Annotated in this window: 55 protein-coding genes and 1 tRNA gene (1 of these 56 running past the window's edge); 31 read left to right on the top strand and 25 right to left on the bottom strand. The window is 44.0% G+C overall.

The window, feature by feature from the left end; genetic code table 11:
* The 4 genes from Q4549_RS20140 to Q4549_RS20125 form a co-directional block, all read right to left on the bottom strand.
* Window positions 1–121, bottom strand: partial view of an RICIN domain-containing protein gene (locus Q4549_RS20140; RefSeq protein ID WP_303551167.1) — the 5' end (the start) only. 2987 nt of this gene lie to the left of the window's left edge; 121 of the gene's 3108 nt are visible here — the first part of the coding sequence; it begins with the start codon at window positions 119–121; its stop codon lies beyond the left edge, outside the window.
* A gap of 156 nt (window positions 122–277) precedes the next feature.
* A complete protein-coding gene (locus Q4549_RS20135) occupies window positions 278–4288 on the bottom strand; it encodes a carbohydrate-binding protein (protein ID WP_303551170.1) in 4011 nt (1336 codons plus the stop codon).
* A gap of 1008 nt (window positions 4289–5296) precedes the next feature.
* The gene (locus Q4549_RS20130) at window positions 5297–5725 is read right to left on the bottom strand and encodes a hypothetical protein (protein ID WP_303551172.1); all 429 of its coding nucleotides are present in this window, start codon (window positions 5723–5725) and stop codon (window positions 5297–5299) included.
* A 1-nt stretch (window position 5726) separates the two neighbouring features.
* Window positions 5727–5894: a hypothetical protein gene (locus Q4549_RS20125; protein WP_154675884.1), complete on the bottom strand. Its 168-nt coding sequence runs from the start codon at window positions 5892–5894 to the stop codon at window positions 5727–5729.
* A gap of 183 nt (window positions 5895–6077) precedes the next feature.
* On the opposite strand from Q4549_RS20125, the gene Q4549_RS20120 reads away from it, so the two are divergent.
* On the top strand, window positions 6078–6539 hold the full coding sequence (locus tag Q4549_RS20120; protein ID WP_303551175.1) for a carboxymuconolactone decarboxylase family protein: 462 nt from the start codon (window positions 6078–6080) through the stop codon (window positions 6537–6539).
* Window positions 6540–6546: 7 nt separating this feature from the next.
* The gene (locus tag Q4549_RS20115; protein ID WP_303551178.1) at window positions 6547–7332 is read left to right on the top strand and encodes a helix-turn-helix domain-containing protein; all 786 of its coding nucleotides are present in this window, start codon (window positions 6547–6549) and stop codon (window positions 7330–7332) included.
* 42 nt (window positions 7333–7374) lie between these two features.
* On the opposite strand, the gene Q4549_RS20110 is transcribed toward Q4549_RS20115, so the two are convergent.
* Window positions 7375–7767, bottom strand: coding sequence for a carboxymuconolactone decarboxylase family protein (locus Q4549_RS20110; protein ID WP_137675287.1), 393 nt, complete (start codon window positions 7765–7767; stop codon window positions 7375–7377).
* 86 nt (window positions 7768–7853) lie between these two features.
* Entirely contained in the window at window positions 7854–8744 is an 891-nt protein-coding gene (locus tag Q4549_RS20105; RefSeq protein WP_303551182.1) for a LysR family transcriptional regulator, read from the bottom strand.
* A gap of 191 nt (window positions 8745–8935) precedes the next feature.
* Between Q4549_RS20105 and Q4549_RS20100 the strand changes: the two genes are divergently transcribed.
* From Q4549_RS20100 to Q4549_RS20085, 4 genes are all read left to right on the top strand, one after another.
* Window positions 8936–10132, top strand: a complete 1197-nt coding sequence (locus Q4549_RS20100; protein WP_303551185.1) for an MFS transporter — start codon at window positions 8936–8938, stop codon at window positions 10130–10132.
* Window positions 10133–10329: 197 nt separating this feature from the next.
* On the top strand, window positions 10330–11412 hold the full coding sequence (locus Q4549_RS20095; protein ID WP_303551188.1) for an efflux RND transporter periplasmic adaptor subunit: 1083 nt from the start codon (window positions 10330–10332) through the stop codon (window positions 11410–11412).
* Between the two features lies 1 nt (window position 11413).
* Window positions 11414–14569: an efflux RND transporter permease subunit gene (locus tag Q4549_RS20090; protein ID WP_303551191.1), complete on the top strand. Its 3156-nt coding sequence runs from the start codon at window positions 11414–11416 to the stop codon at window positions 14567–14569.
* 165 nt (window positions 14570–14734) lie between these two features.
* Window positions 14735–15202, top strand: coding sequence for a hypothetical protein (locus Q4549_RS20085; RefSeq protein WP_137675292.1), 468 nt, complete (start codon window positions 14735–14737; stop codon window positions 15200–15202).
* A gap of 60 nt (window positions 15203–15262) precedes the next feature.
* Here the strand turns inward: Q4549_RS20085 and Q4549_RS20080 are convergent, their stop codons facing one another.
* The gene (locus Q4549_RS20080) at window positions 15263–15892 is read right to left on the bottom strand and encodes an MBL fold metallo-hydrolase (protein ID WP_303515481.1); all 630 of its coding nucleotides are present in this window, start codon (window positions 15890–15892) and stop codon (window positions 15263–15265) included.
* Window positions 15893–16045: 153 nt separating this feature from the next.
* Between Q4549_RS20080 and Q4549_RS20075 the strand changes: the two genes are divergently transcribed.
* Together Q4549_RS20075 and Q4549_RS20070 are read left to right on the top strand one after the other, a co-directional pair.
* Complete coding sequence (locus Q4549_RS20075; protein WP_303551303.1) at window positions 16046–16444, top strand: CBS domain-containing protein; 399 nt, start codon at window positions 16046–16048, stop codon at window positions 16442–16444.
* Window positions 16444–17871 carry a cobyric acid synthase gene (locus Q4549_RS20070; protein WP_303551195.1) on the top strand — a complete coding sequence of 476 codons (1428 nt, stop codon included), beginning with the start codon at window positions 16444–16446 and terminating at the stop codon, window positions 17869–17871. The genes Q4549_RS20075 and Q4549_RS20070 overlap by 1 nt, the downstream gene beginning before the upstream one ends.
* Before the next feature lie 13 nt (window positions 17872–17884).
* On the opposite strand, the gene Q4549_RS20065 is transcribed toward Q4549_RS20070, so the two are convergent.
* Window positions 17885–18847 carry a TAXI family TRAP transporter solute-binding subunit gene (locus Q4549_RS20065; protein WP_303551198.1) on the bottom strand — a complete coding sequence of 321 codons (963 nt, stop codon included), beginning with the start codon at window positions 18845–18847 and terminating at the stop codon, window positions 17885–17887.
* Between the two features lie 295 nt (window positions 18848–19142).
* Between Q4549_RS20065 and Q4549_RS20060 the strand changes: the two genes are divergently transcribed.
* Window positions 19143–19910: a copper homeostasis protein CutC gene (locus tag Q4549_RS20060; protein ID WP_303551201.1), complete on the top strand. Its 768-nt coding sequence runs from the start codon at window positions 19143–19145 to the stop codon at window positions 19908–19910.
* Between the two features lie 77 nt (window positions 19911–19987).
* Window positions 19988–21754, top strand: a complete 1767-nt coding sequence (locus tag Q4549_RS20055; protein WP_303551204.1) for a glycerophosphodiester phosphodiesterase family protein — start codon at window positions 19988–19990, stop codon at window positions 21752–21754.
* A 28-nt stretch (window positions 21755–21782) separates the two neighbouring features.
* On the opposite strand, the gene Q4549_RS20050 is transcribed toward Q4549_RS20055, so the two are convergent.
* The 6 genes from Q4549_RS20050 to Q4549_RS20025 are packed head-to-tail and all read right to left on the bottom strand — an operon-like array spanning window position 21783 to window position 26130.
* Window positions 21783–22067 (bottom strand): TfoX/Sxy family DNA transformation protein, encoded by a 285-nt coding sequence (locus tag Q4549_RS20050; RefSeq protein ID WP_137675297.1) that lies wholly within the window; start codon window positions 22065–22067, stop codon window positions 21783–21785.
* Window positions 22060–23037, bottom strand: coding sequence for a biotin-dependent carboxyltransferase family protein (locus Q4549_RS20045; RefSeq protein ID WP_303551208.1), 978 nt, complete (start codon window positions 23035–23037; stop codon window positions 22060–22062). The genes Q4549_RS20050 and Q4549_RS20045 overlap by 8 nt, the downstream gene beginning before the upstream one ends.
* Complete coding sequence (gene pxpB / locus Q4549_RS20040; protein WP_303551211.1) at window positions 23034–23693, bottom strand: 5-oxoprolinase subunit PxpB; 660 nt, start codon at window positions 23691–23693, stop codon at window positions 23034–23036. Before pxpB ends, Q4549_RS20045 begins: the two co-directional genes overlap by 4 nt.
* Window positions 23694–23699: 6 nt before the next feature.
* A complete protein-coding gene (locus Q4549_RS20035) occupies window positions 23700–24446 on the bottom strand; it encodes a 5-oxoprolinase subunit PxpA (protein WP_303551213.1) in 747 nt (248 codons plus the stop codon).
* 8 nt (window positions 24447–24454) lie between these two features.
* The gene (locus tag Q4549_RS20030) at window positions 24455–25357 is read right to left on the bottom strand and encodes a LysR family transcriptional regulator (protein ID WP_303515460.1); all 903 of its coding nucleotides are present in this window, start codon (window positions 25355–25357) and stop codon (window positions 24455–24457) included.
* 11 nt (window positions 25358–25368) lie between these two features.
* Window positions 25369–26130: a YciK family oxidoreductase gene (locus Q4549_RS20025; RefSeq protein WP_303551216.1), complete on the bottom strand. Its 762-nt coding sequence runs from the start codon at window positions 26128–26130 to the stop codon at window positions 25369–25371.
* A 147-nt stretch (window positions 26131–26277) separates the two neighbouring features.
* On the opposite strand from Q4549_RS20025, the gene Q4549_RS20020 reads away from it, so the two are divergent.
* Window positions 26278–28734: a VolA/Pla-1 family phospholipase gene (locus Q4549_RS20020; RefSeq protein ID WP_303551219.1), complete on the top strand. Its 2457-nt coding sequence runs from the start codon at window positions 26278–26280 to the stop codon at window positions 28732–28734.
* Between the two features lie 108 nt (window positions 28735–28842).
* The gene (gene sohB, locus Q4549_RS20015) at window positions 28843–29868 is read left to right on the top strand and encodes a protease SohB (protein ID WP_303551223.1); all 1026 of its coding nucleotides are present in this window, start codon (window positions 28843–28845) and stop codon (window positions 29866–29868) included.
* Between the two features lie 56 nt (window positions 29869–29924).
* Here the strand turns inward: sohB and astB are convergent, their stop codons facing one another.
* Entirely contained in the window at window positions 29925–31265 is a 1341-nt protein-coding gene (gene astB / locus Q4549_RS20010; protein WP_303551226.1) for an N-succinylarginine dihydrolase, read from the bottom strand.
* A gap of 301 nt (window positions 31266–31566) precedes the next feature.
* Between astB and topA the strand changes: the two genes are divergently transcribed.
* Window positions 31567–34197 carry a type I DNA topoisomerase gene (gene topA, locus Q4549_RS20005; protein ID WP_303551227.1) on the top strand — a complete coding sequence of 877 codons (2631 nt, stop codon included), beginning with the start codon at window positions 31567–31569 and terminating at the stop codon, window positions 34195–34197.
* A 64-nt stretch (window positions 34198–34261) separates the two neighbouring features.
* Here the strand turns inward: topA and Q4549_RS20000 are convergent, their stop codons facing one another.
* From Q4549_RS20000 to Q4549_RS19990, 3 genes are all read right to left on the bottom strand, one after another.
* Window positions 34262–35221: a methylenetetrahydrofolate reductase gene (locus tag Q4549_RS20000; protein WP_137674504.1), complete on the bottom strand. Its 960-nt coding sequence runs from the start codon at window positions 35219–35221 to the stop codon at window positions 34262–34264.
* Between the two features lie 130 nt (window positions 35222–35351).
* Window positions 35352–36116 carry a DNA repair protein gene (locus Q4549_RS19995; RefSeq protein ID WP_137674505.1) on the bottom strand — a complete coding sequence of 255 codons (765 nt, stop codon included), beginning with the start codon at window positions 36114–36116 and terminating at the stop codon, window positions 35352–35354.
* 31 nt (window positions 36117–36147) lie between these two features.
* Window positions 36148–36840, bottom strand: coding sequence for a sensor histidine kinase KdpD (locus tag Q4549_RS19990; RefSeq protein ID WP_137674506.1), 693 nt, complete (start codon window positions 36838–36840; stop codon window positions 36148–36150).
* Between the two features lie 164 nt (window positions 36841–37004).
* On the opposite strand from Q4549_RS19990, the gene Q4549_RS19985 reads away from it, so the two are divergent.
* The 4 genes from Q4549_RS19985 to Q4549_RS19970 all read left to right on the top strand — a co-directional run bounded on the left by Q4549_RS19985 (window position 37005) and on the right by Q4549_RS19970 (window position 40324).
* Complete coding sequence (locus Q4549_RS19985; protein WP_303551230.1) at window positions 37005–38024, top strand: DUF2817 domain-containing protein; 1020 nt, start codon at window positions 37005–37007, stop codon at window positions 38022–38024.
* Window positions 38014–38793, top strand: a complete 780-nt coding sequence (locus Q4549_RS19980; RefSeq protein WP_303551237.1) for an alpha/beta fold hydrolase — start codon at window positions 38014–38016, stop codon at window positions 38791–38793. The genes Q4549_RS19985 and Q4549_RS19980 overlap by 11 nt, the downstream gene beginning before the upstream one ends.
* 44 nt (window positions 38794–38837) lie before the next feature.
* Window positions 38838–39413, top strand: coding sequence for a hypothetical protein (locus tag Q4549_RS19975; protein WP_303551240.1), 576 nt, complete (start codon window positions 38838–38840; stop codon window positions 39411–39413).
* Window positions 39414–39502: 89 nt separating this feature from the next.
* Window positions 39503–40324, top strand: coding sequence for an Mbeg1-like protein (locus Q4549_RS19970; protein WP_303515435.1), 822 nt, complete (start codon window positions 39503–39505; stop codon window positions 40322–40324).
* Here Q4549_RS19970 and Q4549_RS19965 read toward each other — a convergent pair.
* On the bottom strand, window positions 40321–40785 hold the full coding sequence (locus Q4549_RS19965; RefSeq protein WP_303515432.1) for a hypothetical protein: 465 nt from the start codon (window positions 40783–40785) through the stop codon (window positions 40321–40323). The genes Q4549_RS19970 and Q4549_RS19965 overlap by 4 nt on opposite strands.
* Before the next feature lie 176 nt (window positions 40786–40961).
* On the opposite strand from Q4549_RS19965, the gene Q4549_RS19960 reads away from it, so the two are divergent.
* A complete protein-coding gene (locus Q4549_RS19960) occupies window positions 40962–41123 on the top strand; it encodes a hypothetical protein (protein ID WP_303551243.1) in 162 nt (53 codons plus the stop codon).
* Window positions 41124–41168: 45 nt separating this feature from the next.
* On the opposite strand, the gene Q4549_RS19955 is transcribed toward Q4549_RS19960, so the two are convergent.
* The 5 genes from Q4549_RS19955 to Q4549_RS19935 all read right to left on the bottom strand — a co-directional run bounded on the left by Q4549_RS19955 (window position 41169) and on the right by Q4549_RS19935 (window position 44307).
* Complete coding sequence (locus tag Q4549_RS19955) at window positions 41169–42110, bottom strand: YeiH family protein (protein ID WP_303551246.1); 942 nt, start codon at window positions 42108–42110, stop codon at window positions 41169–41171.
* A gap of 180 nt (window positions 42111–42290) precedes the next feature.
* Window positions 42291–43223 (bottom strand): patatin-like phospholipase RssA, encoded by a 933-nt coding sequence (gene rssA / locus Q4549_RS19950; protein WP_303551249.1) that lies wholly within the window; start codon window positions 43221–43223, stop codon window positions 42291–42293.
* Between the two features lie 128 nt (window positions 43224–43351).
* Window positions 43352–43510, bottom strand: a complete 159-nt coding sequence (locus tag Q4549_RS19945; RefSeq protein ID WP_303551251.1) for a hypothetical protein — start codon at window positions 43508–43510, stop codon at window positions 43352–43354.
* Window positions 43510–43890 carry a hypothetical protein gene (locus tag Q4549_RS19940; protein ID WP_303551254.1) on the bottom strand — a complete coding sequence of 127 codons (381 nt, stop codon included), beginning with the start codon at window positions 43888–43890 and terminating at the stop codon, window positions 43510–43512. Before Q4549_RS19940 ends, Q4549_RS19945 begins: the two co-directional genes overlap by 1 nt.
* 9 nt (window positions 43891–43899) lie before the next feature.
* Complete coding sequence (locus Q4549_RS19935; protein ID WP_303551257.1) at window positions 43900–44307, bottom strand: hypothetical protein; 408 nt, start codon at window positions 44305–44307, stop codon at window positions 43900–43902.
* Window positions 44308–44662: 355 nt separating this feature from the next.
* On the opposite strand from Q4549_RS19935, the gene Q4549_RS19930 reads away from it, so the two are divergent.
* The 3 genes from Q4549_RS19930 to Q4549_RS19920 are packed head-to-tail and all read left to right on the top strand — an operon-like array spanning window position 44663 to window position 49705.
* Entirely contained in the window at window positions 44663–45310 is a 648-nt protein-coding gene (locus Q4549_RS19930; protein WP_303515417.1) for a TetR/AcrR family transcriptional regulator, read from the top strand.
* Window positions 45307–46608: an efflux RND transporter periplasmic adaptor subunit gene (locus Q4549_RS19925; RefSeq protein ID WP_303551260.1), complete on the top strand. Its 1302-nt coding sequence runs from the start codon at window positions 45307–45309 to the stop codon at window positions 46606–46608. Before Q4549_RS19930 ends, Q4549_RS19925 begins: the two co-directional genes overlap by 4 nt.
* Complete coding sequence (locus Q4549_RS19920; RefSeq protein WP_303551263.1) at window positions 46601–49705, top strand: efflux RND transporter permease subunit; 3105 nt, start codon at window positions 46601–46603, stop codon at window positions 49703–49705. The genes Q4549_RS19925 and Q4549_RS19920 overlap by 8 nt, the downstream gene beginning before the upstream one ends.
* Before the next feature lie 55 nt (window positions 49706–49760).
* On the opposite strand, the gene Q4549_RS19915 is transcribed toward Q4549_RS19920, so the two are convergent.
* Entirely contained in the window at window positions 49761–50105 is a 345-nt protein-coding gene (locus tag Q4549_RS19915) for a hypothetical protein (RefSeq protein ID WP_303551266.1), read from the bottom strand.
* A gap of 224 nt (window positions 50106–50329) precedes the next feature.
* On the opposite strand from Q4549_RS19915, the gene ruvA reads away from it, so the two are divergent.
* From ruvA to Q4549_RS19865, 10 genes are all read left to right on the top strand, one after another.
* Complete coding sequence (gene ruvA, locus Q4549_RS19910; RefSeq protein WP_303515412.1) at window positions 50330–50950, top strand: Holliday junction branch migration protein RuvA; 621 nt, start codon at window positions 50330–50332, stop codon at window positions 50948–50950.
* A 15-nt stretch (window positions 50951–50965) separates the two neighbouring features.
* Window positions 50966–51973: a Holliday junction branch migration DNA helicase RuvB gene (gene ruvB, locus Q4549_RS19905; protein ID WP_303551269.1), complete on the top strand. Its 1008-nt coding sequence runs from the start codon at window positions 50966–50968 to the stop codon at window positions 51971–51973.
* Window positions 51974–52146: 173 nt separating this feature from the next.
* Window positions 52147–52545, top strand: a complete 399-nt coding sequence (gene ybgC, locus Q4549_RS19900; protein WP_137674522.1) for a tol-pal system-associated acyl-CoA thioesterase — start codon at window positions 52147–52149, stop codon at window positions 52543–52545.
* Window positions 52535–53218, top strand: coding sequence for a protein TolQ (tolQ, locus tag Q4549_RS19895; RefSeq protein WP_137674523.1), 684 nt, complete (start codon window positions 52535–52537; stop codon window positions 53216–53218). Before ybgC ends, tolQ begins: the two co-directional genes overlap by 11 nt.
* 12 nt (window positions 53219–53230) lie before the next feature.
* A complete protein-coding gene (gene tolR / locus Q4549_RS19890; protein WP_137674524.1) occupies window positions 53231–53668 on the top strand; it encodes a protein TolR in 438 nt (145 codons plus the stop codon).
* Between the two features lie 13 nt (window positions 53669–53681).
* Complete coding sequence (gene tolA / locus Q4549_RS19885) at window positions 53682–54656, top strand: cell envelope integrity protein TolA (protein ID WP_303551272.1); 975 nt, start codon at window positions 53682–53684, stop codon at window positions 54654–54656.
* 8 nt (window positions 54657–54664) lie between these two features.
* Window positions 54665–56011, top strand: coding sequence for a Tol-Pal system beta propeller repeat protein TolB (gene tolB, locus Q4549_RS19880; protein WP_174235970.1), 1347 nt, complete (start codon window positions 54665–54667; stop codon window positions 56009–56011).
* Between the two features lie 30 nt (window positions 56012–56041).
* Window positions 56042–56605 (top strand): peptidoglycan-associated lipoprotein Pal, encoded by a 564-nt coding sequence (pal, locus tag Q4549_RS19875; protein WP_137674526.1) that lies wholly within the window; start codon window positions 56042–56044, stop codon window positions 56603–56605.
* Window positions 56606–56630: 25 nt separating this feature from the next.
* A complete protein-coding gene (ybgF, locus tag Q4549_RS19870; RefSeq protein WP_303551276.1) occupies window positions 56631–57398 on the top strand; it encodes a tol-pal system protein YbgF in 768 nt (255 codons plus the stop codon).
* Window positions 57399–57595: 197 nt separating this feature from the next.
* A tRNA-Lys gene (locus tag Q4549_RS19865) sits at window positions 57596–57671 on the top strand.

Raw genomic sequence — 57671 nt, 5'->3', positions numbered from 1 at the left:
TGGTCGCATCGCCCCATTGCCAGGCATTGGCGGCAGGCACACTAAGGCTTAGCGCTAACAAACTGCTAGTACTTAGTTTTACTAAGCGTGAGTGACATGTGGTAAAGCTAAACGTTTTCATTGGTTTAGTTATCCTTTTTAATCGCTCCTTAGCGCTAACTCGAAAACAACATAGTAGAACTAAGGCTATTGTATTTGGGTGCTTAAAAAAACGCCGCACAGGGATGCGGCGTTTTGCTTACGGTCTTGGTGCTAGGGCCAAGAAATAGCTAAGGTATTAGCGTTGTGGAGGGGCGGAGAAGTCCCAAACCACCATGCTGGCTACCGTTAGCTCACCGTTATGTTTGAAATCAACATTTACGGTGTTGTTGGTAGAGAGGTACTCTACCGGTACAGGAATTTCTAAGGTGGCAAAGTAACGGTCTGCTGAGTATTTAGCCGGTCCGCGCCAATCGATAGGCGTACTCACTTCGTTACCATTCACTACAAGTGAGTTAATGGTAAGTAGACCACCTTCAAGATCATCTTGGTCTGGGAACAAGGCGACAGTTAAACGTAACATTGCTTCAGCTGCGCCGCTTGGAACAGCAAGGCCGTTCACTTTTACGGTTTTAGCTCCACCTTCAACGCTAATGCGATGTGGTACTGAACCACCGCTAACACTTTCTCCAAAGTATTTGTGTTCAACCACTTTTTGGTTAACGTTAACGTTGGCGCTTAGGCTGTAACGCAATACAACTGTTCCATCACCTGCCAGCGTTAAACTAGAAGGAAGCTGCTGTTTATGGCGGCGCTCTAGTTTAGTGTGCTCTACACCGTCGAAGTACATTTGACGTAATTCAACATTGCTTACGTTTAGGCCAGTTAAGCCCGCTACGTTTAGGTTTACGCTAGTGTCGTAATCTTCAAGATTGTTGATGATGACAAACAGCTCTTTGCCGTCTACGTAGGCATTGACTTGAACATCTGGATCGCTAGAGCGCGCATCAACACGTGTACCATCTACATCAGCCCATAGCTCAAAGAACTTGATGTAAGAAGACCACTGCCAATCACCGTTATTCAGCTCTGACTCCATCATCATTGAGTAATGGTAAGGTGCGGTACAGTTAACGCTTGCGTCGTAACCACAGCCACCAGGCTTGTATCCCCATAAAGGTTTAGCTGGGGTAAACGGCATAGACTTAATTACGTAGTCTGGGCGTTGTAAGAACTGCATTAACATGCCGTTAAACGCTTTAAGGTTGGCTATGTCGTAACGTTCTTCATGTGGCAATTGGTCCCAAGCGCCATTTACTGCGCCGTATTCAGACATTACGATCGGTTTACGGTTTTCTAGTCCACCTAGGTTCACGTCGTACCATTCCATCATGTCTAGCATGGCTTGTACGTGTCCACCACGGCGAACGGTAGGTGCGCGACCGCCGGCTGTTTCACTTGGCCAGTCGTAAATATGCACTGCGTAGAAGTCCATATCGGCACCTGCTTCTTCCATAAAGCCACGCCACATAACATCCCACTGGTACCAGTCTTGTTCACGGGTATCATCAACGGTAGTTTGCATCTTGCTGGTGAATAACTCACAGGCTTCTTCGTCTACCCATGCACATAGGTAGTCGTCGGCGTAGCGAGAGATACCATCACGACGGTAGAAGTCATGCTGACCCCAAGTCATGCCGCCAATCATTGGTGCTCCGTCACCCAGTGCTTGCTTAATCTCTTGAGCAACCAGTTTGTGATAACGCCATAGATCTTCTTGGTTAGTGACCATGAACTGACCGGTTTTCATTAACATGTCAGGTTCGTTGATCACTTCCCAAAACTTAGGCATTGGTTCGCCTACGTTTCCATTTTGCGAGTTAGCATAGTAATTCGCTAAGTAATGACCCATCCATTTGGCTGAGGTTTCAATGGTTTTCGGCTGCCAACCAGTGGTAGTAATGCCATTGTCGTACCAGCTAAGGGTAGGGTAAGTAGGGTGCGGGTTAGTACCAGCAATTAATTCGGTGCTAGTTGGTGAGAAGCGTTTATAAAACTCATTATTTGCGTAGTCGTTACGCAGTACTTCACCACGATTAACCATCCAATCTAAATCTGGCGTATTGGCCTCGTTTGGATTTTGGGCGGTTTCGTTAAAGCGCCATGTAGCAGTACCGTTGTCTCGACCTAAGGTTACACCAAGAGTATTTACGATGTAATTTAGGCGGTCACTGTGGCCGTTCCAATCATTCTCGTAAATAGCACTGTGCATGGTGATATGGCGATTACGGCCAAAGTCAGATACCCCGTTTACTTCGTGCATGATGTTGGCGTTTACACTAACCGATACAGTGTGGCTATTGTTTAACTGAGAAGTCGAACAACCTTCGGCATTGGCGAACTCATCGGCTGGTGTATTTGGACAAATATCTACACTATTGGCAACACCATCTTCATCGGCATCGCTTCCTGAAACAGGGCAACCTTGTGGATTAACGTTTTGGCCAAATGGGGTGTTAGGACACTGATCAATGGTATTCGGAATTCCATCAAAGTCGTCATCGTCACCGCCGGTGCTAATACAACCTATGTCGTCAACAAAAGAACCCGGAGGCGTGTTTGGACATTGATCGATGCGATCATTAATGCCATCTTCGTCGCTGTCTTTTTGCGATGGCGTACAGCCAGTTGCGTCTGCCGTTTCATCACTTGGACTGCTAGGGCATAAGTCATCTACATCTGGCACACCATCGTTATCACCATCTGCTGCGAGGTCAATATTACCCACGCGACTAAAGCTGATGCTGTCGATGTTAAACTGGAAATCTGCTGATCCTGCACCATAAACTCGAATAGTATTTACGCCACTAAAGACGTTAAATTTACCATTACCAGGTTGGGTGTAAAATGCATCCCAGTCTCCGCCAACGCTATTAACTGTTGTTACGTTTTTAACCGCCAACTGGCCATTGTGGTCGGTGACCATTAAACCTACGGCTGTATCACTGAGCGTACCGGTAGCGACTCGGTAGCTGGCGTCGTATAAGCCGCCGGTTTCTAGCTCAATGTAAAACTCTAAGTAGTCGCCAGAGTTAAAGTAATTGACTGCTTTACCGTTATCCAAGTCGTAGATTTGAACTTCGCCGCCCACTGCTTGGTAGTTTTCGGCTTCTAAGGTAAAGCTACCACTTACTGGTACTGGGTCACTGCCGTTACCCGGTGGAATAACCACGGGAGGATCAACAGGGTCGGTTGGATCAGTAGGGTCGGTTGGATCAGTAGGGTCTGTTGGATCAGTAGGGTCGGTTGGATCGGTAGGGTCCGTTGGATCGGTAATATCAGCTTCTCGTAATAGAGCAAAGCTGCTTAGGTTCCACTGCCAATCATTACTGCCTGAGGCATTTAAACGTAATTGTACTGAACCACTAGGAATAGATAACAGGTAGCTAGGTTTTAGAGATTGGTAGTTATCCCAGCCACCAGCTGCTACCGAAGATTTACCTACTGATGCCCACCCATTGCCGGTGTTTAGCAGTACTTCAATTTCTACGCCGCTATCAATTGCGGTAGCAATCAAGTACTCAATACTGTAATCACCTGACTCTGCAATGTTTAGGTTGTAATCAACGTAGTCGCCTTTGTTGATGTAGTTAATCGCGCTTACACCATTGCTGGTGTAGGTGCTAACAGGCGAGGGTTGACCATCGGCAAAGGTGCCACCACTAGACGCAAAGCTACTCGCTTGGGTAATAATCGCCTCTGGGGGTAATACCACCGGAGGTTCTGGATCAACCGGTTGGTCAGCAACTTTTTGCAGGGTAAAGTAGTCTAAATTCCACTGCCAATCGTTAGTGCCAGAGGCTGATATTCTGATATCGACCTGGCCACTGGGCAGCTCTAGCGTGTGGTTAGAGTCTAGCGCTTGATAATTGTCCCAACCTGACGCAGGTACTGTGGTTCTTCCTTGAGAAACCCAAGCACCGCCGTCTTTTACTAGCACTTCAATTTCCGCACCGTCTGCTATACCAGTGCCAATAAAGTATTCAATGCTGTAAGACCCTGCTTCGGCAATGTCTACTTGATAATCTAAGTAGTCACCTTTGTTTACAAAGTTGATTGCGGTTGCGCCATTTACCGTATAAGTACTTACCGCAGCAATTTGGCCATCATCGAAGGTTCCGCCAATCATAACGAAATCTTCGGCCTCTACTCGTATTGCTTCGCCAGTCGCCGCTGAACATACACCTATGCTCAGAATTGAACTGACGGCAAAGTAGAGTGGAGCCATTTTCTTTGCCTTAATAGTCATAAAACTTCCTATGTTTATATCCTAGTTATCTATTCGCGTTTGCTACTTCTCTATTTTTTAAACGCATATGCTTTTTTGGTACACCAATATTGGTTACCAAAATTGATTGTTTACTTGCTTAAGCACTAGGGGAGTTACTTACCAATTACGTTAGTCACCAGCAGCAACACTTAAGCCAAGGGCTTAAGTAATATGATTATTTCAAATAAATTATTTAACACTGGTAACCACTCCCTTGGTTAAGCGATTCTAGAATTACCAACCTCCTTATTGGCTTATTAGTGTCCCTAAATAACTACACAGGTTGACCAATAATTGTATCAATAAGAAATTAGTAACATTATTGGTAACCCAATATTTAGATCTTCATCACAATTGGTTGATCAATATTTATTTCGGGTGGGTGAATAATTAGCTGTTTTACAAAAATGTGCAGAAGCTCAAAGCGGAGTGCATGGTGGTGAAACGAGAGATTACTAAGTAAATCTAATGTACCTTCTGGTCGGAGTTGTATGAGCTTTAACTTGTTGTTTTGTAATACCTTAATGGTTTGGTAACTATAGTTTCAGCCTTGTCACTGAATACTGTGTGGTGGAATAACGAGCAGCTATTGGTTGATTATTCGACTGCTCTAAAGCAGGGACTACTTTATTAAGTTAATGAATAATATGCGTATTTTTGCATACTAAAAGTTAAGGAATAGACAATAATTAGCAACAGAGTAGACACTGGCTAAGTTCCGAGTAACTGTGTTGTTGTTAATGTTTGACGATGAGCTATTCAAAACTGTCTACTTAGGGGGGAAGGGGGGCGGTTATTAAGGGTTATTGGTATTTCCAAATCTTCATATTAAAAATGAAGAACCTATTGGCTAATTGAGTTTATGATTTAGCAACGTCCTTGTTCAACTTCTACGTAGATACAAATATTGAATGTGGTTAACCGGAGGAGGTGAAAACCGATGTTAACATCATGTATTTTGTTGAAACGGCTTTATCCTTTACAGGCTTAGCTGTTAGTGCGAGTAAAACGGATTTTTTCAGCCCTTACCAAGGCGTCGTGGAAGCCCTTAGTGGTAAATGTAGCGTTGTTAAAACTCACCGTACTTAAGCGATTAAACGACCCATTCACTACTGCTTTGTCTTTATTGTTTGTTGGAATCAAGGAACAATGTTCGTTGTTTTGTTTTAGGGTAAATTCAACGGTTTTACCTTGTACTTGATGGCGCTGCTGTGTACCGGCACATTTACCACGCAAGGTACTAGAGAAAATAACCCCGCCATCGTAAAAACTAAATTCGGCTACGTAACCTAAATCTTTACTTACGATCATGGCATTATTGTTGTCGCCAACCTGCCATTGTATAGCATTGTTAAGCGTGTCGGCATTGGCGGTGAATCCAATTAAAGCGGCAAGTATAGCTAAGTAGGTTTTCATATTAATCACGCTCACAGTTAAAAATTTTGCCAGTTTGAGTATCTTGTAAACACTCGTATTCAATACCATCTTGGTAGATTTCAATCTCTACAATGTTAGCTGTGGCTGCGCTATTGTAAAACACTGCACCAAGTACAGAGGCAATAAGAATTTTGCTAAGGTTGTTCATGGTCTGTTTTCACTGTTGTTGTTTGTATGTGTCTATTATCTGCGCCTTATTAATATTAGTTAAATAAGCACCTTTCAGGCTAACTTACAGCTGCAATTTGTTTGCTGATGAAGGATGTCGAAAATCTTCAATAAACCTTTAGGGCTTCCCGTTAGTCTTTCTGTAACTAAAAAGGAGAAGACTATGACAACTCGACTGAACTATTTTGATAATGCGCCGAAGGGTATGGAGATCCTCATGCAACAAGAGGACTATTTACGAGGCCGATTTCTTGAATCTGACAGCGTAAACTTAGCCATGTGGGAGTTGGTTAAATTGCGTATATCCCAAATTAATCAATGTGCGTTTTGTATTGATATGCATAGTAAAGATGCATTAAAAGCTGGTGAGACAGCGCAGCGGATTATAGGTTTGAGCGCCTGGAAAGATATGCCTTGGTACACGCAGAATGAACGGATGGCCTTGAGCTGGGCTGAACAGCTTAGCGCAGGGCAGCCGATAAGTGATGCGCTTTATCGTAAAGCGCATGAAGCGTTTGGTGAGCCATCTCTGGTTGATTTGACCATTGCCATTAATGCGATCAATAGTTGGAATAGAATCGCGAAAGCATTTACATCAAAGGTAGGCAGTTATACACCCAGCTAAGCAAATATTGAACGAGGTTGACCAGCGTTTTCGGTTTTCTTTGTTTCGACCCAAGGGGCGTTTGGCCGATACCATTCAAGCCTTGTGGTCGGCTTCGCTTGATGGCCAAAGTGCTGGCTCAATGACACGCTGGTTGCAGGCCGACGGCTGCAGCGGTGTGCTGTTTAATTTAGGGCCGCCGCTGCGTTTAGATGGCAAACAGTATGAAGCTGGAATGATTATTTTGCCGGTTAGCAAAGTGGCGCGTTCAATCACCTTACCTGCCAAGGCACAGCTTGCAGGATTTAGGTTTTTACCCGGAGTGAGTACAGGGTTCTTTGGTACTCTGCCAAGAAACACCAATGATAGTATCGATCCGCAACGCAATCACCAACTCCAGTTACTCTGCCAACAATTACAAGAACTTAGGGGGCAGCAGTCTCGAATTATTGCGATGTACAAGTGGCTACAGCGCAGTTTGAGTGCAGTTGATTCTCCACCGCAAAGTTTTACTCAAGCCATTAACTTTATGCAATATGCAAAAGACATTGGCTTGCTGAGCAACAAAGTGGCGTTAAGCCAGCGTCAACTTGAGCGGCATTTTCAACAGTTGATGGGCATGACCCCAAAGCAGTGGCAACGTACCTTAAGAGTGAAAATGACTCTTAAGGCCCTAAAGAACCAGCCTACTGTAGATTTAGCAGAGTTGGCACTAAGTCAGGGCTTTTCTGATCAAGCCCACATGACACGAGAGTGTAAAAGCATCGCCAAAATCACCCCTAAGCAATATTTAATACTGGTGTTAAGTGCCTAGTCGCAACTGGCGATGACCCATGCCAGGTTAACTAACTACTTGTTATTGTGAAGGCTCTAAAATGCCACGTTCTTCAAAAACCTGTTTCGCGACTAACATGCCGTTAATTGCTGCCGGAAATCCTGCATATACCGCCATTTGTAAAATCACTTCGGTAATTTCTTTTGGGCTACAGCCTACATTAAGCGCGCCATGAATATGCACTGCAAGTTGTGGAGCGCAGTTTCCCATTGCCGTGAGGGCAGATACGGTAGCGATTTCTCGGGATTTTAAATCTAAGTCTGGGCGACTGTAGATGTCGCCAAAGGGAAATTCAATGGTGAATTTAGCGAGCTCAGGACAAATAGTAGCAAGACTATTTATAACTTTATGGCCTGCTTCACCGTCTATTTCATTAAGCTTGTCTAATCCGCGTTGGTATCGGTTACTTTCCATGATCTTTTCCTCTGATGTAATGACCCAAAGTTTGCGACTCAAGGTGTAGCCTAAACCTTGGAGCTAACTCCAAGTCAAGCTGCAACTTACAAGCTTAAGCGAGGTTTAATAAAATCAATGAACGCAGTGATGCGTCGCGCTACTTTAGATGAACGGTAATACACCGCGTTAATTTGTCGCTGGTTAGTTTCTTCTACCTGCAGGGCTGGGAATAAACTCACTAAGGTTCCTTGCTCGATGTCGTGTTTCACCATAAATCCCGACAAACAGGCAATGCCATTGCCGCTTAAGGCTAATTGGCGAATGGTTTCTCCGCTGCTGGCGGTAATGGCAGGATTCATTGATTTAAATCCTTTTAATGGCCAATGGTTTAGCACCTTTGCCCCGCTAAAGCCGATCAGCTCATGTTCGTTTAGTTGTGTAACCTGCAGCGGCACTCCGCGCTGTTCCAGGTAAGCGGGCGCGGCGACAATATACAAGTTACTCACGCCGATGGGGCGAGCATGCAGGGTGGAGTCTGCTAATGTACCAATGCGAATCGCCAAATCGGTTTTCTTTTCCAGCAGATCCACAAAACCGTCGTTAGTATTTAGCTCTAGTTCTATATTGGGGTAGGCGCGTTTAAACTCACCAATTAGTGGCACTAATTGGTGAATCACAAATGGGCTGGCGGCATCAACACGCAGCCTGCCTTGAGGCAACTCACCCTTACTAATAATGTCTTCTTCAGCTTGTTGAATTTGGCTCAAGCCTATACGTACCGCTTCTATAAATTGACGGCCTTCGTCGGTTTGTACCACCCGCCTAGTGGTTCGATTAAGAATAGTAATGCCTAGCTGCTTCTCTATTTTGCTAACCGCTCGAGATACCTTAGCCACTTGAATGTCTAAGGCGTCTGCAGCAGCCGAGAAGCCACCGCTGTCAACAACCGCTAGCAGTATTTCGAGTTCATCAGATCGGTTTTTAAGGGTAAACATAGTCACACTCTAACAATAAGGTTGCTTAATATTAGCGGCTTCTTGATCAGTTTACCTAGTGGATTAACATTAATTTCTACAAAAGTATTTTGTTCTAGGTGCCATTTTTGACAATAGTACTTTGGATAATAATGCTCGCCATCACTTGTTGCGCAGTGCAACAACCTAATCGATGACGAGAGATTACTGTTATGCCATTAGCTCTATTCGCGCTTACCTTAAGCGCATTTGCCATAGGAACCACCGAGTTTGTAATTGTTGGGCTAATCCCCACCATGGCGCAAGACTTAGCGGTTTCGCTTCCTTCTGCCGGCTTACTGGTAAGCCTATATGCCTTGGGTGTGGCTATAGGCGCTCCGGTACTTACCGCTTTAACCGGTAAGTGGAATAGAAAACACGTATTACTGGCGGTAATGAGTTTGTTTGTAGCAGGCAACTTACTCGCGTGGCAAGCGCCTAGTTATGAAACCTTAGTGGGGGCGCGTATTCTCACTGGTTTGGCGCATGGTGTATTCTTTTCTATTGGGTCCACCATTGCTACGGGTTTGGTAGCTAAAGATAAAGCCGCCAGTGCTATTGCGATTATGTTCACTGGCTTAACGGTGGCTTTGGTTACTGGTGTGCCTTTGGGCACTTATATAGGCCAACATTTTGGTTGGGAAACAACCTTTTTAGTGGTGGCCATCTTGGGCCTTATCGCTTTAATCGGCAGTGCGTTATTAGTGCCTAATAACCTTAAACAGCCGCCAGCGACCAAATTAAAAGACCAATTAAGTGTACTTACCCAGCCGCGTTTACTGTTGGTTTATGCGATTACCGCTATTGGCTACGGTGGTTCGTTTACCGCTTTTACTTTTTTAGCGTCTATTTTGCAGGACATCAGTGGTTTTAACGCCAGTGCAATTAGTTTAATTATGTTGGTTTATGGCGTATCGGTAGCGTTTGGCAATATTTGGGGCGGAAAGATGGCCGACAAAATGGGGCCCATTAAAGCTTTAAGCTGGATATTTCTAGGTTTAGCTACAGTGCTTATGGTGTTTAATTTTACTGCGGTTAATCCTATAGCGGCGGTAGCGACCATTTTAGTCTGGGGTGCATTTGCCTTTGGCAACGTACCGGGTTTGCAAGTGTATGTGGTTAAGCTTGCCGAGCAACATACACCAAACGCAGTAGATGTAGCCTCTGGCTTAAACATTGCGGCTTTTAACGTTGGTATCGCCTTAGGTGCATGGGGTGGTGGGATGATTGTGGCTAAGGTTGGTGTTATGCATACACCTTGGGCTGGCTCGCTAATTGTACTGGGCGCATTGCTTCTCACAAGAATCAGTGGCGCTTTAGATAAACGGCAGCAACAAGTTGGCAATCCAGAGCTTTGTGAAGCCGCATAATTGTTAAACTTAGCCAGTAAGAATAGGGAGCCATTGGGTTCCCTTTTTACCCTCTGACGTTCTTAATAGGCCATAGCTATAAGCTGCCCTTATAGCTGCTCGTTTAAGCTATTTCAGCCTCGGGTTTACTATGCGCCTGCAGGGAAGTAACCAATTGCATAACGCTAAGGACAATAAATCCAAAACAAGGGCAGAAAATGAAAATAAGACTATTAGGTGTGTTGTTGGCTAGCATGTTTGTCACAGCCTGTGAAACGTCTAGCAGTAAAGAGCCACTGCAAAGTGCGGTAAGTGACACTATTCCCGTGGACTTAGCTAATGCCAGCCAAGAGAGCTTGGTATTTGAAGAAATCTACACCACCACTGTTCTTCCAGATGAAGAAGTAAAAGTGGTATCGCGGGTAACCTCCACCATGCTAGATAAACATTTTCAAGCTGGTGATTACGTACAAACTGGGCAACTCCTGTTTAGTTTAGACCCTTTAGAATTTGAAATTAACTTAGCCAGCTTACAAGCCAACTTGGTTAACTTACGTGCAAAATACAATTCCGCTTTAAACAGTTTGCAGCGCGCCCAAAAACTGGGTGACGCTATCTCTAAGCAAGAATTGGAAGACATTGAAACGCAATTCTTAGTCAATCAAGCCAGCCTTAAGGCTATTGAAAAGCAAGTAGACGACGCCCATTTACTGCTTAGTAGAACCGAAATAAAAGCCACTCGTGCTGGCCGAATTAGTCAAGCTGAACTCAGCCCTGGCGACACCGTGAGTGTGGGTTACCAACTCGCATCAATTGTTGATGACCGTGATTTTAAAGTGACCGTTAGTATTGATGAAAAAACCGTGCTTAAAGCGGTTCAACAATACCGCAATGGGACTTCGCAGTTTGAAGTGCTAGCGAGATTCTTAGACGGTAGTGAGTACCCAATAAGGGGAGATCTTGATTACATCGACAACAAAATAAACCCGGCTACTGGTGCATTAGCTGTTGGTTTCAAATTTCATAACGACGACAGTGTATTTGTGGGTCAATTTGTAGAAGTTGTTTTACGGGAACACAAAAACACCGTGGTGATTCCTAGTCGAGCTTTGGTGCAAACCCAAAGCGGCCCCGCAGTATTTAAAGTGGTTCGCGGTAAAGCTCAGTTGCAAGCCATTGAGCTGGGTGACCAGCTAGGAAATCAAACCGAGGTATTACAAGGCTTAGATGATGGCACAGTGGTGGTCTCTAGAGGCCAGCAGAAACTGACAGATGGTAGTCTTGTAAGACAGCGAGGTTAATATGATTAAATTCTTCATTTCTCGCCCTAAAACCGCCATTGTTTTATCGGTAATCATGAGTGTGTTAGGTGCGTTAGCCGCCTACACCATGCCGGTAGGGCAATACCCTGATGTTGCACCGCCAATGATCAATGTATTTACTCAATACAACGGTGCTAACGCCAAAGTCGTAAACGACACTGTAGCCTCGGTGATTGAAAAAGAAGTGAACGGCGTTGAAGGTATGATTTACATGAAGTCTACCTCGAACAACGATGGTTCTTATAACCTTAACGTGACTTTTGAAACAGGTTTTGATGCCGACCGTGCAGCCACGTTAGTACAAAACCGGGTTAACGCAGCCCAGCCATTATTGCCAGAAGAAGTACGTCGCTCGGGTATCTACGTAGAAAAAATGAGCCCGTCTATGTTAATGATTGCCAGCCTAAACTCGCAATCTGGTGCTCATGATACCTTGGAGTTGAGTTACTACCTTACTGGCATTGTTCGAGAAACCCTTTCACGAATAAAAGGGGTGAGTAAAGTAACGCCCTTGGGCGAAAAAGAATATGCGATGCGCGTATGGCTAGAGCCTGAACGCTTGCAAGCCCTAGACCTAACGGTGAATGATATTGCTGCCGCTATTGCGGATCAAAATGCAGTACGCGGAGCGGGTAGTGTTGGTGCAGAGCCTGTTGCTGGGAATAATGATTGGCAATATACGGTGCAAGTTAGAGGACGATTAGCCAACGAACAAGCTTTTGGTAACATTCGGATTAAAGCTTATGCCGACGGCAGTTTAGTGCGCCTAAAAGATGTTGCTCGTATTGAACTGGGTGCGCAGAAGTACCTAGTGGATACCTACCTAAACAATAAAGAGTCGGTAGCAATGATGGTCTATCAAGACCCTACTGCTAACGCTATGCAAGTCGCGGCGGATGTAAAAGAAGCTATGGCTAAACTTGAGCAAAGCTTACCTGAAGGCATGGTGTTTACCTTGCCCTACGATGCCACTGAGTTCATTGATGTATCCATTTACAATGTGAAAGAAACGCTCATTATCGCCCTGGTGTTAGTCACCTTGGTGACTTACCTGTTTTTGCAAACGTGGCAAGCTACGTTGATTCCCGCAATTGCTATTCCGGTTTCACTGATTGCTACCTTTGCGGTGATGAAAGCGTTTGGCTCTACTATTAATACGATCAGTTTGTTTGGTTTGGTGTTAGCCATTGGTGTGGTGGTAGATGCGGCCATTGTGGTGATTGAAAACGTGGAACGCCTGTTACACGAAACCACTAAACCAGTAAAAGAATGCGTAGAAATTGCCATGAAAGAGGTGATTGGACCCTGTATAGCGGCTGCAGCTGTTCTGTTAGCGGTATTTGGTCCAACCTTGGTGATGCCGGGCATGGTAGGCATTATTTACGCTGAGTTTGGTATTGCCATTTCAGTATCGGTTGTTATTTCTACCCTAGTGGCGATGACCTTAACGCCTGCCTTGTGTGTATTGCTAATGACCCGCGATTTAACACCTAACCGCTTTTTTCAGGCTTTTAACCGAGGCTTTGAAAGGTTTACCGAAGCCTTTGGTAAATCAGTGGCAGTATTGTGTCGCCGTTTAGGCTTAGCGGTATTGCTGTTTTCCATTGTGATCGCTGGAAGTGCGTGGATGGGCGCTAAGCTACCAGGTGGATTTTTGCCTGATGAAGATCAAGGAACGTTTTTCGCGGTGATTGATTTACCCGAAGGAGCCGCGCTAAATCGCACGCGTGATATGACCAAGTTGCTGATTGAGTCGCTTAGTGATGATCCAGATATTGAGATGACCTTTTCAGCGGCGGGTTACAACTTGCTTAATGAGTCTAGTAACTCAAATTCAGCCTTGTTGGTATTTAGTTTGAAACACTGGGAGCAGCGAACTGACCAGCAACAACACCAAGACGCAGTGATTGCTCGAGTACAACGTGCAATAGACACGCTGCCAGAAGGCGTAGGTTTTGCCTTTGGTTTACCGGCGATTCCAGCTTTAGGTATGGTTAATGGTTTTGAATTTGTCTTAAAAGATGAAATGGGCCATGGGCCTGAACGCACTGCAGAAGTACTAGAACAGCTATTGCTTGAAGCCAATCAGCGCGAAGAGATCGCCTCGGCGTTTTCAACATTTAGTATTAGCATGCCTAACTTGTTTCTAGATATTAACGAAGAGCGTGCGGCTGCGATGGGCGTTGCCTTTGGCGATATTGTGAATACCTTAAATGTGCAATACGGCGGTAGCTACATTAACGATTTCACTAAAGGTGGACGCAACTACCGAGTAATGTTGCAAGCCGAAGCTGATTCGCGACAACAGATTGATGATTTGTCTAATTTGTATGTACGTTCTACTCAAGGTGAGATGGTGCGTTTAAGCAATTTGGTGTCGGTATCTACGGTATTGAGCCCAAGTTCGCTGGTGCGTTATAACGTTGCCGGCAGCACCACCATTAACGGTATTGCTATGCCTGGTTTCAGTTCTGGCCAAGCCATTAGTGCGATGGAGCAAGTAGCAGAAGATGTTCTACCTAGTGGCTTTAGTTACGAATGGACAGGTTTAACCTTACAGGAGCAACAAGCAGGCAACGCTAGCTTAATTGCCTTTGCTTTTGCCATGTTGTTTACCTACCTGTTTTTGGTTGCTCAATATGAATCTTGGTTAACCCCCTTAGCGATTTTGCTGGCAGTACCTACTGCGGTGTTTGGCGTGTTGTCTGCGGTGTTAGTGAGTGGCACTACCGTGAACTTATATACCCAAATTGCGATTATGTTGTTAATTGGCATGGCAAGTCGTAACGCAATTCTTATTGTTGAATTTGCCAAGCAGTTACGGGAAGAGAAAGGCTACAGTATTGTTGAGGCGGGTGTAGCTGCTGCTAAGTTACGTTTTCGTGCAGTATTAATGACCGCATTTTCTTTCATTCTAGGTGTGGTTCCATTAATGCTCGCTTCGTCTGCGGGGGCATCGGCGATGAAAGCAATTGGCATGGCGTCTTTTGGTGGGATGCTTGCGGCTACGATTCTTGGTTGTTTATTTGTGCCGGCGTTTTTTGTGTTATTCCAATCTTTAAGAGAGCGGTTTGCGGGCAGAACGCTTAATGAAGAAAAACCCCCAGTACTGGAGTTGCCGCTTAACAATACTTAGCGATTCCAATATAAGCTCTGTTCAAGCTCAGCCGTTTTGTTACCTAGCGGCTGAGCTTTTTTGAAAGCGAAGGCTTGGTTGTCGGGTCACATGCTTGGCGCTTAAACAGGCGTAAGCAATTTGATCAACTACGCTTAAACAAAAGCTTAAAACAGGGAGTTTGCTTTGAAAAAACATATACCGTTGGTGCTTGCCATTTATGTGGCTTTTGTATTTTTACAATCGTTAGTATTTAAATTTGCAGGTTGGTTTGGTAGCCCAGCAGATATCACCGTTTACATTTTTCAAACGGTAGGGCAATGGATGCGGGAAGGTTTAGGCTTAACGCTAATTGGCGACTTGTTTGGCCAATACGGTGAAACCGTGATTGGTTTAGCTGAGCTGATTGCTAGCATTCTCATTTTGCGTAAGGCAACTCGTCTTTATGGTGCCTTGCTGGGTTTAGGTATTATGTCGGGCGCGATTTTCTTCCATATTTTCACGCCTTTAGGTTTGTTTCCGTATACCGACCTAAGTTGTTTGCAAGCAGGTTGTCCGAGGGAGTATCCATTATTCTTTATGGCGGTGGGGGTTTGGTTAAGTTGTGCTTATTTGATTTATCGTGATAAACACAAGCTAATTGGCCCAGTGTAATGGTATAGATAATAAAAAAGCACCTTTTGAAGTATTGAATCAAAAGGTGCTTTTTTGTGGTTAGCGGGTATGGCCGTTATGTTGTTTCTCATGCCCTATAGTAGACATGGGGCCGTGACCTGGTAAAAACTGATACTCATCATCTAGCGTGTAAAGCTGAGTTTTAATGGCGTTAATGAGAGTAGGGTGATCGCCTTTTGGAAAATCTGTTCTACCAATTGAGCCGTTAAACAGTACATCGCCTACAATCGCTAGCTTATTGTCGTGGTCAACAAATACCACATGGCCAGGAGTATGCCCTGGGCAATGGCGTACTTCCAATTTTAACTCGCCCACTTCAATCACTTCGCCATGTTCTAGCCATTGGTCTGGAGTAAAATTAGCCACCTCAGGAAAACCAAACATTTGGCACTGCATGGCCATTTTGCTTATCCAAAAGTCATCTTCTATATGTGGGCCGATTAACGGCACTTGGTAACGTTGTTGAATAAGGCTGCTAGCACCAACATGATCAAGGTGACCATGCGTTAGCAAGATTTTGCTTACGGTTACGCCTGCCTTATCAACCGCAGCTTGAATGAGCTGGGGATCGCCACCTGGATCAACGATGGCTGCTTGCATGGTTGCTTCACACCAAATGAGGCTACAATTTTGCTGAAAAGGAGTTACCGGAATAATTTGATAGGCCATGATTTCTTACTCTAATTAGTTACCGCCCTAGTGTACGTATGTGCATGAATTTTTCTATAGTTGTCATTAACTAAACAGCGAAAAAGCCATTGTTGTGTTTATAATGGTTGAAACATCAGCGGATTGGAGAATCACTTGATAATCAAAGATATTATGCAAACCAGAGTTGTCACTGTGGGAATGGATCAACGCCTATTCGACATAAAAGACATTTTTGATAACGTGAGCTTTCATCATTTGGTGGTACTTGATGACGAAGATTTAGTGGTAGGGGTGCTCACCGAATCTGATTTGCTGGCTGCGCTAAGTCCTTATTTAGGTAAAGCCGCAGAAAATCAGCGAGATGTACAAACGTTAACTCAGCGGGTACATCATGTTATGACCAGAGAGCCGTTGTGCAGCACACCGACTACCGGCGTTAGAGATGCCGGGCAGTTGCTGGTGGATAAAAGTATTAGCTGTTTACCGGTGATAGATGAGGCGAATAAATTACTCGGCTTGGTCACTTGGCGCGACGTACTGTCGGTATTACTGGTAGAAAACACTCACTAATGAAACTACAGCTCTCTACAACCAATCCTATCATGTTTATGGGTTGTACCAGTGATGCGGGTAAATCCTTAGTGTGCGCCTTAATGTGTCGTTTTTTAGCTAATCAAGGCCTTGATGTTGCGCCCTATAAAGCGCAGAACATGAGTAATAATGCTGCGGTAACTCACGAAGGCGGCGAGATAGGCAGAGCGCAATATCTTCAAGCGATTGCCGCCAAACAAACACCCTCTATCGATATGAACCCTGTGCTGCTTAAACCGCATAGTGAAAAAGGCGCGCAGGTAGTGGTGAACGGTAAGGTGAGCCATGAGCTGCTGGCTAAAGATTGGCACCAGCGTAAAGCGGTGCTTTGGCCGGCTGTTACAGCCAGTTTGCAGCGTTTGCAGAGTAAACACCCTTTATTGGTGATTGAAGGTGCTGGCAGCCCAGCCGAAGTTAACCTGCGTAAAAGTGACATTGTGAATATGGAAGTAGCATTACATACCAATGCTTCAGTATATTTAATTGCAGATATTGACCGAGGTGGCGCTTACGCTCATTTACTGGGTACTTGGATGTGTTTAAGTGAAGCGGAGCAAAAACGGGTTAAGGGTTTTGTGCTTAATAAGTTTCGTGGTGAGCAAGCCTTGTTACACGATGCAAATGTGTGGTTAGAAGAAAAAACCGGTATCCCTATTGTTGCGGTCATCCCTTGGACAGAGCATCAACTTCCTGAAGAAGATAATTTTTTCCATCGCAGTACTTGGCAAGCCGGTAGCATAAACGTTGCGCTGATTGTTTATCCTTATGCCAGTAATCTTGACGAGTTTGATCCTCTCATTTACCAACAAGGTGTGAACGTTGTTCCAATGCGTGACTGCCAAGATCTTAGCCAATTTGATGCGATTATATTGCCTGGTTCGAAACATGTTGCGGCAAGTCGGGCTCACTTAGCCAAGAGTGGCTTGGATAATGAGATTATTAAAGCGGCTTCTGCTGGAGTGTTAATCACCGGGGTTTGTGGAGGATTGCAAATTTTAGGTGAACAAAATCTTGATCCTAACTCGGTAGAAGGAGAGAGCTTTAAGGGCCTGTCTTTACTGCCAATTATTACCGAATACTCAGATCAAAAAACAACTCGTCAACGGCAGCTGAGTTGGCAAAATAGTGAGCTGAATTGTTACGAAATTCATCACGGTAAAACAGTGTGCATTGAGCCCTTAGCTAGCTTTGTCGAAGCTGATACGGGCTGGCAACTTAGCAATGTTCAAGGTTCTTACTTGCATGATTTGTTCACTAACAAAACATTTAGGCAAGCTTGGCTTGAGCACTTAGGTTGGCAAGGGGAGTGTGAAGATTGGCACCAAGTTCTAGGGAAGGAACTTGACCGAATGTGTGACTCTTTAGATTTACCGTTAAGTCAGTTAGCCAAACACGCGGGTTTTTAAACCCGCCTGCACCTTACTTTATCCAACCTTGTTCACGATAGTAACGCTTGGCACCGTCATGCAGCGGAGCGGTTAAGTTGGTATTGATCATATCTTCTACTTGCAGATCGGCTAGCGCTGGATGCAGTGAACGCATGGTGTTTAAGTTTTCAAAAATTGCCGCAACAAAGTTATAAACCGTTTGTTCCGAAAGTTGCTTGTCGGCCACTAAGGTGGCACTTACCCCTATAGATGAAACATCATCAGGGTTACCGTGGTAGGTGCCGCCTTTGATAGTCACTGGCGAAAAGTAATCATACTTATCTGCTAAGGCCATAATGGTCTTTTTAGACAAGCTAATAAGGTTTGACTCACACATTGTTGTGGCGCGGGTAATAGAGGTATTAGGGTGCCCAACCACATAGATTATTGCGTCTACTTTTTTACTGCACAGGGCACGGCTTTGCTCGTCGGGTTTTAAATTACTTAACTTAGAGAAATCAGAGGCTTGCCAATTGAGTTCTTCCATCACCAGTTGCATGGTTGAATACTGGCCTGAACCCTCTGGCCCAAGGTTTAGCGAATGTCCTTTAAGCTGTTCTATTTGCCCTATGCTCATGTCTGCATGCACTAAGATAGTTAAGGCTTCAGCATAGAGGGAAAGAAGAGAGCGCATTTCTTTATAAGCGCCTTGTTCAGCAAACTCGCCGCTACCTTGGTAGGCTTGCCAGTGCACGTCTGATTGAACAATAGCTAAATCAATATCACCACTTTGCAGTGCTTCCACGTTGTCGCTGGAACCGCCTGAACTCTCGGCAGTACAACTTAATTTTCGGTGTTCGTTGCTCTGCTCTAGCAAGCGACAAAGGGCGTTGCCAGTGGGGTAATAAACGCCGCTAACATTACCTGTACCTACAAATAAATACTCATTAGCTAAGGTGTAATTAGCATTGATGCTTAATGCCACCGTTAATAAATAAAGTGGAAATCGTTTCATGGTTTCACCTAAAAGTGTCTTCTTTCCCTAGAATAACCCGTTTAATATACACAGATATTTAGCAAAACGCTTGTTTGAACTACTAAGTTGTGAACTCAAAATCAACGCTATGGGTCGCTTGGTTTAATGCATTAAAGCTTAACGATTCTCTATAGTTAGGCAAAGTTTCATGGTTTATTGCTATAAATATCGAGGGTTATCGATGAAAAAGCTAATTATGTATCGCTTACGAAGGTGAAGCTAGAGCATAATTCGTTATAATAAAAACACTTAACCCGTGAACGTCGGCCAAAACTTGTCTAAATCTGATTCTAATTCTCCTGTTCTTGAAATTTGCTGCTATAGCATTAGTGATGTAAAAAACGCTATTAGTGGTGGCGCTACACGGGTAGAGTTTTGCGCAGGCCAAGCAGAGGGCGGCACGACTCCTAGTTATGGCGCATTGTTATTGGTGAAAGATTATTTAAGCCAAATCGACATTACTGTAATGATTAGGCCACGCGGCGGCGATTTTTGTTATAGCGATGACGAAGTTGCTCAAATGGTTGCCGATATAACGTTGGTTAAAGATTTAGGCTTTAATGGCGTGGTTTTTGGTGCGCTAAATACTGACGCTTCGGTGGACGAACTTGCATGCCAACAATTGGTTAAAGCAGCCAAGGGGCTTAGTACTACCTTTCATCGAGCCTTCGATTGTGTGGCTCAGCCTAAAAAGGCAGCAAAAAAAATAGAAGCATTAAACATTACACGTGTGCTTAGCTCTGGTCAGAAAAACAACATTGAAGATGGACTCAACTTGTTACTCGACATGCAGCAATGTTTTCCAACCATTGAATGGTTGGCTGCTGGTGGATTGCGAGAACACAATATACTCGGTCTATTAAAGAGTGGACTCAGGCATTTTCATAGCGCTGCCTCAACAGCATTACCTTCTCAGTTCGATAAGCGATATGCCTTAGCCATGGCTGCAGCAAAAGATTCAGATAAAGAGTTAAGTCGATTGCAGGTTTCGCAACAACAAGTACAGGAAATGGCCACTATATTGGGGCTAAATACCCAGTGATTCTCCCCAACGCATTACATCGTATTCGACACTTTATATATTATTTAGCCGGCTCGCTTAAAAGCCGCGGCATTGCAATGTTTGGCGCTTATCTGCTGGTGCAGGCATGTTGGTTGGCAGTAGTAGCCCCTGTGTCGATTGTGGTGAGCGAATCTTTAATGTCTTGGTATGGTTTACAAGGCGTTGCTAATCAGCAGTTACTGGCCTTTTTTCTTTCGCCCAGTGGATACCTGTTTGCTATTTGGCTCGTTGCCATGGCCTTGTTCAACTTTTTCTTACAGCAAGGGGTGATTACTTTACTGCTGGCTCAGCATGAAGTTAATCGGCGCTCTGTATCACAAGCCGTTCGTTTATTGCTGAATCGCTCTTGGTTAATTGCCCGTTTAGCCTTTCTGCAATCTGCTTTGTTAATCAGTATTTCTTGTACCATTTTGTTTATTGGCCGTTGGTTGTTTGGCCTAATGTTGGCCGACTGGGACATAAACTATTACCTCGATCAACAGCGTAATCAATTATGGATTTTTGTTACTGCCGTAAGCGTAGGTGGGATCCCATTAGCGCTATGGCTTGGGGCAAAGTGGCTTAATTGGTGGTTCGCGCTTCCATACTGCATGCTGCAAAAAAAGCCGCTTAGCAACCAACTTAGAGATTCAACCAAATTAAGCCGCCATCAACGCAGACTTATCTTGGCGCTAAATGCCGGTTGGTTTGCGTTGCGTGCATTGGTGTTTGTTTCGGTTATTAGTGGCTTTATTTGGTTGCTACGCTTTAGTTTAAGTTGGTGGCAGCCTGAAGAGGTCACTAGTTTATGGCTATTTTTATTTAGCTTTGCTGTGCTTGCTGGTGGTTCGGTACTGAGCTTTCTTGATACTTGGCTATATGCCAGCATTCAGTTTTACATGTTCAAGGTATTGGTGAAACGTAATCGTTCTGGGCTAAAACTGGCTCATCAGCGGGTACTAAGAGAAAGCCACCGTTTGCATTTAGGTTTACGAATGATGTTTTTGGCGGTGTTGGTGCTTGGCGCTAACGAAATAAGTGATGAAATTAATCGCTTTAGTCAGCGCTTTTCTGCACCCAACTCTTTTGTGGTGATGGGCCACCGAGCAGGTGGCTGGTTAGCGCTAGAGAACAGTTTAGAAGGCTTACAAAAATCGATAAACCTTGGGTTAGAAGTCACAGAAATAGATGTACAGTTAACCGCTGATGGCCAAATTGCGGTTGTGCATGATAGAGATTTACGGCGCTTAACAGCCGATAGCGCGGTAGTGCATTTAAGTCGCTTTGAACAAGTTCAACAAGCCTTTGTTAATGCGGGTTTTAGTACGCCTCAAGCTTTGCCTGTTTGGTTAGCTAAAAGTGCAGACAAGATAACCTTGAATATAGAACTCAAACGCTACAACGATTCTTTGGCTTTGGTTCCTGCCTTGCTGGACGCGCTCAAAGATTATCCGCACCCGGTCATCATAAGTAGTTTAGATGGTGAACTGCTAGAAACCTTAAAGCTTCAAATGAGTGATACTCCGCAGGCAAAAAACATTAGCACTGCGTTTATTGCTGCAGCTAGTTTTGGTGAAACCGATGTACAGCAAAACGTAGATATGTTGATTGTTAACCAACAATGGGTAAATGCTTGGCGCTTGTTAAGTGCTCAGCAGCGTGGCCAGCAAGTGCACGTGTGGACGGTAAATAGCGCAGCCGACGTGGAGAGGCTTTATTATCTGAGGGTTGATGGCATAGTGACGGATTCACCGATTATTGCATTAGAAACTATCGATCGACTAAATCAGCTGAGTGAAATGGACCATATCGTAAATAGCTTACGTCATTGGTTGAGTTTGTAGTATTTAGCCTAGTAACTCAAAATATCGCCTATTTAGGTGCAAGACCCATATCGTCGAGTTTTAGTAGAATTTCGGTTTTTCTTTGTTGTTTGATGATTTGCCAATGGAGATCTTCGCGGGCGCCAATAATCGCGTATATCGAATTTAATCCAGTACCTTTAACTGTTTGTTTAAGTTTGGCATAAAGCTCAAAAGGGTCGCTTGCCATAAATTGTTCGACGGAGTGAATATCCACTTTGGCCAATATCTCTTCGCTTTTAGGGCCAAAACCTTTTAAATCTCTAAGTTGTGTAGCTTGTTTAGTTTTAGGCATTTCTAGTTACGCCCAGTGGTATTGAAAAGAACTGCTGAAATGCTAACCAACGCTGTCGCTGAGCTTGCCAAGAGCTTATGTAAAACTGCACCGCTTGCTGAGGGCGGCGTTGATTTAGTGCATATAAGTCTAGGCGGGCTATACAGCCCAGTTTAGGGTAACCGCCAATGGTTTGTTTATCTACCGACAATACAATGGGCAGCCCATTGGGAGGAACCTGCACCGCACCCAAAGCAATGGCCTCAGATTCTCCACTGGGAGGAATATCTACTAATGGATCACCCACCAATCGCAGGCCCATTCGGTCACTTAATTCGCTAAGCGTATAGGTTTGATGGCGTAAGGTATCAATGTCTTTTTGGGTAAACTGCTGAAACTGATAACTTGGAATAAGCGCTAGTTTTAGTGTTTGTTGGTAATCAGGCAGAAAGCGGTTCGGCACCTGTTGCTGTGAGAGTGCAGGGTGTTGGCATGACGTTATGTATTCAAGCTTATCTCCAGCCGCCAGCAAGCGGCCATTAAACGCTCCCAACTTTTGTTTTATTGAACTGCTCACGCTGCCTAACTCAGGCCTTACACTAAATCCCCCTGATATCGCCAAATAGCTGCGCAAGCCACTACGCGCGGGCGCTAGGCTTAGCCTATCACCGGCATTTACCTTTATAGTTCGCCAAGTAGCTAAGTTTATTGAGGTATTAGTATTAGCCGCCGTGACTGTGATTGGCATCTTGGCACCACAAACGGCGATTGTGCAACTGTGACTAAATTGGAACTGGGCACCTCCAATGGTAACTTCTAATGCTGCACAGTTTACTGAATTGCCTAATAAACGGTTTGCCCAATAGTAAGCGTGTAAATCTGCCGGCCCACCAGGACTGACTCCGATGTCTTGATAACCAAAACGGCCTTGGTCGACGACCAATGTATGCGGACCACTTCTGATTATATTCATGGCGGCTGGAGAGCTCATCGGTTCTCCTTGAAAGCAATAAACTCTTGATAAGTGATGGCAACAAAGCGTACTTCGTCACCGACCTTAAAAGGGCACATTGGATCAGACAGTTTATTAAATAGCTGCATAGGGCTTTGGCCAATAATATGCCAACCACCAGGGCTGCTGGCGGGGTAGACCGCAGTCATATCTTCAGCAATGGCTAGGCTGCCTGCCGCAACCTTTGAAGCGGGTACGGCTTTTCTCGGAAGTTGTAACTGAGCAGGTAAACCCTTCAAATAAGCAAAACCGGGCATAAACCCAATGGCTTTAACCTGGTACCTTGCCTGCTGATGTAGTTCTATTACTTTGTCTGCACTTAGCTTACTTATTTGGCAAACTTCAGCTAAATCTGGCGCTAGCTTTGATTCGTAACATACGGGGATGTTGATAACATTTGCCGAGCCGCTGACTACTTCACTGGGGTTAAACTGCGTTACCACTGATAGTAAAGCATCGATATCGGCAGTGTACTCTAATACGATCAGTAAGCTGTCTGCAGCCACAATGATATCTAGAATGTCGCGAAGTTGCTGTTTGAGTATTTGAGAAAGCGCGGGCAGGGATGAGCAATCTTTTGAGTTTTTACAGCTAATTAAAATGCTGTCTTCATTTACATAATCAATGCAGTACATATCGGGCTAACGGCCTCGATTAGCTTGAATGATGTGTTGCTTTATTTGTTTGATGGTATCAAGCGCGGCTTGATTATCACCATGAACGCACAAGGTGTCAGCATTTAAGGCTAATTCACTACCGTCTGCACAGACCACTTTGTGATTGCATAGGATAGTAGTGACTTGATTAATCAAATCGGATTGTTCAGTGATTACCGCGCCAGCTTCGCTGCGAGCTTGCAGCTGACCATTGGCCAAATAGCGGCGATCACAAAAGGCTTCTTTGATTAATTTGATGCGATAGCTTTCGGCAATTTTCTCTATAAATCCAGCAGACTGGGTAGCGTGAACCATTAACTTAATATCGCCGTTGAGCGAGGCGACAGCTTTAACCACCGATTCAAAAATACTGGGCTCTTTATGCATGTCGTTGTAAAGCGCGCCATGCGGTTTTACGTAATGCAGGCTGAGTTGATGGTAGTGGCATAAGGCTTGTAAGCTGCCTACTTGCGCTAGCACTAGGTGAGTTAATTGATCGGGCTGGTAAGGAATTGAACGCCGACCAAAACCGGCAATATCAGCGTAACTTGGGTGCGCGCCTACACTTACATTGTGTTGTTTAGCTAGGGCTAAGGTATTACTCATTACGTCGGGATCTGAAGCGTGTCCACCGCAGGCGATATTCGCCATATCAATATGAGGCATTACTTGCTCATCAATGCCCATTTTCCATACGCCAAAGCTTTCGCCCATATCGCAATTTAATAACATGTCAGTCCTTAGCGAGCAGCCTTACAGTGTTGTAACAATAGCTTAGAGAAATATTGACCCGCAGGGCCGAGTTGTTCGGGTCTAGGAATCACCAAGTAGGTGTTTAGCGTTTTAGATGCCCCTCCTTGAATATTTAACTCAACCAAGCTGTCGTCTTCAAAAAACGGTTTTGCTACATGCTCTGGTAACCAGGCAAAACCTAAACCTTGATTGAGTACCTCCAGCACTTGATTAAAGCCGCTAAATGTCCAACGCTGCTCAGCACGCAGCCAGCCACGATCAGGCTGAGGGTTTTTCCCTGTATCACGCACAACCAGCTGTACATGTTGCAATACTTCGTCGATAGACACTGGTTGGGGCATTTTAGCTAATGGATGGCTGCGATGAATTACAGGCACTAAAGTAACGGAACTAAGTCGCTCGCCCAATACGCCTTTAGGCAACAATCCGGTAATCACCAAATCGGTTTTGCCATCGGTAATTGCTTCATCGGCGCCAGTAATTACCGTATCAATGACTTCTACTCGGGTTCCACGGCTTTCGGGCAAGAATGCTTTAAGTGCCTTAATAATAGGAGCACGAGGTTGGATAATTTCACAGGCTAGGCTCAATTGTGGTTCCCAGCCTTGTTCTAAACTTGCCGCGAGCAGTTCGAGCTCTTGAATATTTTGGCTGAGTAATTTACTTCGGCGAAGCATTACTTCGCCCATTGGCGTGAGATAAGCCTTACGGCCTTTTACTTCGAGCAATTGAATGCCAAGTAAGTTTTGCAGTTTGCTTACCGCATGGTTAAGCGAAGATTGGCTCTTGTTTAACTGACTGGCAGCTTGAGCATACCCTCCGTAATCCACCACCGCTTGAAAAATACGCCATTGTTCTAATGTGCTTTTTGCTCGAAAGGGTATGCTCATAGGTAGTTGTTCTATTTCGCTTGAGCGTCAATGCTTTGCCCGGTCACGCCAGCACTTGCATCGCTCATCAAGTACACATAGTTAGGCATGATATCTAAAGGCGTTTTCAACGTTTTTGGGTCTTCACCGGGGTAGGCCGTAGCGCGCATTAGAGTGCGAGTGGCCCCAGGATTAATACAGTTACTGCGCAGGCCAGTTTTGTCAAATTCATCAGCAATCACTTGAGACATGCCTTCAATGGCAAACTTAGATACCGAGTATCCACCCCAATAGGCGCGGCCTTTTTTACCAACGCTAGAAGAGGTAAACAGCAATGAGGCCTTATCGCTTTTAAGCATCAGTGGTACTAAGGCTTGGCTAAGTAGAAATTGAGATTTCACATTTACCTGCATCAGCTGATCCCAAAGATCTTCGTCAATTTGCACATATTGGCTAAGCACGCCTAAATGCGCGGCATTTAATAATGCGCCATCTAAACGGCCAAATTGATTGTCGATTGTGGCAACCATATCAAGGTAGTTCTGTTGACTAGCGCCTTTTAAATCAAGCGGAATGATTGCGGGCTGCGGTGCGCCTAGCGCTTCTATCTCATCATATACAGCTTCTAATTTTTTAACTGTTCGGCCAAGGAGGATCACGGTGGCACCTAATTCAGCGAAACTTAACGCCGCCTGACGGCCAATTCCGTCGCCTGCACCGGTAACCAAAATTACTTTATCTTTAAGTTCATCTGCGCTGGCTTGAAAGTGTTGAGGAGAGATTTCCGTGCTCATTATTTGTTCCTGTAGATGTGCGTTAGCCCACAAATATTTGTTTAATATTTAAACATCTGTTTAACGCCTGGTTAGACCTGTTGCAAAAATGTAAACAAATGTTTAAGGTTTCTTTGAAAAACATACAATAAAAAGGAATTTGCTAATATGCGTTTGTCCCGAATAGCTACAGCTGTCACTTTATTTACTTCTGTTACTCTTGCAGGTTGTGGTAGTAGCAACTCGCCTTTTGATTTCAGCAATGATATCACGCCAAATGAGCCAAACTCAGTAAAAATTCGTTTCAATCCGCTGATTGGTGATGTTTCTACACCAAATAATTTGCTGTTTAATGGCAGCCAAGACGGGACCGTTAATCTACCTAGTGAAGCTGCTATTGTGGCTACGCAAGAGTATCAATCTATTACCAACGTACTTGGCGCCCTAGATGGCTGGCAGACCAGCGTACCGTTTAGTATTCCTCTTGGTTATGGTGACGACGAAGGCGAATATAATGCAGAAATTGATACTACCTTAGATGAAAGCACCTTTGCTGCAGGCGTTTTGCTTTACAAAGTGAGAGCCTCTGGTTTTGTTGATACCTGTGCCGATGTGACCGAAAACGGCGGTAGTTTTTCAGCCGGCCAAACTTGCAGGATTGATGAACAGTTGGTTTATGGCGAAGACTACCTTGCTACCTTTAGCGACGGCAACATAGTTGTTACGCCGCTTAAACCTTTCACCACGGCAACATCTTACATGGTTGCGATTACAGAATCGCTGTTAGATAGCAACGGTCGCCCGGTAGAAGCGGGCAGTGGTTATCAGTTACTAAGCACTGCAGCTACTGCTGAAGACGATGCAACCACTCAGCAATTAAAAGGTTTAACTGGCTTCAACAATGGTCTGTTAGCTGCTGAAGGGGTAACAGAAGCTGTTAGTTACGCCGCGGTGTTTACTACGCAATCAGTAGGAAGTGTACTTAGCGCATTGCAACAAGTATACGGAGGTATGGCGCTGAACGGGCTACTGCCTTTAGGCGCATTGGTTGATACTGGCTCTACTGCAGAAGATGTAGCAAATACCGTGTTAGGCGCTAGCCAGCCAAGTTTTGCTGCTGCTAAGTACTTCAAATCAACCTTATCAGTTCCTTATTATTTGTCTGACTTAGATAATCCAGACATTACGGGGGCTGATATGAATAAGTGGGCGCAAGCTAGAACGGACAGCCCGGTTGCCATTCTTCAGTTGTTACAAACTAATGCCGACTTTGCTGACCAGGCAAGTGGCACAAGTTTTTGGACACAGGCCTTTGCTAGAGGGTTTGATACTTCAGCTTTTGGAGTGCTAGTTGCCGGTGGCGATACAGCAACAGCGGGAACTATGCTAGCTCAAGCAGATTTAGCAGGGTTAACTTATGTTGAAGATGGTGAGACTAAAGCCGTAGATGCACATCGCCATTTAACTGCTTATAACCCGATTCCAGAAACACGCAGTACTGCTTTACTCAACCTAGATATTTACTTTCCTGACGAAACCTTAACTGGACAAACTATGCCGGCAGATGGTTGGCCAGTTGTGGTATTCCAACATGGGATTGGCTCGTTAAAAGAAACTGCAGCGGGCATAGCCGCTAGTTATGCTGCTCAAGGGTATGCGGTGTTAGCGATGGATTTACCTTATCACGGCACCCGTGGCATTGATTTAACAGGCGATGGAAATGCAGATTTAAGTGCTAATGCTGATGCGCAAGTATTTGCAAATCTAGGTAGTTTTTTAAGCATTCGTGAAAACTTGCGTCAATCTAGCGCCGATTTATTAGCTCTGCGAGCTGCACTTCAAGCAGCTACGGCTCCGGCAGAATTAGATGGTAGCAAGGTTCATTTTGTTGGCCAATCGTTGGGCTCTATTGTTGGAGTTGGCGCTGCCGCATTAGCTGGTGAAGTCATAGTTAGTGGCTTTCCTATAGATTACTCCTTGCAAAGTGCATCGCTTAGCGTACCAGGAGGCGGCTTAGCGGGTATTTTCCAAAATTCGCCTAGCTTTGCCCCCTTAGTTGAAGCAAACCTTAAAGCAAACCCTGGATACTTAGGTTTAGTGGCTGCCGGTTTAGGGTTTGAAGATAACGACTCAGCCACGGCACTGGAGCAGTTTGCGGTTTACCAAGCTACCTACCCAGAAGCAGCGCAGCTAGTTATTGACTCCAATTATGCGGCTTTTGCTCAAGTATTTGGTGCTTTGGGCCAAACAGTAGTAGATGGAGCAGACCCGCTCAATTATGCGCAAGCAGGCTTTTCTATGCCAGTATTGGTGCATGAGGTAGTAGGCGATGGTAGTGAAGGAAGTGGTGACCAAGTAATACCTAACTCGCTGCCAACGTTACCGCTAGTGGGAACCGAGCCGCTAATTGCTGCCATGGGATTAGAGGGCGCAGCAGTAACGTCTGCAGGTAGTTATGCGATTCGCTTTGGCCAAGGCTCTCACAGTTCGTTGATTTCACCGACGGTGAGTTTAGCAACAACCGTTGAGATGCAAAGCCAGTTTGTGGGCTATGCGGTAAGTGCTGATGCTGGAAACGCGACGGTAGTGGTGAATGACAGCTCGGTAATTAGCACCGCTCAATAAGTAAAAAATAACCAATCTAAGGCCTGCATCGCGCAGGCCTTTTTTGTTGCTTGGTTAGTCTTTCAAGCTGTGGTACTAATAACAGCTTGAATTTAAGAGGGCAGAAGTTTGGATTTTTTGATCGAGTTTGGATTGTTTTTTGCGAAGGCTTTAACCATTGTTATCGCCATTATTGCTGTGGTGGTTGTGGTTATCGCAGTATCTTCAAAAACTAAGCACAAGAGTGGCGAATTAGAGGTCACTGATCTTAGTGAGCGACAAGATGAGATAGAAGACAAGCTGAATCATAACCTCATGAGTAAAGAGCAGCTTAAGCAATATAAGAAGCAGCAGAAACAGCAACAAAAAGAAGATAAGAAAAAAGGCGAAGAACAAAACAAGCCACGGTTATTTGTTATCGACTTTAAAGGCAGTATTGACGCTAAAGAAGTCGCGAGTTTGCGTGAAGAAGTCACCGCAGTACTCGTTGCAGCTAAAGAACAAGACGAAGTTTTAGTTCGTTTAGAGAGCGGCGGCGGTATGGTTCATGGATATGGATTAGCTGCATCGCAACTTAAACGTATTAAAGCGAAAGGTATAAAGCTGACTATTGCGGTTGATAAGGTTGCCGCAAGCGGTGGTTATATGATGGCCTGTATTGCAGACAAAATTATTGCAGCACCTTTTGCTATTGTTGGGTCTATCGGTGTGATAGCGCAACTACCAAACTTTAATAAAGTGCTGAAAAAACACGATATAGAGTTTGAGCAGGTAACCGCTGGCGAATTTAAACGTACATTGACCATGTTTGGTGAGAATACTGACGAAGCACGTAAGAAGTTTAAAACCGAACTAGAAGAGACCCATGTGCTATTCAAAGAGTTTGTGCAAGAGTTTCGCCCGCAATTGGATATTAGCAAAGTAGCCACTGGCGAGCATTGGTATGGCACGCAAGCTTTTGGTTTAGAGTTGGTAGATGAAGTCAGTACTAGTGATGATTACTTAATGGAACAGTTTAGCGATAAACAAGTTATTCAGTTTAAATATCATACTAAGAAAAAGCTCGCTGAAAAACTCAGCCAAGCCGCTAGTGTTGGGGTTGAACGTGGCGTAATGAAACTAGTTCAATCACAGTCTTGGGACTGGACTAAATAGCGTTTAGTTTGAATAAAAAAAGCCTGATTATTATCAGGCTTTTTTGTATCTGCGAGTTAGTTTTGTTGGAAAGGATAAACAGAACCTAAGTGAAGAATTTGGGTTAACTCATCCAAAGCGGTATTCACTTCTGTAATCATTTGCGGGTCACGTAAATCATCAAACGCTAAGCTATCGCGATAGTGTTTATCCACCCAGCTATTTAAGGTGTTAAACAACTGCTCACTCATAATGGTGTGTTGGTTCACAGCAGCTAACTCCATATCGTTTAAAGCGACACGTAAGCGCAAACAAGCCGGGCCTCCACCGTTGCTCATGCTTTGTTTAACATCAAAATAATGTACTTGTTTAATTGGTGTATTTCGGCCGACTAAATCTTCTAAATAGCGATGCACTTGCTCAGACTCTTGGCAATTAGTTGGGGCAATAATGGCCATCTCGCCAGGCGCGGTAGTGATGATTTGAGTATTAAATAAATAGCTTTTAACGGCTTCATCTAGACTTACTTCTTTGTCACTAACTTCGATGAAATGTAGTTTATTTTCGCCGAAACGTTGCTGAATATGCTTAAGTTGCTGTTGAGTATTTAAAAATGCCTGTTGATGATAAAACAGGACATTTTGGTTGCCTACTGCAATTACATCGTTATGAAAAACCCCTTGGTCAATCACTGAGGGGTTCTGTTGGATGAAAATCGCAGTATCAGCGTCTAAGCCATGTAAGCGCGCCACCGCTTGGCTGGCTTCTAAGGTTTGCCTTGCTGGAAACTTGGTAGGGGCAGGGGCGTTGCTGTTAGCCGCTGTTCTGCCATATACAAATAGTTCCAAACCCGCTTCACCGTAGTTATTACACAAGCGGGTATGGTTGGCTGCACCTTCATCACCGTAATAGTCATTTTCGGGCAGGTGTTGATGATGTTCAAAATATTTACTGTCAGAAAATACCGCTTTTAGAATATTGCCTGTCACTTCTGGCTCAATGGAACGGTGCAATTTGTTAGTTAAATTGGCTGGAGTAAAATGTACTTTTCCATTTTCGGTATCTGCACTAGGTGATACGGTTGCTGCGTTGGCTGTCCACATACTTGATGCTGAATAACTCGCCAGTAAAGCGTCTGGGGCTTTCTTTGCGGCTTGTTGCAACACTTGAGCATCGTTACCGCTAAAGCCGATACGACGTAATAAATTTAAATCTGGACGCTGCTGCGGGGCCAGCACGCCTTGAGTTAGCCCTAAATCATTTAAGGCCTTCATTTTTAGAAGACCTTGTTTGGCTGCTTCTTTTGGATTGGAAGCATTTTGGGCGTTGGATAACGAAGCCACATTACCAAATGAAAGACCGGCATAATTGTGAGTGGGACCCACTAAACCGTCAAAGTTGACTTCAAAATGTTTCATAGTCTTCCTTTTACTACGCTCATCGAAAAATGAGTTATCTTTTGTTGAAAAAATCTTTGCCAATGGTTATTTATATTGGCATGTGAAGAAAATCAAGCGTATAACACTACCCTTAATAGGGAGTTTCAGATGTTATCAGTTTGTATCTTTGTGGTCGAGTGCTTAATTATTCACCCAATAAACCAAAGATTTAAAAAAGTTATTGACCTATGCTAACTCTCGAGCAATATAAAAAAGAACAACTGTCTACTACTTTCCGTCGGTGGGCCAACCAGACGGACACAATGGTAAAAAGAACAATATGAGCAAATCTCTGGTAATTGTAGAGTCACCAGCTAAAGCAAAAACGATTAACAAATACTTGGGACGCCAATATGTGGTGAAATCAAGTGTTGGACACATTCGTGATCTGCCTAGCAGCGGTAGCGCGACCAATAAAAAGAAAGCAGCGCCAGTGTCTACAAAGGGCCTAAGTGCTGAAGAAAAAGCCAAGTTAAAGAAGGCCAAAGACAAGAAGGCACTTGTGGCCAGAATGGGTGTAGACCCAGAAAAAGATTGGAAAGCTAATTACCAAATTTTGCCTGGCAAAGAAAAAGTAGTTAGCGAGCTTCAAGCTCTCGCCGAAAATGCTGACACCATCTATCTCGCAACCGATTTGGACCGCGAGGGAGAGGCAATTGCGTGGCATTTAAAAGAAATTATCGGCGGTGATGACAGCCGTTTTAAGCGAGTGGTATTTAACGAGATTACTAAATCTGCGATTAAAGATGCCTTCTCGCAACCCAGCGAGTTAAACATGGACCGGGTTAACGCCCAGCAGGCACGTCGATTCTTAGACCGTGTTGTTGGTTACATGGTTTCTCCGTTGCTTTGGAAGAAAATCGCTCGAGGATTATCAGCAGGCCGCGTGCAATCTGTCGCGGTTCGCTTAGTGGTAGAAAAAGAGCGTGAAATTAAGGCCTTTGTACCAGAAGAGTATTGGGACATTCACGCCGACCTAGCAACGACATTGGGCGAAGGTTTACGGGTAGAAGTGGCCAAACAAAATGGCCAAGCCTTTAAACCGGTTAATCAGCAACAGGCAACTGCTGCTGTTGATAGTTTAAAAGGCGCTAATTACACGGTTGCTAAGCGCGAAGATAAGCCGACTCGCTCAAAACCGAAAGCCCCGTATATCACCTCTACGTTACAACAAGCCGCGAGCACGCGTTTAAGTTTTGGCGTGAAACGCACCATGATGTTAGCTCAAAGGCTCTACGAGGCCGGCTACATTACTTATATGCGTACTGACTCAACAAACTTGAGTAACGACGCCGTAGAGGCTGCTAGAGGCTATATTGGTGATAATTTTGGTGCCAAGTATCTGCCAGAAAACGCTTTACGTTATTCGAGCAAAGAAGGCGCCCAAGAAGCACACGAAGCGATTCGACCTTCTGATGTTACGGTATTAAGCGAACACGTTGATGGTGTTGACGCAGATGCCAAGCGATTGTACGACCTTATTTGGCGCCAATTTGTAGCATGTCAAATGACCGATGCACAATACGATGCGACGACGGTTACAGTGAATGCCGCCGAGTATGAATTACGCGCTAAAGGTAAAATTTTACGCTTCGACGGTTGGACAAAAGTACAACCGGTAGGCAAAGCAAGTAAAGCTGACGATGGCGTATTGCCTGCTGTTAGCCAAGGCGACAAACTAAACCTTGTAGAACTTGATCCTAAACAGCATTTTACTAAGCCACCTGCGCGTTTTAACGAAGCGTCGTTGGTTCGTGAATTGGAAAAACGTGGAATTGGTCGTCCGTCTACTTACGCTTCAATTATTTCAACCATTCAGGATCGCGGTTATGTTCGCACTGAGGCTCGTCGCTTTTACGCAGAGAAAATGGGTGAGATTGTCGCTGAACGCTTAACCGAAAGTTTCCAAGACTTAATGAGTTACGACTTTACTGCCGATATGGAAGAGCGTCTTGATAAAGTAGCTGACGGGAGTTTTGAGTGGAAACAGGCGTTAAACGAGTTTTACAAAAACTTTAAAGGCCAGCTAACCAAAGCAGATGATGACGAAACCGGCATGCGTAGCAATAGCCCGGTGATCACCGATATCAAATGTCCAGACTGTGAACGCCCCATGGGGATCCGCACAGCAAGCACAGGTGTATTCTTAGGTTGTTCGGGTTACTCGCTACCGCCGAAAGAACGCTGTAAGTGCACGATCAACTTGATCCCTGGAGAAGAGGCTGTAGCCGCCGACTCTGAAGAACAAGAAACTGAAGCACTGCGTGCTAAAGAGCGTTGTCCGGTTTGTAGTACCGCAATGGACAGTTACTTGATTGACGAAACCCGTAAACTGCATGTTTGTGGTAATAACCCTGATTGTGAGGGTTATGTGGTTGAGCAAGGTAGCTTTAAAATTAAAGGCTACGACGGCCCGATTGTTGAGTGTGAAAAGTGTGGCAGCGACATGCAGCTACGTACTGGTCGTTTTGGTAAGTACATGGCTTGTACGGGAGAGGATTGTAGCAATACGCGTAAAATCCTTAAAAACGGCGAAGTGGCTCCACCACGTGAAGATCCTGTTCACTTGCCTGAACTAGAATGTGTTAACAGTGATGCCTACTTTGTATTGCGTGATGGCGCATCTGGTATCTTTATGGCAGCGAGTAATTTCCCTCGCTCACGTGAAACACGCGCGCCTTTAGTTGAAGAGTTGAAACGCTTCAGAGATAGATTACCTGAGAAGTTCTTCTACTTAGCCGATGGCCCGGTAACAGATCCCGATGGCGTTAAGTCTCTAGTTCGTTATAGCCGTAAAACGAAAGAGCAGTATTTAAGTACTGAAGTTGAAGGCAAACCTACGGGGTGGCGTGCTTACCACACCACCGGTAAGTGGGTAGAAGAAGACAAACGTAAAAAGCCTAAAAAGTAGGCCACTTATGTCACTAAAAAAGGAAGCCTAGGCTTCCTTTTTTATTGGGCGTGGTTAACGCGGATTAGTTGTTTAACTGCAGTTGAGCTAACTTTTTGTCCATTGTGGCTTTAAGCAACTTATACAACAAAATTGACGCATCAATCTCTTCTTTGCGATTGGTTAAACTTTCAATGTTTAAGCCTAGTGGTATCCCTAAAGGTAAGCAGGCTTCTAGAATTTGTACCAAGTTGTTGTAGCAAATTAGAATCGATTCTTTAAGCGGCTTTTCCGCATCGAGAATACGCAAGCTGGTCGCCTCTGGTACCGATATACCCAGCCATTCAATAAACTCCAAGGTTTTAGCACTGCCACAAGGGGAGAAGGTAAGGATGATGCGTTGCGGTTTTTGCTGAGTCTTTTTACATTCGTGTGCGTAACGGGTAAGCATGTCGATGGTTGCTTGGGCGTTGTACACCGCTTGAGACACAAAGTACTGGCAACCTTGCTCGGTTTTATGCACCAAGCGTGCGTGCTCGTCACCTTTCTTTGCGTGGCGCTCAGCGATGGTTACACCACCCAAATAAAAATCGGGTGAATGCTGTTCTATTGCCTTATAAGCATCAGCCAAGCTTAATTGAATGTCGTTGCTAGCCGCAGGGCTGCCTACTAAGACCAAATCACGAATTTCGTATTGGTGCCAAGCTTCTTTTAACCAGCTAACAAAGTCTGCTTCATTGCGCTGTGAGACGCTTTTATAAGTAATTACCGAGCGTTGGCTTTTGTGCATTAGAAGTTGAGCATACAAGCGCGGGTCGTGGGTTTGCATGTAAGGAAATGGCCGTGGTTTGTCTATACGACTGCTTTCATCTTGAATGTCGTAAACAATTAAACCGTCGTAATCAATTTCATCTAAACGAGACAGTAACTTGTCAGCAATATCACTTACTTTTTCTATGTCGGTGTTTTGTTTAGGTGGAGTGGTTCCAATAAAGTACACCCCATGAAAAGGGTCACTTGAGATCTGTTGAAGTGTTTTGCGCATGGTTGAGTTTTTAGCTTTTTTGTTTGAGGTTATTCTCGCATAGCTTTAATGGTTAGGTCTAACTCTGTGTAGTTGCTGAGCGGCCTGTAAAGCTATGCAAGTGAAGTAGGGTGAAGATGTAAGGCTCGGCTTACCACTTTTTCTTAGGTTGGAATAATACATCCAATTCGTCAGTTTCTTTTTCGGCTAAGTTTTCAGCCTCTTGTTTACTGTCAGACTTAAGTTTGTCGCTCATTTCTTGATTCATGCGGCGCATATCTTGTAGCTTTTGTTCTAAGTAGGCATCACGGTCAGAGATGTTACTCAGTGCAGAAATGCCTTTGTTGAGTAACTGGCGAGCCGTACCCCATTGGCGAAGCGCTTGGGCTTCGATGGCACGTTTTAAGGCGTTTTCAATATTCACCTTAAGTTGCATTAACTCTAAACGGCGGTCTTCTAATACAAATACTTGGGTGTTTAAACGGCCTTTAGCGTGTTCTGAACGTACCACGGCACGTATTTTTTTTACGATTTGCAGCATCTGCAAGGCGTCTTTGTCGGTATCTGGAGCACGAAATGCGCTGTCGCTTATTTCACCTGCATTTTTGATTTGACTCAGTTGCCCTTGGGTGGCGCGAATTCGGTTGTTTAGGCCTTTTACACTGGGGTCGGTGTTTTTAATTTGATTAAGCGCTTCTAGCATACGTTTGTGTAAAAGCTCTACCAGTTCTTTACTGTAGGGGAGAATAGAGGAGTGCAGTAACAGTTCTTCAGTCTCGTTAATAATGGCCTTTTGTTTGGCGATTGCTAAACGACGTTCTGTTTCTTGTTTTTGTTTAAATTGTTGCACCATGTTGTATCCGATAACCAGAAACAACAATGCGCCTACGCCAAGCAATACTAAGGTAAATACCATAATCTAACCGAAAAATTTCCTATTTACTGGGCTATGGGAGATACAAGCTAAAACGACTACCACCTAAGAAGCTGCCATTTTCGATATGTATTCTACCTTCCTTGCCCGAATTTATATGTGCTTTAGCGATCAATTTCGCGAAAAACAAACCTAAACCACTACGATTATTAACAAAATCTAGTTGAGACGCTACTTTTGCATTTGCTAGGTCAATAATGCTTTGTGGAAAACCGTCGCCATCATCATCTACTTGTATACATAAATAGTTATCGGCTTGTTTTGCAGATATTTTAATTTGTTTTTTAGAATAGCGCAGCGCGTTAATTACTACATCACTTAACAGATACTCAATTAGGGTGACATCGAAGTACCAGCTTAGAGATTCATCCACCTCAATATCTATTTTCATTTGGGTTTGTTCAATGAAGCTTTTGTTTTTGTAGTACACATCGTTGAGTAAATCTTCTAGATAATTCTCTTCAATGGTCATGGGTAATTGTTTTTTTTCAAAGCGATATAGCGCGAGAAGCTGCATCAAACTGCCATTTAAACGAGACACCTCGTAATGCAAGCGAGATAACTCTTCGCTATCTTCACGGCCATTCTGCTTAGAACGAAGCGCGATTGCTTCAGTTGATTGGGTCAACATGCCTAAAGAGTTTTTCATATCGTGAACGGCGGTAGCCAAAACCGAAGAAAAATCGAGCTTGTCGTTAAGTGGCATGATGTATCCTTTTTTACGCTTAATTGCAGTGTAACTGAAGCTAAGCTTTCTCGCAAAATCAACTACTTCCAAAAGCTGAATGGTCTAAATAAGTCACCAGTGTAATATATCTGCAATGGCTTTTTGCTAGATGTATTTTGCCAATTATAGCAAGTGGACTAGCGATGCGAAGCCAATCTGAATTTCCAGAGATGGAACAGCTTTTAGCCTTACTTAATAAACACCAAGACAAAGTCACGGTAAAACAGCTTTGCCAAGTTGAATGTAAAACCGACAGCTTTCCGGTACATCTGATCTCACTCGGTAATGCGAGTCAAGACAAACCTGCTATTTGTTTTGTTGGTGGGGTCCATGGAGTAGAACGCATTGGTAGCCAAGTTGTGCTGTCTTTTATGGATAGTTTGTTAAACCGTTTGGATTGGGACAAACAACTACTGTTGTTGTTAGAGGCGTGTTATCTGGTTTTCATTCCCATCGTAAACCCGAGCGGAATGGTGTTACAGCGAAGAGCTAATGGTAATGGGGTAGACCTAATGCGCAATTCTCCAAGTTATGCGAAAGGTAAGGCGACGTTTATGGTGGGAGGCCAGCGTATTAGTCGACGGTTACCTTGGTATCAGGGGAATAAAAACGGCGTTATGGAAACAGAAAGCCAAGCCATTTATGACTTTGCCGAACAACACCTTTTTGGCAGACCATTTAGTTTAGTGTTGGATTGCCACAGTGGTTTTGGTCACCAAGATCGAATTTGGTTTCCCTATGCAAAGTCTGCCACCACGGCTATTGAAGATATTGGTTCTGTATATCGTTTACGCCAGGTATTTTTTGAGAGCTTTCCCCATCAAAACTACTTATTTGAGCCTCAAACCAAACATTACGTCTGCAATGGTGATCTCTGGGATTATTGCTACGAGCAATCATTAAAACGACCAGGCATCTTCATCCCACTAACCTTGGAAATGGGATCTTGGCGTTGGTTAAAGAAAAACCCCTTACAAGTGTTTAGTAGTTTAGGTTTGTACCATCCAATGAAACCACATCGCGTTCAGCGTGTTTTAAGGCGACACTTGGTGCTAATGGAGTTTTTAATTAACGCCAGCTACTCTTGGCGCGTACTTCATCAAACTGAGCCGCTAAAATGTGCTACAAAATTGGCTAAGGACAAATGGTTTAATGACAAATAAAAATCGGGAGCCTCGTCCAATCGTGCTTATTCGAGGCTTAGTTCGCGAGCAACGCCATTGGGGATTTTTCAAAACAGTTCTTCAGCAAACTTTACCTGAGCGAAAGATATTAAGCTTTGATATTCCTGGGAATGGTTCGCTTGCAAACCTTAGAAGTCCGTTAAGTATTGCCGAGTTGCGACAATCTTTGAGGATTCAACTAAAACTAAGTCCGCTTGAGATAAACAAGGTTGATTTAGTCGCGATTTCTTTGGGGGGAATGTTGGCAGTAGATTGGGCAGATAAATACCCACAAGAAATACACTCGATAACATTAATCAATTCTTCAAACGCAGCGTTTTCGCCGTTTTATCAGCGTTTAAGATGGCAGTCATACCTAAAAGTGTGGGGTATTTTATTTGCTAAAACAGATAGACAACGACAGCAGCGAATAATGAACGTAACAAGCCAATTTCCAGCCTTACATGGCGATGTTGTGGAAAACTGGCTAGCATGGTCAAAGGAACATGTTGTAACAAAGACAAATGCCTTTAGTCAGTTAAAAGCAGCGATGTTGTTTAAATTAGCCATTAAACCAGTGGTGTCTGTTTTGGTGTTAAGTAGTCAGCAAGATCAGTTGGTTAGTGCGGAATGTAGTGGGCAGCTCGCCAAGCATTGGGCCTGCACACATAAGCAACATACAAGCGCCGGGCATGACTTACCGTTAGACGCACCCGATTGGACTGCAAAACAAATACAAGCGTGGTTAGAAAGCTTGACCTCAGATTAGACCTCATCTAAGACTAAAACTGGTAGAGTAGAAGGATGTGACATATGAAGTTATGGATGACACTATTAGTACTTTTTAGCCCACTTTTATATGCTAACCAGTTAGCCCTAGAGGTAGTAGAAGGCGCTTATCCGAAACTTACGCTTAGATTGGAAAAAGTAACAGAGTTAACTCAACATCTCGCCAATACGCAAAGCTCAGGCTTTGAGCCTAAACTAAAAGACCATATACAAGTTGTCCTACCCACTAGCTCTAGCTGTATCAACAAAACGCTTGCACCTTTAAAAGGCCGCTTGCTCATTGTTGAGTTAGCTTGGACAGCAACTCTTGTAAAGCAGCTTGCTTTGATTAGCCAAAACAAACCTTGGCAACAAGCAAGCTTGCTGGTTCTGTTCCCTAGTAGTGACGCGCAATGCCGCCAACAAGTATTACAGTTAGCTTTCCCAGATTTACTAAGTTTCAATCAACATTGGGGCAGGGTAGAGCGAAAAGAAAGTGGTAGTGTTCAAGCTATCAGCTTTTTTGCGGCGCACACCACTACTAAGGGTTATGTGTTCAAACTTGTTGCCCCAAACCCACAACGAGCTCAACAATACTGGCTAAAGCATTACGCTGAGTAAGGTTAAGTTGTGTGGTTTCACTAAAGTGTCATATTGCGCAGGAAACACTGTGTTTCAATAAGCTACCTTATTCAATCTCGGATTTGCTGTTGAACCACACTGTACATCAAGAACCCACAGCTAAACTCAAAAAGCTAAAACGTTACCAATATGAACGCTACGCAGTGTTGTGCCGACTCGCTTATCCCTCTGCGATGGAAGGCATGGTTGAGCAATTAGACAAATACGTTTATCAAGATGTGTTTGACCGCTGGGGACGTTCTACCACACGTGTATTATGGAAGGAAAACAAAGACGAAGTGATTGTGGTTTTTCGCGGCTCAATGAACATTTTTGATTGGTTAGTTAACTTGGCATTTATACCTAAAAAGTATGTGGCAGAAGGCTATCAATATCATGTGCACTGGGGCTATTTGCAGCTGCTCGAACAGTTAAGTTGTGACCCACACCGTAGCAAACATCAGCTGACCGTTTACCAGCGGCTAGAGTCGATACTGTTACCCTTAATGGCACAGGGAAAACGCATATCACTTACTGGGCATTCCTCTGGTGGTTGCATGGCAGTGTTAGTGGCAGATCGTTTAGAGAGGAAGTACCCCAAAAAAGTGAAACGGGTGGTTACTTTTGGTCAACCAGCAACGGGATTGTGGAACTTTAAAAAGCATTACACGCTACACCGAAAAACCTATCGAATCTGTTGTGACTTAGATGTAGTCACGTTTTTGCCGCCAGTGCCATTTATGTATTGGCACGTAGGACGAATGCTTTGGTTGCATGACGAGAAAATTTACGAGAACACGCCAACCTGGTATCGCTTATCTAAATCGATAGTGAGTTGGTTACTGCTTCCTTTTACTTACCATTACATGCGCAAGTATATTCGTAATAAAGACTACTTTGACGAACATTAAGGTTGAACAATTGGGTTGGCACTACGATAGGACTGCACAGCGCGCATTCCTTTCTTGTTCACGCTCACTACTTCCGTTCTTGGCCAACGGCCACACAGTAAAGTGATTTCCTGTTCATTTTCCTTGTAGTAAACGTAACGCTGGCCTTTACCTAACATGCAACACACGGGTTGCTCGTCCAAATAGCTAATATGAACAAAACCGTCGTCAGAACTTACGCTAGGGCACCAATCTTTGGTGGTTCCACCATGATGATTTGGCTGTTTGGCTTTAAGTACGGTGAGTACATCAACAGTGTTGGCGGGGTGGGTGGAAAACCAATTAAGGTAATCAGACACACTGAGCTCTTTGTCGTAAAACTTCGCTAAGGTCACTTTCTGCATTTGCAAAATGGCTAGGATCATAACCAGCAGCACAATAATGAATGGAAAAAGAATTCGATAGAGCAAAGTTCGAAGCATTATTTCTGCCGTAAGTTTAGGAATCGCCGACGATTCTACCAAAAATGTGATGTATGTCTAATTATTATTCGCGTATCTATCAGTGGCACTATATAAGTAAGGGAAATAGCTTATAGGAAAAGTGAATTTGTAAGGGGCATAGCAAGGGTTAGGATAAGCTTAACTGGAGAGATGCTATGTTACGTAAGTTATTGTTATTAGTTGTTGTGATGAGTTTGATTGCTGCTTGGTTTAGCGCTGATCTTACCCGAGCTATTTTTGAAGCTAGCGCGTTTGTTGCAGTCATCGCTATGTTACTTTGCTCATTTTCATTTAAGCGAGATAAGCAATCTCGTTAAGCCTGTTTCTAACCTACTAAAGCGTTCAAGCCATCCAAGCTATTTTTAATAATAAGCCAGTATAATCAATAATGAGACGCTGGCGATACTAATCCAAAGACTTACTCCCAGTAATAAGGGTTTGATTCCAGCACTTTGCATATTCTTTGCGGTTAACCCGTAGCCGATTAAAAACAAACACACACCCAATAATTGTTTAGATATGCTAAACAAGCCTTGATATAGGCTATCAAACATAGGCACATAGTTGCTCACCAGCATGGTGAGTATGTAAAAAACGATGAAGTAGGGGAAAGAGAATTTTCCATCTTTCTCTTTAAAGTAGACCGCGCTTAATAAGGCTACTGGAATGATCCATAACGCTCGCGCTAGCTTAACGGTGGTTGCCACCGTTAGCGCTTCGTCGCCGTAAGCTGCGGCAGCACCAACAACTGAAGATGTATCATGAATAGCAATGGCTGCCCAATAGCCAAATTGGTTTTGGCTTAAATCAAAAAGGTGGCCCAGTACTGGGAAAAGAAATAAGCCACAAGCGTTAAGAATAAATACCGTAGCAAGCGCCAATGAGATTTGTTTGCTGCTGGCTTTTATCGCCGGCGAGACTGCAGCAATTGCGCTACCACCGCATATAGCAGTACCTACAGAGATCAGATAGCCAGTTTTTCTTTCAATACCGAGTAGCTTGGTGACTACAGTGCCCAATATTAAGGTAAATAGAATAGAACCTACAATAAGGCCAAATCCATTTTGGGTGTATTCAATGGCTTGGTCGATGGAAATGCCGAAACCTAAACCTACCACCGAGATGGCTAATAAACGTTTAGTTGCTGCGCCAATATTAATTGCTTTAGGCGTAAATCCAAAACTCGCTAAACAGGCACCTATAACTAAGGCAGCAGGGCCATTAACCCAAGGACTTAACACCAATAGGGCAATGGCGATACATAGTAGGTCTGCGGCTTGAAATTGTTTAAGGTTTATCTGCATATCGCCCCCATCGAATAGAGTTTTATTGTAGAGCCTTGGCGCTTCTGAGGGTAGAGTAAGTTTTGATTGATGAAAATCGACTAAAGATAAATATGTTATTGTTTTTATTGATATATTATATTTATTATCAATAATATTGATTAAATTAATCAATATTATTCAGTGTCTAGTTTTATCTCGTTATCGGTAAAAAAGCTCTTCTTCGATTTGTGGGCGCATTAACTCAGTAACCCTTTTCCCTTCGCTAATGGCTTCTTCCGCTCGATGAAAATCCATGATGCCGATATCTCCAAGTTTAGGCGAAAGTAGGATATCTGGTGGATCGCCAGCCATACGAGTGCGGGTTAATCGTTCTTGCATGATGTTTATTGAAGTAGACATTACCCCAATCATTCCCGGAGAGCGGTTGCTGTTTTGTTGCTTTAAATTGCTTAGCATGGAATTGAGGTAGTCTTTGCCGCCGCCTAATAAACGCCAAAATGGCTGATTACTGGGGTTTTCATTGTGGCTAAGGGTCTCGTTTAAGTCGTCATCGAGTAGTGCAATCCGTGATTTATCGTTGTTTAGGTTTACCGCAATAACTACATCCGCTCCCATGGCTCGGCATAAAGAAACAGGCACTGGATTAACCACTGCTCCATCAACCAACCATTGGTCGTTTAATCGATAAGGCGCCATTAACCCGGGCATAGCACAAGATGAACGTACGGCGTCTCGCACGCTGCCTTTTTGTAGCCAAATCTCCTTACCAGATTCTAACTCTGTGGCTACTGCTCCAAAAGGAATATCTAGCTGCTCTATGCTGTCGCTACCAATGTATTGTTCGGCGGCATTAAACACTTTCTCACCAGTGAGTAATCCGCCTCTATACAACGAGAAATCCATTAAGTTAAATACTTGCCAGCTAGATAGGCTTAAGGCCCAATCGGTAAGCTTATCTACTCGATGACAGGCATAAGCTGCACCCACTAATGCGCCAATGGAGCAACCGGATACAATATGAGGTTGTATGCCCATTTCGCGTAAAGCCAAAATGACACCTAAATGCGACCACCCCCTAGCAGCGCCACTGCCTAGGGCAAGCCCGATAACCGGGTCCTTTTTATTCGGCATCCTTTATCTCTCTGTGAATCCAAGTATTTACCGAGCAAGTGTTGCTGATATTAGCGGTGACTGCAACGGCGCAAGCAACAGATTCACGTTAAAGTAATCAGCTTGCTTTAATCGCGGTACCAATAGCGCTAGTGCTGGTTTCTTAATACTTCGCCTTGAACAAACTGTTGGTAGTCCTCTTGGCAAACGGCGTTTTCTGCTTTTACTGTTGCCATTCCAATGGTAAACCCTAGTAGGGCGTAAGCCACACACCAGATAAGCTGTTTGCGTTCTTGTCTTCTTCTCATTAGGTTCCCCAAACTGTTTTAGCAATGTTGTAGTGCGGCATTTGCAAACACTTCATTTTATTGAGTGCGGTACTGGTTTGCTGTTGTTCTAAATAACCAAGGTCTAAAGCGTTAGCTGCTAACAATTCGTTGAATACCTTATAGCCAAACCACTGGCGCCTTAAGTGTGCGAGTTCTCGAGAAGCTATAACAATGAGGTGTAAGCTAAATATTCCTGCTTGCGCCTCGTTCATGTGACTGGTTGCTACACTGTGTTTTCCCCATTCGTTGCGGGTAATGCTTTTCATCAACATAGCACTTAGGTAAGGATCTACATCCAAGTGTTGTAATTGTTTTTGTAGCGCGCGTTTACTACGTAATGATTTTAATAGTTTTAGCATGATTGAATCCTATATACAGTCATTGAGTGAGCTCAGTACTTGTTCAGCGTAACTGTCGCTGTCTAAAGACTGCATCCAACCAAATCGTCGACCAATTTCGGTGAAGGTGATGCGCTTAAGGTCTTCATCGCTACCTAGTTCGGTATGACTCAGTTCATCCCAAGTGCTTAAGTGCACTAAGGCTGCTTGTTCGTAGCTTATTTCCAGGTTCATTAATTCTTGAGGGGTATATCCGCTGTCAAACGCGTCGTTAGATACCTTTTGTTGCAGATAAATGACCGAAGCAGCGCAAGCGGTTTGTTGTTCGTAACGTTGATAAGTGGTTTCAGTTAGTTCGCTAGCTAGGGAATGAGGGGCGATAAAAGCCGTTAGCCCGAAGATTACGCCGAGAAAACCTTTGCTAAATTGTATTGTCATCGTGTCACCTTATTAGATACTTATTTGTATGGTGACGTCCGGTGTCTGATGAATCCTATTTAGGAGAGAGTATATTGATTCACCTAGTGTTTAGAAATATCGATAAATGACTTATAGATATGTCACTTTCCGTATAGCTAACGGTATGTCTGAGGTTAATACCGCTCTTCCAGTAGGCTCCAGCGTGAAAGAGTAAAGCATCTGAGAGTTTGCAATAAGGCTTTCTTTAACAATGGCTTGAAGCGATGAGTTTCACAAAATTCATTGAATGCATTGGATTGAGGAATTTAACTTAACGCACCGATTTAACATTTAGATTAGAATTATTCTACAGTTGAAGAATAACCAAACGATTATGACCATTAAGAACAAAGTTGGCCGACCCAAAGGGGATAGCCAAGCTCGAGAACAGCTGCTGTTGGCAGCCACAGAATTGTTCGTGAGCCTTGATTACGACAAAGTGTCAATTCGCATGATAGCGAACAAGGCAGAAGTGGATGCGGCTTTAATACGCTATTACTTTGGATCTAAAGCTCAGTTGTTTGGAGAAATGCTTAACAGCGTGGCAAAACCAGTTTTTGCTACTTTGGATAAAGCCAGTCGTGATTTCGATGCCGATGACTTAGGGCGTTTGATGCGCAGTTACTACCAAACAATGGTAGAAAACCCGTATTTTCCTAAGCTTATATTTAAGCTGAGCAACACCCCTAAAGAACATGAAAGTGCTCAACAACTGCAACATATGATCGACAATATGGGGCGCTTTAAAAGCAAACATTTATTCGACCAGCTATTAAGCAACAATGTGTTACTAGACGACGTTGACACAGAGCTAGCTCAGCTAAGTTTTTTAAGTTTAATGGTATTTCCATTTTTGATACCAGAACGCTTGTTACAAGCCAATCAAATCGCATTATCTAAAGCTAAGTTTTTGAAACTAGCAGACCACAATATTCAATTGCTACAACGTGGCTTATTTAAACACAAAGGAACCGATTCATGAGCATCACTAAACCTTGGCTAATTATACCTGGCGTAGCAATAGGCATAATTGTGCTGGTGTTAGCTATCACCAGTAAAGAAGTGGTGCCGTTAAACACTGAGCATCAATCATCTCGCTTAGTGGAAGTAACAACGCTAACTAAAGTTGATGCCGCACCCATGGCGATTGCTTTTGGTCAGGTTGAACCTAAAACCAATTGGGAAGCTGTTGCCGAGGTGAGTGGCAATTTGGTGTTTCGTCATCCGCAGCTAGAAGAAGGGCGGTTTCTTAAACAAGGGACATTGTTGTTAAAAATAGATCCCTTGGAATACACCTTAAAAATGACTCAGGCGGAAGCAAATTTAAACGCTAGCAAAACCCAAATCACCCGCTTAGTTCAGGAAGAAACCAATCTAAAAACCAGTTTATCGATAGAGCGACAGCGGGCGTTATTGGTGGAAGAAGAGTACTTACGAAAACAAAAACTTAAAACACAAAACCTTATTTCAAGCTCTGAGTTAGAGAATGAAAAACAAAATGTACTGATACAAAATAAAGTAATTCAAGAGTTAGAAAATGCACTGCAGTTAGTACCTGATGATCGCCGTGTATTAGAAGCGCAATTAGCTGTAGAGCAAGCCAAATATGAAGACGCCAAACGGCAACTAAGTAAAACCGAAATTGTATTGCCTTTTGATGCCAAAATAGCGGAAGTTAATATTGAAAACGAGCAGGTAGTTAACTTGCAATCGGTCATGGTAGTGGCGCAAAAACTCGACACAATGGTCGCCGATGTACAGTTGTCTTTGGGCGATATGCGCCAGCTGATCGCTAGCGTTCAACACTATCAGAACACAGCGGGTTTACCTTCCATTGACGACTTAAATTTTGATGCATCTATTAGCTTGGTGGCTTCAGGCATTGAATACAAATGGCCAGCAAAAGTCGCTAGAGTTGCCGAATCGGTCAATGTTGCTCAAGCCACTGTTGGCATGTTTTTAGAGGTTGAGCAAAATCTCGCGGCGATGGATCTTGCTCAACAGATCCCCTTAACCAAAGGCATGTTTGTGCAAGCGAAAATTCAAGGCTATCCTCAATCTCATTTTGTGGTGCCAGAGCGAGCTTTACATGGCACCAATATCTATTTAATGGATGAACAGAAGAACCTTCAAATACTGCCCATTAATGTGTTGTTTAGAAGTGAGCAGGGCGTTGCGATTAGTGGTGAGTTGCATGAGGGGCAAATACTCATTCTTAATGATTTAATTCCTGCTGTAAATGGCATGACCTTGCGTACCAAGGAGCAGGGCGATGCTTAATTTCTTTATTCGGCACCCAACCCTTGCCAATTTGTGCATGATCACCTTTTTGCTGCTGGGGTTAAGCAGCTTAGGTACCTTAAAACGTGAAACATTTCCGGAGTTTACTAACCCCTTTATTATTGCAACGGTGGTTTACCCTGGCGCGTCGCCAAGCGAAGTAGAAGAAAGCTTATGTATGCGCATGGAAGATGCAGTAGACGGCTTGTCTAATATTGAAGAAACGCGCTGTGAGGCTGTTGAAGGCTTAGGTTCTTTAATTGTTAAGTTAGATGGTGACGCAGATGTTGGTCGCATGTTGGTGGATATACAAACCGAAATAAACGCCATTAAAGACTTTCCTGAGCAAATTGAACCGCCAGTAGTAAAAGAAATGGATTGGGCTGAGCCGGTAGTGGATATCGCTATTAGTGCGCCAGCTAGTTGGCCCGATTTAAAAGCCTATGCTGAAGAATTGAAACACATTCTAAAAGTAGATTACGACGTGGCCATGGTGAGTGTGAGTGGCTTTTCTGATCACCAGTTACGGGTGGAGTTAGACCAAACAGCGCTACGGCGACTGAACTTAAGTGTTAACGATATTGCTAGCACTATTAGCCAACAGAATATCAATTTGCCAGCAGGCACCATTGAATTAAATGAAAAGAATTTGCTGATCCGTTTTGATCAGCGAAAGCGAGACCCAATAGCATTAGCAAAAACCGTTGTCGCCTCAGACAGCAATGGCAGCGTGGTGTATTTAGGCGATGTCGCAAATATTAGTGATCGCTTTGAGTTAGATGAAGAAAAAATACTGTTTAACGACTTGCCCTCTGCGATGCTCAAAATCAGTAAAAACAAAGCCGACGATGCCTTGCGAATAAAAGATTCGGTTCAACATTTTGTTGATGACCAGCGTCTGGTTGCACCAAACGGGGTAAGCCTAACCTTAACCAATGATATGTCGTCACTGTTGAGCGACCGTTTAAACATGATGCTTAAAAACGGCTGGCAAGGCATCATTTTGGTATTTTTGAGCATGTGGCTATTCTTTTCACTGCGATATTCGTTTTGGATAGCCGCCGGTCTACCCGTTGCATTTATGGGGGGCATGTTCTTAATGTCGGTGTTCGGCTTATCGATCAACATTATGACCTTAGTCGGTTTACTAATGGCCATTGGCATTATGATGGATGACGCGATTGTAATCGCTGAGTCGATAGCTGCGCATTTAGAGCGGGGAATGAGTGCTGACGAAGCGGTAGTTAAGGGGGTTAAAAAAGCGGCACCAGGGGTTATTTCATCCTTCTTTACTACCATTTTTGTGCTGGGTAGTTTGATGTGGCTAGATGGCCAAATGGGCGCAGTGTTAAGCGTAGTGCCAATGGCATTGCTGTTAGTGCTGTGTATTAGCTTGGTAGAGGCATTTCTCATTTTGCCAAACCACCTGCGCCACACTTTGCAACATCAAGGCATTGAAAAGCCAGAGTCTGGCTTTAAAGCCAAGTTCCTTAATATGTTTGAAGATTTTCGCCTTAACAAATTAGTGCCGGCTGTAACCTTTGTGGTTAAGTGGCGCTATGTTTCTGTGGGTGCGGTATTCGGCTTATTGCTGCTATCGTTTTCGTTGGTGGTAAGCGGTTTACTAAAGTTTACCGCGTTCCCTGAACTTGATGGCGATATTGCTGAAGCAAGAATCATTCTCCCACCCGGTTCAAGCTTATCGCAAACCGAAACCTTAGTGGCAGAAATTGTGACTGCTGCCCGTCAAGTTGGCAAACAATTTACCGAACAAAATAACGAGCCGCAGCGTTTAATTCACGACATTACCGCTCAATACAATTACAACGCTGATGCCGGAGAATCTGGTCCGCATGTGGCAACTGTTCGTTTAGATATTTTATCAGCAGAAGTGCGCAATACTTATATCGAAGAGTTCATTAGTGCTTGGCGTGAACAAGTAGGTGAGCAAGCTTTACCGTTAGCGTTGGCGTTTACGCAACCTACTATGGGGCCAGCAGGACGAGCTGTTGAAGTGAGGCTACAGCATTCAGATTTAGACACCTTAAAAACTGCCTCGGTAGAGTTGCAAGCCTATTTGAGCCAGTTTAAAGGGGTGAATAGCATCCTTGATGACATGCGACCCGGTAAAGAAGAGGTGGTAATTTCGTTACGTGGTGGCGCTGAATCTTTTAATGTAAACGGACAAATGGTGGCAGAACAACTGAGAGCGTCTTATCAAGGAGCGATTGCGGATGAATTTCAACTTGGCCCTGAAAACATTCAAATCGATGTACGTTTAGATAAGTCGCAATCCGGTAGTTTACAAGCCTTGGCTAATTTCCCGGTAGTGCTTAGCGACGGAAAACAAGTGCCTCTATCTTCAATTGCCAACTTAGAATATCAACGATCGTTTGTCCGCATTCAGCGTATAGACGGCTTACGTACGGTAACTGTGATGGCTGATGTTGATACTCGAGTTGCTAATACCAACGAAGTGATGCAATTGGTTCAAAAAAGTTTTCTTCCGGAGCTAATCGCTAAGATACCTGGCTTAAGAGTTGATTTTGAAGGCGAGGCTAAAGAGAGCGCTAAAGTGGGGTCGTCTTTGGGTAAGAGCTTCACAATTGGCATTTTTGGTGTTTTTGCCATTTTGAGTTTCCAATTTAGAAGCTACCTTGAACCCGTGATTGTATTAACCGTTATTCCCATGGCGTTAATAGGTGTGTTGTGGGGACACTTTTTGTTAGGACACAGTCTAAGTATGCCGTCTATTCTAGGCTTTATTTCATTGGCTGGGATTGTAACGAATGACTCCATATTGCTGGTGCAATATATTCGGCACCATTTAGATGAAAGAGACGATGTTTATCAAGCGGTGGTGAACGCCAGTAAAGAACGCTTCAGAGCGGTATTTTTAACCTCACTTACCACTGCAGCAGGTTTACTGCCGTTGTTGTTAGAGACCAGTTTACAAGCACAAGTGGTGCAGCCTATTGTGGTGTCTATTGTGTTTGGAATTGTAGCGTCTACGATGATGGTATTGTTTATTATCCCGGCGGCCTACGCTATTTTGGCCGATTGGAACTTAGTGCATAAACATAAAAGCTTACATTAGTTATATGTCCAAGCCTCTTGCCTATTTGAGCATGAGGCTTAGTCGATTTACGAAATTAGCCAGTAGAGGTGTTTGCTGAGGCTAAGTCGTAACACTGATAAGCAATTCCTCTAATGGCCACATCTCGCCTAAAGGCTTTTTTTGAGGCCTGACGATAGCTGGTGATTGATACTGTGTCTGCCGTTGGATACTGCGGTCGCACCGATTTTACATATTCATCGCGAGCTTCATGTCCTTTTGAATCATGATGGCTAGTGTAATAAACACTGCCAAGCGCGGTGCATTGAGAGATATCTCGGTCGTCTTCCAATAGCGTTACGCCATGGTAAGTAGTGGGAGTGTTAGAACAGCCAGTTAAAACAAACAGGCTAGCGGAAACGATAAGTATTAATTTATTCATGTGTTACCTCGATTTAGTTTATATGCACTCTCCTTGTTGGTTATTTGTTCAATTGTAATGGCAACTTTTTGTTTTAGATATATCGCTAACAGACTCATAGAGTTGTCGCTGCCCGAGTTAATCAGCCCTTAGCCAACACATTTCCCAATTTCAAATATAGAGGGCTGGATATATATCCAGTATTTAAGGTAAGCTTACGCTATCTAAAGTTAGGAGTCTTTGCAGTGATCGCTACCATTAAAGGTATCTTAGAAGAAAAAGTCCCACCTTTTGTATTGATAGATGTAGCCGGAGTAGGCTACGAAATACAACTTCCTATGAATTGCTTTTACCAATTGCCCGAACTGGGTGAATCGGTGCGTTTATTAACGCATTTTATTGTGCGAGAAGATGCCCAATTACTTTATGGTTTTCACGACAAAGCCTCGCGTTCGTTATTCCGCGAGCTGATAAAAGTAAACGGTATTGGGCCTAAGGTGGCCTTAGCCATTTTGTCTGGCTTAAGTTGCGAGCAGTTTGTCTTCGCGGTTAAACACGAAGACTTATCAAGTTTGGTAAAAGTGCCTGGCATTGGTAAAAAAACTGCCGAACGTTTGTTAGTTGAAATGAAAGACCGTTTGAAGAACTGGAATGCCGAACTACCGGCAACACCACTAAGCGACAGTTTATCTAGTCATGGTGACTTACCCTTAGTAGCTACGGTTGATCCTAAAGAAGAAGCCGTTGCAGCGCTTGAGTCGCTGGGTTATAAAGGCATTCAAGCAGAAAAACTGGTTAAGCAAGTTTATTCAAACGGCATGAGCAGTGAAGAGTTGATCCGCGAAGCACTAAAAGCGGCTTTGTGAACAAAGGTAGAGTAAATGATTGAAGCAGATCGCTTAGTTTCAGCCACGCCGGTGATTGAAGAAGAAACTGTAGACCGCGCGATTAGACCCAAAAAGCTGGATGATTACACCGGCCAGCAAGCGGTAGTTGAACAATTAGAAATATTTATTGAAGCAGCTAGGCGCAGAGATGACGCGCTCGATCATTTGTTAATTTTTGGTCCTCCGGGTTTAGGTAAAACCACCTTAGCCAACATTGTGGCTAACGAGCTCGATGTGAATATTAAAACCACCTCTGGCCCTGTATTAGAGAAAGCTGGTGACTTGGCAGCTTTGCTCACTAATCTTGAACCTGGCGACGTATTGTTTATTGATGAAATTCATCGACTTAGCGCAGTAGTTGAAGAAGTACTGTACCCAGCGATGGAAGATTACCAGCTGGACATTATGATTGGCGAAGGCCCAGCGGCCCGCTCGATTAAACTCGATTTGCCCCCATTTACGTTGATTGGCGCCACCACGCGCGCTGGCATGTTAACGTCACCCTTGCGGGACCGCTTTGGTATTGTGCAACGCTTGGAGTTTTATAAAACCGGCGACTTGGCCGAGATTGTTAAACGAAGTGCGCATTATCTAAATTTAGAGCTTGATGCTGAAGGGGCGTGGGAAGTTGCTAGGCGTTCACGAGGAACCCCGCGTATCGCTAACCGTTTACTGCGACGTGTTCGTGACTTTGCTGATGTAAAATTTGATGGCAAAGTAACGCAAGAAGTAGCTGCTAAGGCGCTAGATTTACTGAGCGTAGACAGTGCTGGTTTCGACTATATGGACACTAAGCTACTCAAAGCGATAACGGAAACTTTTGCAGGAGGTCCCGTTGGCTTAGACAACCTTGCTGCAGCCATTGGTGAAGATAAAGAAACCATTGAAGATGTACTCGAACCGTTTCTTATTCAGCAAGGCTATTTACAACGTACCCCACGTGGTCGCATTGCTAGCGATAAAGCCTATTTACACTTGGGTTTTGATATACCTAAGCGTTAAAAATGCTGTCGTTTAGTCACGACAGTGTGGTTTAAAAATCGGCTTAAAGTGTTTAGTTTTAAGCCGTTACCCCAGTTTTCTCACGCAATTCTCTAAATTAAGTGGTTTGAGTCTTAACCTTATGCACTTGCCTGTGTATAGTATTTTCTAATTGAAATACTAGGGTAGGTGTAATGTCGGTTTTAGCTGTTCGGGTTTATTACGAAGATACTGATGCGGGAGGCGTTGTTTATCATGCTAACCATATCAAGTACTTTGAACGAGCGCGTACAGAATGGCTACGAGAGCTCGGCTACGATCAAGATACCTTGATGGAACAAGATCTTTGTTTTGTTGTTCGTTCTCTTACTATCGACTACAAGCTTCCTGCTCGATTTAACCAAATGCTCAACGTAACAACGCGAATTGATACGATGAAACGAGCAAGCATGGTTTTCGAACAAACAATCACAAATGCTGCACAACAAGTCATTGCCCACGGAATGGTTACCGTGGCTTGTGTCACATTGTCATCAATGAAGGCCACGGCCATTCCTGAAACACTTAAAGAGGATTTACTCGGTGCACTCTGATATGTCATTTATCGGCTTGTTTTGGCAGGCGAGCCTATTAGTTAAGTTTGTAATGTTATTGTTGGTGAGTATGTCTATTTACTCGTGGGCGATGATAATTAATCGTAATCGAGTACTTAAGGCTGCAAAATCGTCTAGTGATAGTTTTGAACAGAAGTTTTGGTCTGGTGTAGACCTCAACAAACTGTATCAAGAAAGCAACGCGCGTGCTGATCATTTACAAGGAATGGAACAAATCTTCCATTCAGGCTTTAGAGAATATGTACGATTACATAAAACCAGCGGCAGAAGTGCTGACGCGGTTATGGACGGTACTTACCGAAGTATGCGGGTATCTTTGTCTCGCGAAGTTGAGTCCTTAGAAAACCAGCTGCCGATGCTAGCAACAATTGGTTCAATTAGCCCGTATATCGGTTTGTTTGGTACCGTGTGGGGCATTATGAACGCTTTTATCGCCTTAGGCGAAGTTCAACAAGCCAGTTTGAATATGGTTGCACCAGGCATTGCCGAAGCGCTTATCGCAACGGCTATGGGCCTATTTGCTGCTATTCCTGCGGTTATTGCCTTTAACCGTTTTTCGACCGGGGTGGCTAAACTAGAAAATGGTTATGCCAACTTTATGGAAGAGTTTTCCAGTATTTTGCATCGTCAAACGCACACTGGCGCTAACTAGTAAGGGGCGAGAGTGAACCATTATCAACGTCCTAAAAGACGCTTAGTTGCCGAGATTAATGTGGTGCCCTATATCGATGTGATGTTGGTGCTGCTGATCATTTTCATGGTAACTGCTCCGCTCATTACCCAAGGGGTAAAAGTGGATTTGCCTCAGGCTAGCGCAGAAGCAATGCCCGAAGACAGTAAACCACCGTTGGTTGCTACCGTAGATGAAAGTGGTCAGTACTTTTTAGACACTGGCGATAACAGTGACTCTGCTAAGCAATCGGTGTCTGGAGACGATCTACAAGCTTTGGTGATCGCGCATCTGCAGTTAGACCCTGATTTACCTGTGGTAGTGCGTGGTGACAAAAATGTTCGCTATGAACAAATTATTAACTTAATGGTATTGCTGCAAAGTGCAGGTGTACCTTCTGTGGGTTTAATGACCCAACCCGACAATAATTAGAATAGGAATAGCATTGAAGTCGCCATTTAGCCTATCGGTTATTATTTCAATTGTGCTGCATGCCGGGTTGTTTATCGCTTTGGTATGGTCGGTAGATTTTGAGAGAGTGAAGCTAGAGCCAACACCGAGTGCACCTATTATTAACGCAACGGCTGTAGACATTAATCAAGTGACTCAGCAAGTTGAACGTTTAAAGAATCAGCAACAAGCCAAGGTAGATAAAGAAAAACAACGTATTGCCAAGGCCGAGAAAGACGCCGAGCAAGCGCGTAAAAAGCGCTTAGCTGAAGAAAAGCGAATTAAGCAACTGGAGTTGGAAAAACGCCAGCAGGAAAACGCTAAGAAAAAAGCGGACGAACAAGCCCGCCGAGCCAAAGAAAAACAAAAACTAGAGCAGCAAAAGGCAGCTAAAGCCGAGGCTGAGCGAGTTAAGAAAGAAGAACAGCGCAAAGTAGCAGAAGCTGCCGCCGTGGCTGCAGAAGCCGAGCGAGTGCGTAAAGTGGAACAGCAAAAGAAAGCTGAAGAAGCGGCACGTAAAGCAGAAGAAACTCGCAAACGTAAAGAAGAAGAGGCGAGAGTTGCTTCTGAGAAAGCGGCTAAAGCTGAAACTGAACGTAAACGCCAAGCTGAAATCGCTCGCCAGGAAGCTGAGTTTGAGCGTCAAATGCAGTCGGAAATGGCTGTAGAAGCAAATGCCAGACATCAACGCCAAGTACTTGGTGAGGTAGATAAGTACCGCGCGTTAATTATGTCTACTATTCAACGTAACTGGTTGATTGAACCAAGCATGTTAGGTAGACAGTGCCAGATCCAGCTCACTTTGGCCTCTAGCGGTTTTGTTACCAGTATCGGCGATGGTAAAGGTGATAGAGCAGTGTGTGAATCCGCTCGTCGAGCGATTAAAAAAGCGGTGTCGTTACCCGTTTCTAAAGACCCAGATGTATTTGCGAAAATGAAAAATATTACTTTAACCTTAAAACCGGAATAGCTGTGATGATGAAAAAATTCTTAGTGAGTGTGAGCTTAGTGTTCGCATTTATGAATGTTGCTCAAGCTAACCTAGAAATTGTAATCACGGAAGGTGTAGACAGTGCTCGCCCTGTTGGGGTAGTGCCGTTTGTATGGCAAGGACATGGAGACGTCCCTCTAGATTTAGCGAAAGTAGTCGCGGATGACTTACGCCGCTCAGGCAAGTTCAACCCTGTTGCCATTAGTGATATGCCGCAAACCCCACAATCAATAGAACAAATTGATTATGAAGCGTGGGCTGCATTAGGCGTAGAAGCGGTACTGACCGGAAAAGTAGAAGCGCTAGAGGCGGGTAAGTTCAAAGTGAGTTACACCTTGGTAGATGTATTACGAGGGCAAGTAACCGCGGGCAATAAACAAGAGCTAAAAGATGGTCAGTTAGTGACTAGCCAAGATCATATTTTGCTCGACCGTTTCAAAAGTGTTGCACGCGCTCAGTTGCGCCAAATGTCGCATTTGATCTCGGATGGTGTTTATCAGTCATTGACTGGTGAGCGAGGTGCATTTCTCACTCGTATCGCTTACGTAGTGGTGAACAATGAAGCTACCTACCCATATCAATTACGCATTGCTGATTATGACGGTCACAATGAAAAAACCTTATTGCGCTCTCAAGAACCGCTTATGTCACCTTCTTGGTCGCCAGACGGCCGCCAACTGGCCTACGTAAGCTTTGAGAACCGTACTGCAGAGATTTACGTTCAAGATATCTATACGTCACAACGCACCAAACTCACTTCTTTTAGCGGTATTAATGGGGCGCCAGAATGGTCACCAGACGGTTCCAAAATCGCCTTGGTATTATCAAAAGATGGCCAACCAGATATTTACGTGATTGAAGTTGCCAGTAAAAAGTTAAAACGTATCACTAAAAACCGTCGAATCGATACTGAGCCTACCTGGTTGCCAAGTGGCAACGATTTACTGTTTTCTTCGGAGCGTGGTGGTAAACCACAAATTTACAAAGTTAACTTAGACACTAACAAAATCAACCGCGTTACCTGGGAAGGTGAAATGAACTTAGGTGGCTCGGTAACACCTGACGGTTCAGCACTGGTAATGGTGAGTCGTGTTAACGGCCAATATCGCATTGCTCGCCAAGATTTTGATACAGGTTACGTACAAGTATTAACGCGCACTCAATTAGATGAGTCGCCAACAATTGCGCCGAACGGAAGCATGATTATGTACAGCACAGTGGCCGGTGGCCGCCAAGTGTTGGCATTGGTGTCCATGGACGGAAGATTTAAAGCAACTTTACCAGCTAAAGAGGGCAGTGTACGCGCTCCAGCTTGGTCTCCTTTTTTAAACTAGAAAAAACTATGTGATTACAAGGAATCCATAATGCAATTCGAAAGAGTAGTAAAAACAATATTTTTAGGTTTAGCCTTTGCGGGTTTAGCAGCGTGTAGCTCAAACAACACTAGCGATAGTGATGTGAGCGAAACAGATAAAGCCGGTGGAGAAACCGTTATTATCGAAGATACCACTAATGACGAAACAGCTGGCGGCGTAGAAGTTGGTTCAGTTGATCCAGTGTTGAGTGCTGAAGAAGAAGAGCGCCAAAAGGCTGCTGAATTACGTCAAAGCCAAGTGGTTTACTTTGAGTTTGACCGTTCAGACATCGGCGGTGAATACGCCGAAATTCTTGAAGCTCACGCTAGCTACTTACGTGATAACCCATCGGTATCAGTGCTAATTGAAGGCCATACCGATGAAAAAGGCACGCCAGAGTACAACATCGCGTTGGGCGAACGCCGTGGTAAAGCCGTTTCAAAATATTTGCAAAGTTTGGGTGTGTTAGCATCGCAGATCTCAATCGTAAGTTACGGCGAAGAGAAGCCTGTAGATAATTCTCATACCGAAGCAGCTATGGCTAAGAATCGTCGTGCTGTGTTAGTTTATTAATACGCTTAATCGTGTAGAGTAATTTATGAAACTTAATATGATTACGGCTACTTCTGTAGCCGTTTTATTTTCCGCTAGTATTTATGCCGCCGCCCCTGTAGAGGAAGCCGGTAGCTCATCAAAGGCTGTAGCTGTTACGTCAACCGCGTCTAGCTTAAGTTTAGAGCAACGCATTGAGCGCTTAGAGCGTATGTTGCAAGCGCGTAATCAAGTTCAACTCGACTTACAAAATCAAGTAGAAGATATGTCTAACAGCATGTCTACCTTAGTGGGTCAGCTAGAGCAGAGTAATTATCAAATTGAACAAATGATTGAGCGCCAACGCGAAATCTATCAAGAAATGGATCGCAGATTCGCTCAAGTACAAAGTTCGCCTGTGACCGCAAAATCAACCACCGATTCTGCTGCGTCAACCGCTGCCGGTGAAGACCAAGCTTACGACGCCGCTGTGGCTTTGGTTATGCAAGATAAAGATTACGACGCTGCCATACCGGCTTTTCAAGGCTTTATTGCTGACTACCCTAAATCCAATTATGCACCTAACGCGCATTATTGGTTAGGCCAGCTACAATATACACGTGGACAACGTGATGCGGCCTCAGAACAGTTTAATAAAGTTGTTAACGATTATCCGCAATCTAATAAGGTTGCTGAGTCATTGTTAAAATTGGGTATCATTGCACAATTTCAAAATAACAATGAAGAGGCAAAAAGCTTGTTTGCTCGCGTCGTAAAAGAGCATCCAAATACTGCAGCAGCAGGATTGGCACAGAATCGCTTAGCGCAGTTTTAACGCGCTTTTAAGCGAATAAAGTTCAGCAAATTCAAAATTCTGTACAAACATGAAGCTGGTTGCTTAATTGCTGAACGCTTAGAAAAAAAGATTCAAAATACTATTGCACAACAGTCTTAAATCCGTATCATAGGCCGCCGTTGAGTCGGGGCAATTGCAGAGGCAATTTTGAGCCGGATTTAACTGAAGTTCAGAGCGGGTTGTTAGCTCAGTTGGTAGAGCAGTTGACTTTTAATCAATTGGTCGAAGGTTCAAATCCTTCACAACCCACCA

It is taken from the genome of Agarivorans sp. 2_MG-2023, from assembly GCF_030548085.1.
Lineage (GTDB): Bacteria > Pseudomonadota > Gammaproteobacteria > Enterobacterales > Celerinatantimonadaceae > Agarivorans.
The sequence above is the reverse complement of the archived record's forward strand: the minus strand, read 5'-3'. Positions and strand labels throughout refer to the sequence as shown.

Bases quoted from the DNA above. Each gene is read 5' to 3' on its own strand.
- Q4549_RS20135 (WP_303551170.1), bottom strand. From the start codon at position 4,288: ATGACTATTAAGGCAAAGAAAATGGCTCCACTCTACTTTGCCGTCAGT.
- Q4549_RS20130 (WP_303551172.1), bottom strand. From the start codon at position 5,725: ATGAAAACCTACTTAGCTATACTTGCCGCTTTAATTGGATTCACCGCC.
- Q4549_RS20125 (WP_154675884.1), bottom strand. From the start codon at position 5,894: ATGAACAACCTTAGCAAAATTCTTATTGCCTCTGTACTTGGTGCAGTG.
- Q4549_RS20120 (WP_303551175.1), top strand. From the start codon at position 6,078: ATGACAACTCGACTGAACTATTTTGATAATGCGCCGAAGGGTATGGAG.
- Q4549_RS20110 (WP_137675287.1), bottom strand. From the start codon at position 7,767: ATGGAAAGTAACCGATACCAACGCGGATTAGACAAGCTTAATGAAATA.
- Q4549_RS20105 (WP_303551182.1), bottom strand. From the start codon at position 8,744: ATGTTTACCCTTAAAAACCGATCTGATGAACTCGAAATACTGCTAGCG.
- Q4549_RS20100 (WP_303551185.1), top strand. From the start codon at position 8,936: ATGCCATTAGCTCTATTCGCGCTTACCTTAAGCGCATTTGCCATAGGA.
- Q4549_RS20095 (WP_303551188.1), top strand. From the start codon at position 10,330: ATGAAAATAAGACTATTAGGTGTGTTGTTGGCTAGCATGTTTGTCACA.
- Q4549_RS20090 (WP_303551191.1), top strand. From the start codon at position 11,414: ATGATTAAATTCTTCATTTCTCGCCCTAAAACCGCCATTGTTTTATCG.
- Q4549_RS20080 (WP_303515481.1), bottom strand. From the start codon at position 15,892: ATGGCCTATCAAATTATTCCGGTAACTCCTTTTCAGCAAAATTGTAGC.
- Q4549_RS20075 (WP_303551303.1), top strand. From the start codon at position 16,046: ATGCAAACCAGAGTTGTCACTGTGGGAATGGATCAACGCCTATTCGAC.
- Q4549_RS20070 (WP_303551195.1), top strand. From the start codon at position 16,444: ATGAAACTACAGCTCTCTACAACCAATCCTATCATGTTTATGGGTTGT.
- Q4549_RS20065 (WP_303551198.1), bottom strand. From the start codon at position 18,847: ATGAAACGATTTCCACTTTATTTATTAACGGTGGCATTAAGCATCAAT.
- Q4549_RS20055 (WP_303551204.1), top strand. From the start codon at position 19,988: ATGTTTGGCGCTTATCTGCTGGTGCAGGCATGTTGGTTGGCAGTAGTA.
- Q4549_RS20050 (WP_137675297.1), bottom strand. From the start codon at position 22,067: ATGCCTAAAACTAAACAAGCTACACAACTTAGAGATTTAAAAGGTTTT.
- Q4549_RS20045 (WP_303551208.1), bottom strand. From the start codon at position 23,037: ATGAGCTCTCCAGCCGCCATGAATATAATCAGAAGTGGTCCGCATACA.
- pxpB (WP_303551211.1), bottom strand. From the start codon at position 23,693: ATGTACTGCATTGATTATGTAAATGAAGACAGCATTTTAATTAGCTGT.
- Q4549_RS20035 (WP_303551213.1), bottom strand. From the start codon at position 24,446: ATGTTATTAAATTGCGATATGGGCGAAAGCTTTGGCGTATGGAAAATG.
- Q4549_RS20030 (WP_303515460.1), bottom strand. From the start codon at position 25,357: ATGAGCATACCCTTTCGAGCAAAAAGCACATTAGAACAATGGCGTATT.
- Q4549_RS20025 (WP_303551216.1), bottom strand. From the start codon at position 26,130: ATGAGCACGGAAATCTCTCCTCAACACTTTCAAGCCAGCGCAGATGAA.
- Q4549_RS20020 (WP_303551219.1), top strand. From the start codon at position 26,278: ATGCGTTTGTCCCGAATAGCTACAGCTGTCACTTTATTTACTTCTGTT.
- astB (WP_303551226.1), bottom strand. From the start codon at position 31,265: ATGAAACATTTTGAAGTCAACTTTGACGGTTTAGTGGGTCCCACTCAC.
- topA (WP_303551227.1), top strand. From the start codon at position 31,567: ATGAGCAAATCTCTGGTAATTGTAGAGTCACCAGCTAAAGCAAAAACG.
- Q4549_RS20000 (WP_137674504.1), bottom strand. From the start codon at position 35,221: ATGCGCAAAACACTTCAACAGATCTCAAGTGACCCTTTTCATGGGGTG.
- Q4549_RS19995 (WP_137674505.1), bottom strand. From the start codon at position 36,116: ATGGTATTTACCTTAGTATTGCTTGGCGTAGGCGCATTGTTGTTTCTG.
- Q4549_RS19990 (WP_137674506.1), bottom strand. From the start codon at position 36,840: ATGCCACTTAACGACAAGCTCGATTTTTCTTCGGTTTTGGCTACCGCC.
- Q4549_RS19985 (WP_303551230.1), top strand. From the start codon at position 37,005: ATGCGAAGCCAATCTGAATTTCCAGAGATGGAACAGCTTTTAGCCTTA.
- Q4549_RS19980 (WP_303551237.1), top strand. From the start codon at position 38,014: ATGACAAATAAAAATCGGGAGCCTCGTCCAATCGTGCTTATTCGAGGC.
- Q4549_RS19975 (WP_303551240.1), top strand. From the start codon at position 38,838: ATGAAGTTATGGATGACACTATTAGTACTTTTTAGCCCACTTTTATAT.
- Q4549_RS19965 (WP_303515432.1), bottom strand. From the start codon at position 40,785: ATGCTTCGAACTTTGCTCTATCGAATTCTTTTTCCATTCATTATTGTG.
- Q4549_RS19960 (WP_303551243.1), top strand. From the start codon at position 40,962: ATGTTACGTAAGTTATTGTTATTAGTTGTTGTGATGAGTTTGATTGCT.
- Q4549_RS19955 (WP_303551246.1), bottom strand. From the start codon at position 42,110: ATGCAGATAAACCTTAAACAATTTCAAGCCGCAGACCTACTATGTATC.
- rssA (WP_303551249.1), bottom strand. From the start codon at position 43,223: ATGCCGAATAAAAAGGACCCGGTTATCGGGCTTGCCCTAGGCAGTGGC.
- Q4549_RS19945 (WP_303551251.1), bottom strand. From the start codon at position 43,510: ATGAGAAGAAGACAAGAACGCAAACAGCTTATCTGGTGTGTGGCTTAC.
- Q4549_RS19940 (WP_303551254.1), bottom strand. From the start codon at position 43,890: ATGCTAAAACTATTAAAATCATTACGTAGTAAACGCGCGCTACAAAAA.
- Q4549_RS19935 (WP_303551257.1), bottom strand. From the start codon at position 44,307: ATGACAATACAATTTAGCAAAGGTTTTCTCGGCGTAATCTTCGGGCTA.
- Q4549_RS19930 (WP_303515417.1), top strand. From the start codon at position 44,663: ATGACCATTAAGAACAAAGTTGGCCGACCCAAAGGGGATAGCCAAGCT.
- Q4549_RS19925 (WP_303551260.1), top strand. From the start codon at position 45,307: ATGAGCATCACTAAACCTTGGCTAATTATACCTGGCGTAGCAATAGGC.
- Q4549_RS19920 (WP_303551263.1), top strand. From the start codon at position 46,601: ATGCTTAATTTCTTTATTCGGCACCCAACCCTTGCCAATTTGTGCATG.
- Q4549_RS19915 (WP_303551266.1), bottom strand. From the start codon at position 50,105: ATGAATAAATTAATACTTATCGTTTCCGCTAGCCTGTTTGTTTTAACT.
- ruvB (WP_303551269.1), top strand. From the start codon at position 50,966: ATGATTGAAGCAGATCGCTTAGTTTCAGCCACGCCGGTGATTGAAGAA.
- ybgC (WP_137674522.1), top strand. From the start codon at position 52,147: ATGTCGGTTTTAGCTGTTCGGGTTTATTACGAAGATACTGATGCGGGA.
- tolB (WP_174235970.1), top strand. From the start codon at position 54,665: ATGAAAAAATTCTTAGTGAGTGTGAGCTTAGTGTTCGCATTTATGAAT.
- pal (WP_137674526.1), top strand. From the start codon at position 56,042: ATGCAATTCGAAAGAGTAGTAAAAACAATATTTTTAGGTTTAGCCTTT.
- ybgF (WP_303551276.1), top strand. From the start codon at position 56,631: ATGAAACTTAATATGATTACGGCTACTTCTGTAGCCGTTTTATTTTCC.